At 44.3% G+C, this 57,671-nt stretch carries 43 protein-coding genes and 1 other annotated feature (1 of these 44 running past the window's edge); of the genes, 19 read left to right on the forward strand and 24 right to left on the reverse strand.

The window, feature by feature from the left end; all coding sequences use genetic code 11:
- The 3 genes from deoA to L3V23_RS03970 all read right to left on the reverse strand — a co-directional run.
- Positions 1–1,333 carry the 5' portion of a thymidine phosphorylase gene (gene deoA, locus L3V23_RS03960; RefSeq protein ID WP_237291935.1) on the reverse strand. Its footprint begins 11 nt before the window's first position, so 1,333 of the gene's 1,344 nt are visible here — the first part of the coding sequence; its start codon is at positions 1,331–1,333; its stop codon lies beyond the left edge, outside the window.
- 100 nt (positions 1,334–1,433) lie between these two features.
- Positions 1,434–2,213 (reverse strand): deoxyribose-phosphate aldolase, encoded by a 780-nt coding sequence (gene deoC, locus L3V23_RS03965; RefSeq protein ID WP_237291936.1) that lies wholly within the window; start codon positions 2,211–2,213, stop codon positions 1,434–1,436.
- Positions 2,214–2,761: 548 nt separating this feature from the next.
- A complete protein-coding gene (locus tag L3V23_RS03970; protein ID WP_237291937.1) occupies positions 2,762–4,036 on the reverse strand; it encodes a NupC/NupG family nucleoside CNT transporter in 1,275 nt (424 codons plus the stop codon).
- Positions 4,037–4,884: 848 nt separating this feature from the next.
- Between L3V23_RS03970 and L3V23_RS03975 the strand changes: the two genes are divergently transcribed.
- The 4 genes from L3V23_RS03975 (at position 4,885) to L3V23_RS03990 (ending at position 9,687) form a co-directional block, all read left to right on the forward strand.
- Complete coding sequence (locus L3V23_RS03975) at positions 4,885–5,880, forward strand: BMP family ABC transporter substrate-binding protein (RefSeq protein ID WP_219725539.1); 996 nt, start codon at positions 4,885–4,887, stop codon at positions 5,878–5,880.
- A 161-nt stretch (positions 5,881–6,041) separates the two neighbouring features.
- Complete coding sequence (locus tag L3V23_RS03980) at positions 6,042–7,610, forward strand: ABC transporter ATP-binding protein (RefSeq protein ID WP_102940438.1); 1,569 nt, start codon at positions 6,042–6,044, stop codon at positions 7,608–7,610.
- Positions 7,607–8,719: an ABC transporter permease gene (locus tag L3V23_RS03985; protein WP_102954401.1), complete on the forward strand. Its 1,113-nt coding sequence runs from the start codon at positions 7,607–7,609 to the stop codon at positions 8,717–8,719. The genes L3V23_RS03980 and L3V23_RS03985 overlap by 4 nt, the downstream gene beginning before the upstream one ends.
- 2 nt (positions 8,720–8,721) lie before the next feature.
- Entirely contained in the window at positions 8,722–9,687 is a 966-nt protein-coding gene (locus L3V23_RS03990) for an ABC transporter permease (RefSeq protein ID WP_102954402.1), read from the forward strand.
- A gap of 50 nt (positions 9,688–9,737) precedes the next feature.
- Here the strand turns inward: L3V23_RS03990 and L3V23_RS03995 are convergent, their stop codons facing one another.
- The 4 genes from L3V23_RS03995 to L3V23_RS04010 form a co-directional block, all read right to left on the reverse strand.
- A complete protein-coding gene (locus tag L3V23_RS03995; RefSeq protein ID WP_180980309.1) occupies positions 9,738–10,541 on the reverse strand; it encodes a TatD family hydrolase in 804 nt (267 codons plus the stop codon).
- On the reverse strand, positions 10,516–10,689 hold the full coding sequence (locus L3V23_RS04000; protein ID WP_180980153.1) for a DUF5363 family protein: 174 nt from the start codon (positions 10,687–10,689) through the stop codon (positions 10,516–10,518). Before L3V23_RS04000 ends, L3V23_RS03995 begins: the two co-directional genes overlap by 26 nt.
- A 19-nt stretch (positions 10,690–10,708) precedes the next feature.
- The gene (gene yaaA, locus L3V23_RS04005; RefSeq protein ID WP_102954447.1) at positions 10,709–11,482 is read right to left on the reverse strand and encodes a peroxide stress protein YaaA; all 774 of its coding nucleotides are present in this window, start codon (positions 11,480–11,482) and stop codon (positions 10,709–10,711) included.
- A 126-nt stretch (positions 11,483–11,608) separates the two neighbouring features.
- Positions 11,609–13,048: a sodium:alanine symporter family protein gene (locus L3V23_RS04010; protein ID WP_102954404.1), complete on the reverse strand. Its 1,440-nt coding sequence runs from the start codon at positions 13,046–13,048 to the stop codon at positions 11,609–11,611.
- Between the two features lie 676 nt (positions 13,049–13,724).
- Between L3V23_RS04010 and L3V23_RS04015 the strand changes: the two genes are divergently transcribed.
- Positions 13,725–13,913: a DUF3545 family protein gene (locus tag L3V23_RS04015; RefSeq protein ID WP_102954405.1), complete on the forward strand. Its 189-nt coding sequence runs from the start codon at positions 13,725–13,727 to the stop codon at positions 13,911–13,913.
- 62 nt (positions 13,914–13,975) lie between these two features.
- On the opposite strand, the gene L3V23_RS04020 is transcribed toward L3V23_RS04015, so the two are convergent.
- The 3 genes from L3V23_RS04020 to nfo form a co-directional block, all read right to left on the reverse strand.
- On the reverse strand, positions 13,976–14,527 hold the full coding sequence (locus L3V23_RS04020; protein ID WP_102954406.1) for a hemerythrin domain-containing protein: 552 nt from the start codon (positions 14,525–14,527) through the stop codon (positions 13,976–13,978).
- Positions 14,528–14,633: 106 nt separating this feature from the next.
- Positions 14,634–15,320: a uracil-DNA glycosylase gene (gene ung / locus L3V23_RS04025; RefSeq protein ID WP_102954407.1), complete on the reverse strand. Its 687-nt coding sequence runs from the start codon at positions 15,318–15,320 to the stop codon at positions 14,634–14,636.
- 415 nt (positions 15,321–15,735) lie between these two features.
- Positions 15,736–16,611, reverse strand: a complete 876-nt coding sequence (gene nfo / locus L3V23_RS04030; protein ID WP_102966095.1) for a deoxyribonuclease IV — start codon at positions 16,609–16,611, stop codon at positions 15,736–15,738.
- Positions 16,612–16,949: 338 nt separating this feature from the next.
- Here nfo and grcA point away from each other — a divergent pair, with 338 nt between their 5' ends.
- Entirely contained in the window at positions 16,950–17,327 is a 378-nt protein-coding gene (gene grcA / locus L3V23_RS04035; protein ID WP_042480363.1) for an autonomous glycyl radical cofactor GrcA, read from the forward strand.
- A gap of 106 nt (positions 17,328–17,433) precedes the next feature.
- Here grcA and thrC read toward each other — a convergent pair whose 3' ends face one another.
- The 3 genes from thrC to thrA are packed head-to-tail and all read right to left on the reverse strand — an operon-like array spanning position 17,434 to position 22,151.
- On the reverse strand, positions 17,434–18,720 hold the full coding sequence (gene thrC / locus L3V23_RS04040; protein WP_102966094.1) for a threonine synthase: 1,287 nt from the start codon (positions 18,718–18,720) through the stop codon (positions 17,434–17,436).
- Entirely contained in the window at positions 18,717–19,673 is a 957-nt protein-coding gene (gene thrB / locus L3V23_RS04045) for a homoserine kinase (protein ID WP_042480786.1), read from the reverse strand. The genes thrC and thrB overlap by 4 nt, the downstream gene beginning before the upstream one ends.
- 18 nt (positions 19,674–19,691) lie before the next feature.
- Positions 19,692–22,151, reverse strand: coding sequence for a bifunctional aspartate kinase/homoserine dehydrogenase I (thrA, locus tag L3V23_RS04050; protein WP_102966093.1), 2,460 nt, complete (start codon positions 22,149–22,151; stop codon positions 19,692–19,694).
- A gap of 30 nt (positions 22,152–22,181) precedes the next feature.
- Positions 22,182–22,299: a sequence feature (Thr leader region), on the reverse strand.
- A 288-nt stretch (positions 22,300–22,587) separates the two neighbouring features.
- On the opposite strand from thrA, the gene L3V23_RS04055 reads away from it, so the two are divergent.
- Positions 22,588–23,079, forward strand: a complete 492-nt coding sequence (locus L3V23_RS04055) for a hypothetical protein (protein WP_042480371.1) — start codon at positions 22,588–22,590, stop codon at positions 23,077–23,079.
- On the opposite strand, the gene L3V23_RS04060 is transcribed toward L3V23_RS04055, so the two are convergent.
- Both L3V23_RS04060 and L3V23_RS04065 read right to left on the reverse strand, forming a co-directional pair.
- On the reverse strand, positions 23,076–23,561 hold the full coding sequence (locus tag L3V23_RS04060) for a putative 4-hydroxy-4-methyl-2-oxoglutarate aldolase (protein WP_042480372.1): 486 nt from the start codon (positions 23,559–23,561) through the stop codon (positions 23,076–23,078). The genes L3V23_RS04055 and L3V23_RS04060 overlap by 4 nt on opposite strands.
- A gap of 73 nt (positions 23,562–23,634) precedes the next feature.
- On the reverse strand, positions 23,635–24,021 hold the full coding sequence (locus L3V23_RS04065; RefSeq protein WP_102954411.1) for a DUF3293 domain-containing protein: 387 nt from the start codon (positions 24,019–24,021) through the stop codon (positions 23,635–23,637).
- 321 nt (positions 24,022–24,342) lie between these two features.
- On the opposite strand from L3V23_RS04065, the gene arcA reads away from it, so the two are divergent.
- A complete protein-coding gene (gene arcA / locus L3V23_RS04070) occupies positions 24,343–25,059 on the forward strand; it encodes a two-component system response regulator ArcA (RefSeq protein ID WP_042480376.1) in 717 nt (238 codons plus the stop codon).
- Between the two features lie 141 nt (positions 25,060–25,200).
- Here arcA and L3V23_RS04075 read toward each other — a convergent pair whose 3' ends face one another.
- From L3V23_RS04075 to L3V23_RS04085, 3 genes are all read right to left on the reverse strand, one after another.
- Positions 25,201–25,662, reverse strand: a complete 462-nt coding sequence (locus L3V23_RS04075) for a hypothetical protein (RefSeq protein ID WP_102966092.1) — start codon at positions 25,660–25,662, stop codon at positions 25,201–25,203.
- Between the two features lies 1 nt (position 25,663).
- A complete protein-coding gene (gene arcB, locus L3V23_RS04080; protein WP_102966091.1) occupies positions 25,664–28,009 on the reverse strand; it encodes an aerobic respiration two-component sensor histidine kinase ArcB in 2,346 nt (781 codons plus the stop codon).
- Between the two features lie 146 nt (positions 28,010–28,155).
- Positions 28,156–29,088 (reverse strand): TIGR01212 family radical SAM protein, encoded by a 933-nt coding sequence (locus tag L3V23_RS04085; RefSeq protein ID WP_102954414.1) that lies wholly within the window; start codon positions 29,086–29,088, stop codon positions 28,156–28,158.
- 533 nt (positions 29,089–29,621) lie between these two features.
- Here L3V23_RS04085 and gltB (L3V23_RS04090) point away from each other — a divergent pair.
- The 10 genes from gltB (L3V23_RS04090) (at position 29,622) to L3V23_RS04135 (ending at position 46,977) form a co-directional block, all read left to right on the forward strand.
- Positions 29,622–34,160 carry a glutamate synthase large subunit gene (gene gltB / locus L3V23_RS04090; protein WP_102963582.1) on the forward strand — a complete coding sequence of 1,513 codons (4,539 nt, stop codon included), beginning with the start codon at positions 29,622–29,624 and terminating at the stop codon, positions 34,158–34,160.
- Positions 34,160–35,614, forward strand: a complete 1,455-nt coding sequence (locus L3V23_RS04095; RefSeq protein ID WP_102954416.1) for a glutamate synthase subunit beta — start codon at positions 34,160–34,162, stop codon at positions 35,612–35,614. The genes gltB (L3V23_RS04090) and L3V23_RS04095 overlap by 1 nt, the downstream gene beginning before the upstream one ends.
- Before the next feature lie 545 nt (positions 35,615–36,159).
- Positions 36,160–40,623 (forward strand): glutamate synthase large subunit, encoded by a 4,464-nt coding sequence (gltB, locus tag L3V23_RS04100; RefSeq protein ID WP_042480390.1) that lies wholly within the window; start codon positions 36,160–36,162, stop codon positions 40,621–40,623.
- An 18-nt stretch (positions 40,624–40,641) separates the two neighbouring features.
- Complete coding sequence (locus L3V23_RS04105) at positions 40,642–42,054, forward strand: FAD-dependent oxidoreductase (protein ID WP_102966090.1); 1,413 nt, start codon at positions 40,642–40,644, stop codon at positions 42,052–42,054.
- 266 nt (positions 42,055–42,320) lie between these two features.
- Positions 42,321–42,686, forward strand: coding sequence for a DUF1499 domain-containing protein (locus L3V23_RS04110; protein ID WP_042480395.1), 366 nt, complete (start codon positions 42,321–42,323; stop codon positions 42,684–42,686).
- A gap of 125 nt (positions 42,687–42,811) precedes the next feature.
- Positions 42,812–43,522, forward strand: a complete 711-nt coding sequence (gene mtnN, locus L3V23_RS04115; RefSeq protein WP_042480398.1) for a 5'-methylthioadenosine/S-adenosylhomocysteine nucleosidase — start codon at positions 42,812–42,814, stop codon at positions 43,520–43,522.
- A 13-nt stretch (positions 43,523–43,535) separates the two neighbouring features.
- Positions 43,536–44,489 carry a cobalamin biosynthesis family protein gene (locus L3V23_RS04120; RefSeq protein WP_042480401.1) on the forward strand — a complete coding sequence of 318 codons (954 nt, stop codon included), beginning with the start codon at positions 43,536–43,538 and terminating at the stop codon, positions 44,487–44,489.
- Positions 44,490–45,314 (forward strand): vitamin B12 ABC transporter substrate-binding protein BtuF, encoded by an 825-nt coding sequence (gene btuF, locus L3V23_RS04125; RefSeq protein ID WP_042480404.1) that lies wholly within the window; start codon positions 44,490–44,492, stop codon positions 45,312–45,314.
- 66 nt (positions 45,315–45,380) lie between these two features.
- The gene (locus tag L3V23_RS04130) at positions 45,381–46,001 is read left to right on the forward strand and encodes a TRIC cation channel family protein (RefSeq protein ID WP_102963587.1); all 621 of its coding nucleotides are present in this window, start codon (positions 45,381–45,383) and stop codon (positions 45,999–46,001) included.
- Positions 46,002–46,131: 130 nt separating this feature from the next.
- Positions 46,132–46,977 (forward strand): LysR family transcriptional regulator, encoded by an 846-nt coding sequence (locus L3V23_RS04135; RefSeq protein ID WP_102966089.1) that lies wholly within the window; start codon positions 46,132–46,134, stop codon positions 46,975–46,977.
- Here L3V23_RS04135 and L3V23_RS04140 read toward each other — a convergent pair.
- The 6 genes from L3V23_RS04140 to secA all read right to left on the reverse strand — a co-directional run bounded on the left by L3V23_RS04140 (position 46,928) and on the right by secA (position 56,869).
- Positions 46,928–47,707 carry a TSUP family transporter gene (locus tag L3V23_RS04140; RefSeq protein WP_102963589.1) on the reverse strand — a complete coding sequence of 260 codons (780 nt, stop codon included), beginning with the start codon at positions 47,705–47,707 and terminating at the stop codon, positions 46,928–46,930. The genes L3V23_RS04135 and L3V23_RS04140 overlap by 50 nt on opposite strands.
- 224 nt (positions 47,708–47,931) lie before the next feature.
- Positions 47,932–51,162, reverse strand: coding sequence for a carbamoyl-phosphate synthase large subunit (gene carB / locus L3V23_RS04145; RefSeq protein WP_102954424.1), 3,231 nt, complete (start codon positions 51,160–51,162; stop codon positions 47,932–47,934).
- A gap of 16 nt (positions 51,163–51,178) precedes the next feature.
- On the reverse strand, positions 51,179–52,318 hold the full coding sequence (carA, locus tag L3V23_RS04150; RefSeq protein WP_042480420.1) for a glutamine-hydrolyzing carbamoyl-phosphate synthase small subunit: 1,140 nt from the start codon (positions 52,316–52,318) through the stop codon (positions 51,179–51,181).
- Positions 52,319–52,799: 481 nt separating this feature from the next.
- Positions 52,800–53,609, reverse strand: a complete 810-nt coding sequence (gene dapB / locus L3V23_RS04155; protein ID WP_102966088.1) for a 4-hydroxy-tetrahydrodipicolinate reductase — start codon at positions 53,607–53,609, stop codon at positions 52,800–52,802.
- Between the two features lie 99 nt (positions 53,610–53,708).
- Entirely contained in the window at positions 53,709–54,107 is a 399-nt protein-coding gene (mutT, locus tag L3V23_RS04160) for an 8-oxo-dGTP diphosphatase MutT (protein ID WP_102966087.1), read from the reverse strand.
- 68 nt (positions 54,108–54,175) lie between these two features.
- The gene (gene secA / locus L3V23_RS04165) at positions 54,176–56,869 is read right to left on the reverse strand and encodes a preprotein translocase subunit SecA (RefSeq protein ID WP_042480427.1); all 2,694 of its coding nucleotides are present in this window, start codon (positions 56,867–56,869) and stop codon (positions 54,176–54,178) included.
- A 332-nt stretch (positions 56,870–57,201) separates the two neighbouring features.
- Between secA and L3V23_RS04170 the strand changes: the two genes are divergently transcribed.
- A complete protein-coding gene (locus tag L3V23_RS04170) occupies positions 57,202–57,660 on the forward strand; it encodes a DciA family protein (RefSeq protein ID WP_042480431.1) in 459 nt (152 codons plus the stop codon).
- Positions 57,661–57,671: the final 11 nt, after the last annotated feature.

The following is a 57,671-nucleotide window of genomic DNA, read 5'->3' on the forward strand; positions in this document are numbered from 1 at the left end:
CTGCACGGATCTGACGGTAAACATCAGGAGTTGGGACGTATTCACCACCGACTTTAATCGCATTTTGTAGTGCGTTTGCCGCTTCTTGCCACTGCTCTTCACTACGAGCGTGAATGAACGCTAACGGCTTGTTGCTATCTGCAACTTCACCAAGGCGAATGAAGTTATCAAAGCCTACTGCGTAATCGATAGTATCTGTTGCTACACGACGACCACCGCCCATACCAACCACAGCCATACCAATCGCACGAGTATCCATAGCCGATACCACACCCGATTGAGCTGCGTAAACAGGTTTGATGATTTGAGCTTTATCTAAGTAGTTTTCGTAGTTTTCAACGAAGTCTGCTGGGCCACCAAGTCCTGCAACCATCTTACCAAAGCGCTCTGCTGCTTGGCCGTTGTCCAATACTGCTTGCAGTTTTTGACGAGCTTCAACACTGTCTTTGGCAAGTTTTCCTAGCACCAACATTTCAGCACAAGAAGCCATAGTTACTTCAAGTAGACGAGGGTTACGGTATTCGCCCGTTAGGAAACGAACCGCTTCACGTACTTCAACAGCGTTACCCGCAGAAGAAGCCAATACTTGGTTCATATCCGTTAAAATTGCCGTTGTTTTGGTACCAGCACCATTCGCAACCGCAACGATAGATTTTGCTAGTTCTTCTGACGCTTCATAAGTTGGCATAAATGCGCCAGAGCCTACTTTTACGTCCATCACTAATGATTCAAGACCTGCGGCTAATTTCTTCGAAAGAATAGAAGCAGTAATCAGCGAGATATTATCAACGGTTGCTGTGATATCTCGTGTTGCGTAAACGCGTTTATCTGCTGGTGCTAAATCACCAGTCTGACCGATGATCGCCACACCTGCTTGCTTAGTCACTTGACCAAACACGTCATTCGTTGGAGTGATGTTATAGCCAGGGATAGACTCTAATTTATCAAGAGTACCGCCAGTGTGGCCTAATCCACGACCAGAGATCATAGGAACATAACCACCGCAAGCCGCAACCATAGCGCCTAGCATCAGTGAAGTTACGTCACCCACACCACCTGTCGAATGTTTATCAACAATCGGGCCATCAAAGTTCATATGGCTCCAATCGATAACCATGCCTGAATCACGCATTGCACAAGTCAGTGCGATACGCTCTGGCATGGTCATTTCACGGAAGAATACAGCCATTGCGAAAGCTGCAATTTGTCCTTCAGAAACCGTGTTATTCGCCACACCTTGAATGAAGAAGTTGATCTCTTCTGTGGTCAGGATTTCTCCATCACGTTTTCTTCTGATTATCTCTTGTGGTAAGAAAGTTTGAGGTAAATACATTAGTGCCTCCCTAGCCCCGAACCAATTGGATGGGTAGCTATGGTTTTTTACTATTTAGAAATGAAGATGGCGCAATGCGCCATCTTGTAAAACAGAACGATTAGTAAGCCGCTGGATCAGCTTTCTCGTTTGTTACTTCTAATGTATTTAGTAGATTGGTTAGCAGGCTTGACGCACCGAAACGGTAGTGACGGCTGTCCACCCACTTATCACCTAGGATTTCGTCAGCCATCGCTAGGTAATCACGAGCATCTTCAGCTGTACGCACACCACCTGCAGGTTTAAAACCTACAGTTTCAGCAACGTTCATGTCACGAATCACTTCTAACATCATACGTGCGTATTCAGGCGTTGCGTTTACTGGCACTTTACCTGTTGAAGTTTTGATGAAGTCTGCGCCTGCTTCGATAGAGATTTGTGACGCTCTTTTGATTAGTGCTTCTTCTTTTAGCTCACCCGTTTCGATGATCACTTTAAGAAGAACAGTTGAACCACAAGCTTCTTTACATTGTTTAACTAAGTCGAAACCTACTTTCTCGTTACCAGCAATAAGAGCACGGTAAGGGAAAACGACGTCTACTTCGTCAGCGCCGTATGCTACTGCTGCTTTCGTTTCAGCGACTGCAATTTCCACATCGTCATTACCGTGTGGGAAGTTAGTTACTGTTGCAATGCGAACTTCTGGGGTGCCTTGCTCACGAAGGGTCTTCTTAGCAATAGGAATAAAGCGAGGGTAAATACAGATTGCAGCAGTGTTGCCTACGGGGCTTTTTGCATCATGACAAAGCTGGATTACTTTCGCATCCGTGTCATCATCATTCAGTGTTGTTAAGTCCATCAGTTTAAGTGCACGTAGTGCTGCTACTTTTAAATCGCTCATTTCTAACTCCGATCAATATATTCAATTAGTTCACTACCAAGGCGACTGTCATACGTCTATTTTGATAGCCACAAATGAACGGACTTGGTTCCTTGAAGACTCGGTGAGTGTTTAAAGTTCACCAATTGCTATCCTTGTCACCGCACAGTACCCATTTGGGTCTATGGCACAACAATCTGTGATTGCGGTGTCTTTCAGTTTCAGTATTAGGCAGTTTCAGTTTTAGACATTCACTACCTTTCAAAAACGCCGTAGTGGTTGACCTATCCAATTGGCTTCACTACGTCGTTTTGATATTCGCTTACTTCCTTCGGCAAGTGAATACAGTATAGATATTTATCACAAAACTGTAGTCCCATTCGAAGAGCAAACGGTTTGTATCTCAAAAATGGTCAATTTCTGACATCCTTGAGACACAAGGCTTTTCAATGCAATCCATTACAAAAAATCACTCTTTGTCATGCCCTGAAAAGCAAAAACACCCCGCAGCAATATTCTTGCTACGGGGTGAGATTAAACGGCGTCTATATATCGTTCTCTAAATCAAATTAGAAAGAGATAAAGAAGCCAGCAATTGTTGCAGCCATCAAGTTAGATAGCGTACCAGCAATCACTGCTTTGATACCCATACGAGCGATATCGTGACGACGAGTCGGAGCTAGACCACCTAGACCACCTAGTAGAATCGCGATAGAAGATAGGTTCGCGAAACCACATAGAGCGAATGAGATGATAGCTTGAGTCTTAACAGACATTAGCTGACCAGTTGCCGCAACTACTTGAGCGTTTTCACCCACGTATGGTACGAAGTTTAGGTAAGCAACGAATTCGTTTACAACCGTCTTCTGACCGATGAATGAACCTGCAATTGTTGCTTCTTCCCATGGCACACCGATTACGAATGCTAGAGGAGCAAAGATCCAACCTAGAAGAAGTTCTAGAGTTAGCTCAGGCATACCGAACCAACCACCTAGGCCGCCTAGGATACCGTTTAGAAGAGCGATCAGACCGATGAATGCGATTAGCATTGCACCAACGTTCAGAGCAAGTTGTAGACCTGCTGCTGCACCGCCCGCTGCTGCGTCGATAACGTTAGCTGGTTTGTCGTCGCCACCTTCAAGAGCATCTTCAATGTTCTCTTGTGGTTGATCAACTTCAGGGAAAAGGATCTTAGCGAACAGTAGACCACCTGGTGCCGCCATGAATGATGCTGCAACTAGGTACTCTAGTGGAACACCCATTGATGCGTAACCCGCAAGTACACCACCAGCAACAGAAGCCAAACCACCACACATTACTGCGAACAGCTCAGATTGAGTCATTTTTGGAACAAATGGGCGAACAACAAGTGGAGCCTCAGTTTGACCAACGAAAATGTTAGCTGCTGCAGACATAGATTCTGCGCGAGATGTGCCTAGAGCTTTCTGCAGACCACCACCTAGAATCTTAATTACCCATTGCATGATGCCTAGGTAGTAAAGAACCGAGATTAGTGCAGAGAAGAAAATCAGTGTTGGAAGAACACGGAAAGCGAAGATGAAACCGCCGCCACCGAATACTTCGAACATCTTGTCAGAAACAAGACCACCGAATAGGAAAGAAGTACCGTCATTACCGTAGTTAATAACGTTAGATACCCCGTTTGAGAAACCAGCAAGTAGATCGCGGCCCCATGGGACATAAAGTACAAATGCACCTAGTGCAAATTGGATAGCGAATGCGCCACCCACGGTTCTTAAGTTAATAGCTTTGCGGTTATTTGAAAGTAGTACTGCGATTGCAAGTAAAACGATCATACCGACTAGGCTCATAAACGTACTCATAGTTTATGGCTTCCTTATAGTTTAATTTGGCGTGTTAAACATTGGGTTGTTTTCGGGGTGCGATTATACGCATCTCTCACCGCAAAAAGTAATATATGCATCACGCATTTTTAGGTAATGGTTCAACATTACATTCAAAAACAAGAAGCAAGTCACAATAAAACCCTAAAACAGCGGGATTTTGACCTTATCAGCAACATATAGCCAACAAATTGTAGTCTACATTCGACAAAACGCTGCAACCGTTTGCCCATAAAAGAAGATGACAAATTCTCGAGTTTTAACGACAACTTCCTAACACTTACCACCCAACTTGGCGAAAAACACTGATTTTAATCTCAGGCAAAACATGAGTGCTCCATCACACTTGAATGTTACATTTTTCACTCAACCTCACTACAAATTTGTATTCAAACGCACATTCAACACCGTGCAAATTAGAAGACGATTCATCCATACATATAACCAATAAGTTGGCTTACCATTTGCTTAGTGAGCTGAACGCTATGAAAACGGCGGATAGCAAAGTAACTAAATCGTCATTTTGCACTATTTTGGTGATTCAAATCACATATATGGTGAGTCTAATTTCTTGTAAACGCTCGGAATTAACAAATAGACATACATTTATGGCTAATTAGTTCCTTCCTTTACAAAAAAATGTGATTTGGTGTGAGGTATTCGACTTTTTTTTGCAGCGCAAACGATAAACTTATACACGATCAAACTAGCTCACCAATAATTCATTCAAACTATTGATATTTTGTTTTTTTGGGTTTGTTGGACTTTTGTTAAAGGTCAGCAGTCTCTCGTCTAGTACAGTGGTATTGCAACATAGGTATATAACAGTGAAAAAATCTATTATAAAAATCTCAGCACTTGCTTTAGCGGTTTCGTCATTTCACGTATTCGCAGAAGCAAAACCAGCCGTAATCTATGATACAGCGGGTAAATTCGATAAATCGTTCAACGAAGCGGTATATCAAAATGGTGTAAAAGTGATGGCTGCGGAAGGTACTGAAGTTCGCGAATTTGAACCTCAAAATGAGGCTCAACGTGAACAAGGTCTTCGTCGTTTAGCAAGCCGCGGTTTTAGCCCTATTGTTGCAGTAGGCTTTAATATGGCATCCGCTGTAGAAAAAGTGGCAACTGAGTTCCCAGACATTCACTTCACAATTCTTGACTCAGTTGTTGATAAACCAAACGTTCAATCAATCGTATTTAAAGAGCACGAAGGTTCATTCCTAGTGGGTGCACTTGCTGCGAAAGCGTCAAAATCAGGCGTAGTTGGCTTCGTTGGCGGTATGGATATCCCTCTTATCCGTAAATTCCAATGTGGTTATGAGCAAGGTGCTAAATACACCAACCCAAGCATCACTGTTCTACAAAACATGACAGGTTCAACTCCAGCAGCGTTTGCTGACCCTGCAAAAGGTTCTGAGCTTGCTAAATCTCAATTCTCTAAAGGTGTTGACGTTGTTTACGCGGCAGCTGGCGGTACTGGTCTAGGTGTTTACCAAGCAGCGAAAGATGCAGGCAAACTAGCGATCGGTGTTGACTCAAACCAAAACCACCTACAACCAGGCACAATGCTAACTTCAATGGTTAAGCTAGTAGGTGCAGCTTCAGTTGATACTTGGAAAGAAGAGATGAACGGTACTTGGCAACCTGGTATCAAAGCTCTTGGTCTTAAAGAGAATGCGGTTGACTGGGCATACGATGACAACAACAAGTCTCTGATCACTGACGAAATGAAAGCTTACATGGATACGCTAAAAGCAGACATTATCGCAGGCAAAATCAAGATTCACGACTACATGTCTAATAACAAGTGTGAGTACTAATTTAGTTCTTAATACTTAGTTAAAACAATACGTTCCGTTTGGAAATGTCATACGCCGCTGCTTGCTCAGCGGCGTATGGTTTATTTGGCTGCTCGATCAAGCGCATCCATTTGAATATGGCCTTAGGGTCTGTTGACCTCATTAGTTCAGGAAGTTTTTACGTGACGCAATCTCAAAACTATGCCATCGAGCTTAAAAAAATCGATAAACGCTTTGGTGCCGTTCACGCGAATAAAGCTATCGATTTAAAAGTTCCAGCAGGTACGATTCACGGCATTATCGGTGAAAATGGCGCTGGTAAATCCACCTTGATGAGCATCATCTACGGTTTTTATACACCAAACTCAGGTGAGATGTTTGTCGATGGTAAACCATATAACCCTAACAACTCTCAAGAAGCGATTGCCGCAGGGATAGGCATGGTTCACCAACACTTTATGTTGGTTGATACCTTCACGGTTCTTGAAAACGTCGTTCTCGGCGCTGAATCAGGCTGGAAACTAGAAGACAGCTTAAAAGCAGCAAGAAAGAAACTGCACCAAATAGAAAAAGACTACGGTTTAGATGTTCCACTAGATAAATTGGTTGGTGACCTACCTGTTGGTTTGCAACAGCGAGTAGAAATTCTTAAAGCTCTCTACCGCGATGCAAAACTGCTTATTCTTGATGAACCAACTGGCGTGTTAACACCTCAAGAAGCGGATCACTTATTCGCAATTCTGGACAAACTTCGTAGTCAAGGCACAACGGTTATCATCATCACTCATAAACTGCGTGAAGTACTGGCTATTACCGACAACATTTCAGTCATGCGCCAAGGTCAGATGGTTGCCGATGTAAAAACCTCAGACACCAACCGCGAAGAACTTGCAGAGCTGATGGTAGGACGTAAAGTTCGCCTAAAAGTTGATAAGTCTGAAGCCAAACCAGCCAAAGAGTTACTGAAGGTAAACAAGCTAGGCTACGTCGATCACAGCGGTGTTAAACGCGTAAAAGACATCAGCTTCTCTGTTCGTGCAGGCGAACTGGTCGGTATTGCAGGAGTATCCGGTAATGGTCAATCAGAGATCTTGTCGCTACTGTCTGGCATCTTAAAGCCAACATCAGGCAGCTTTGAACTGAACGGTCACACGATTTCTGTCGATAAACCAGCGGATCCACAGCAAGTGAGAGCTATGGGTGTGGGTCATATTCCAGAAGATCGCCACAAGCAAGGTTTGATCAATAAATTTGAAGCTCAAGAAGCTTACATCTTGGGCTATCACAATCTGCCAAAATACAACAAAGGCTTACTGCAAGATAAAGCCGCTATTTCGAAGATTTGCCAAGAGAGCATGGATAAATGGGACGTTCGCCCGAATGATATCCACCTAAAAACAGCAAACTTCTCTGGCGGTAACCAGCAAAAACTGGTGATTGCCCGTGAAATGGAAGAGAACCCAGATGTCCTTCTGATTGGTCAACCCACTCGTGGGGTGGACATTGGCGCAATTGAGTATATCCACCAGCAAATCATTGCTAGCCGAGATGCAGGCAAAGCCGTGCTATTAGTCTCGGTAGAACTGGATGAAATCCTCAGCCTTGCGGATCGCATATTGGTTGTGTTTGATGGCGCTATTGTCGGTGAACTGCAAGCTCATCAGGCCGATGAGAAAACATTAGGTCTTATGATGGCAAACATCATTCCAGACCACATAAAAGAGAGTATTGCCCAAGGAGAGACGGCATGAGTCAGGCAAAAGTGCCCGCTTGGGTAACCATTGCGCTGTTACCTGCGATTAACGTTTTGGTCGCGTTTTTAGTTTCAGCTTTGTTGTTTATTTATATTGATATCAATCCATTAGATGCCATCAAAGTCATGTGGACAGGGGCGTTCGGTTACGCTGAAGGCTTCGGTTACACCCTTTACTACACCACTGGTTTTATCTTTACAGGTTTAGCCGTTGCAGTGGCCTATCACGCAGGGCTATTCAACATCGGTGTGGAAGGTCAGGCATATATTGGTGGTCTGGGTGTCGGGATAATCTGTTTAACCCTCGGCGAGTACGCTCCTTGGTATGTAGTATTTCCTGTAGCGGTTATCGCTGGCGGCATTTTTGGTGCGGCTTGGGCGTTTATTCCTGCTTACTTACAGGCAAAACGGGGTTCTCATATCGTTATTACAACGATCATGTTTAACTTCATTGCAGCTTCGCTTATGGCATACCTTCTAGTCGACATTCTGAAGCCAGAAACCACGATGGCAACAGAAAGCCGAGTATTTGCACAAGGTAGCTGGCTACCTAAAATGCACGAACTGTTTGCTATGTTTGGTATTAACGTTGCGCCAAGCCCACTCAACATCAGTTTCATTTTTGCTCTATTGTGCTGTGTGTTTGTATGGCTGTTCATTTGGCACTCTCGCTGGGGCTACGAGATTCGTTCTATTGGCGCTAATGCATCAGCTGCATCTTATGCAGGTATTAACTATCTGAAGATTATTGTCATCACTATGCTGCTTTCTGGCATGTTGGCAGGCTTCTTTGGTATTAACGTGCTGCAAGGTGAACTGCATCAGATCAAACTGAACTTCGTAGAAGGGTTTGGCTTCACTGGTATTGCAGTAGCTCTGATGGGGCGAAACCACCCTGTAGGTGTTGTTCTCGCAAGTTTACTGTTTGGCTTCCTCTATCAGGGCGGTGCTGAGCTGAGCTTCGATTACGGTGTTGACCGTAACATCGTTGTGGTACTGCAAGGTCTGGTCATTCTTTTCTCTGGTGCGCTTGAGTACATGTTCAAACCTTCAATTGAACGCATTTATCTGCGCTTATTTGGCAAACAAGAACATGGAGTTGCGTAATCATGTTTGAAACCATCATTTTAATGGCTGATGCCACAATTCGTGTTGCCACCCCGCTTATTCTTGCCGCTCTAGCCGGTATGTTTAGTGAGCGTTCAGGTGTAGTAAACATCGCACTGGAAGGTAAACTTTTGGCAGCCGCTTTCGCAGGTGCTGCGACAGCTTACATCACTGGCTCAGCTTGGCTGGGTGTTTGTGCTGGTGTGCTGGTGTCTATTCTGCTTGCCTTACTTCACGGCTTTGCTTCGATTACACACCGTGGCGACCAAGTAGTCAGTGGTATGGCAATCAATATTCTTGCGACAGGTTTAACCGTAACTCTAGGACGTTACTGGTTTAATCAAGGCGGTCAAACACCAGCGCTTTCTGGCGATGCTCGTTTTGCACCAATAACATTACCTGGCGCTGATGCCTTACAAGATGTTCCTGTTGTTGGGCTCATTTATTCTGAGCTAATGAGCGGTCACTCGATTATTGAGTACGTAGCTTTAGCGGCAGTACCTTTGTCTTGGTACGTATTGTTCAAAACTCGCTTCGGCTTACGTTTAAGAGCAGTAGGTGATTCTCCGGCAGCTGTGGATACAGCCGGTATTTCTGTTGCGGGCATGCGTTATAGTGCCATGGTGATCTGTGGATTATTGGTGGGTTTAGCTGGCGTGTACCTCTCTGTAGGTCAAACTGCGCAGTTCATTCCTAACATGAGCGCAGGTAAAGGCTATATGGCTCTCGCTGCTCTTATCTTTGGTAAGTGGCGCCCTGTGACAGCTATGGCAGCCTGTTTGCTGTTCGGCTTCCTTGATGCGCTGGCAATTCGTCTGCAAGGCGTGAGCGTTGGTGACTTCCCTATTCCGGTTCAAGCCATCGAAGCGTTGCCATATATCTTGACGGTATTTCTACTTGCTGGATTTATTGGTAAAGCAGTTGCGCCAAAAGCGATTGGTGTTCCATACACCAAAGAGCGCGAATAACGATTTAATCTTTTACTTAAAACAAAGGGAGCGAATTTCGCTCCCTTTTGCTATTCATCGTTCCCAAACAGCTCAATACTGTTTGTCCAAAGCTGTGATGCCAGTTGTTCTTTATTCGTGTCTCTCAGCGCCGCCAACTCTTCTAAGACATCAATTAAGTACTTAGGATGATTCGCCTCGCCTTGCCTGCCGGATAACGGCATGTCCGGTGCATCGGTTTCTAAAACCAAAGACTCTATCGGTAATTGACTGATCGCTTGTCGAGTTTTATTAGCTCGTGGGTAAGTAATCACTCCGCCTACACCGATTTTAAAGCCAAGGTCGATAAACTGTCTGGCTTGTTGTTCACTGCCGGAAAAAGCATGTAACACACCACCTTGAGTAAAGCGATGTTGTTTAATTAATTGCAGCAATCGATTATGCGTTTTGCGGCTATGCAGAATTACCGGAAGACGAGCGTGTTGCGCCATGGCTAGTTGGGCGATGAAAACACGCTCTTGGAGCGAGGTATTGACCTCAACCATAGCGTCTAATCCACATTCGCCTACGGCAACACAAGCGCTTTCTCGCAGTGCTAATTCATCTTCTAACAGCTGCAACTGTTCATCGGCAAAGTGTTCAAGAAAATAAGGATGAAAACCGAGGGCGTATCGAAGGGTTGCTGGGTATTGTGCCGCGAGATTTTTCACTCGCAGCCAATTAAAAACACCAACCGATGGAATAAGGATTTTATCTACCTGAGCATGCGTTGCGGCAGACATTTGCTCCGGAAACGAAGCGGCAAACTCATCAAAATCAAAGTGGCAATGGGTGTCAAACAGCCGCAGCTTATGATTTTTCAATGTCTTTGCCATGAGCAGGGTCTTTGTCATGGCTCGGTTCTTTATCATGAATTGGATCTTTACGATAAGGAACGCAACAACGTTTTTGATCTGGCGTTAAACCCATGCTTTGACACCAATCATCATAGCGTGCCAGCCATTTTTTAAACCAAGTTAGCATAACAACCTCATCTATAGGCTTATTGTTCTTCTCGTTTGAATACTAGCTCTGTTGCTGTCGATTCAGCGGCACAATAGTAGTAGCCCGCAGTGTCAAAAGATTCCAACTGCTTCACCGACTCAATACGGTTTTCAATAATGTATCGCGCCATCATACCGCGAGCTTTTTTAGCAAAGAAGCTGATCACTTTATATTGACCATTTTTGCAGTCTTTAAACACAGGAGTGATTACTTGAGCGTCTAAAGCTTTTGGTTTAACGGCTTTAAAGTATTCATTCGAAGCAAGATTGATCAGCACATTATCTTCTTGTGCCTTAATTGCTTCATTTAGCTTGTCGGTAATGATGTTGCCCCAGAATTGATACAAATTGCTGCCACGTTCATTACCCAGCTTAGTACCCATTTCGAGGCGGTAAGGCTGCATAAGATCGAGAGGCTTCAACAAACCGTATAAACCTGACAGCATACGCAGATGATTTTGCGCATAATCTAAATCCGCTTCAGACAATGTTTCTGCTTCGAGACCTGTGTAGACATCGCCTTTGAAAGCAAAAATCGCAGGGCGAGAATTATCAGGTGTGAAAGTTTCGGTCCACTGCTCAAAGCGTGCCACGTTCAAACCAGCAATTTTGTCACTGACTTTCATTAAGTCGGCAATATCTTGTGGCGTTAGTGTACGGCACACTTTAATTAATTCCGCAGAATGCGAAGTCAACTCTGGCTGGGTAAAGCGCGTTGTTGGCAATGGAGATTCATAATCCAATGTTTTTGCTGGAGAGACCACGATAAGCATAAGGTTTCCTTTATAAATTCTGTTGAGCTGACTTTTATTGCTTTTGAACGATAGCTTACAAAAAAAGCCATGCAGTGTCTGCATGGCTTTTCCAATCTATAACATCGGTACTATCTATTAGTGTACTTAGTTTGCTTTAGTCGACTTCGATTGATCCCAGATTCCATCTTCTAGTTGAGTTTTTAGTTCTGGGTAGTCATTGGCATTGAAAGTCGGTACTTTGCCAGCGTCTAGCTGACGGTTGTAGTCTTTCGCAAGCTTAATTACGGTTCCAGACAGAAGCAGAATCGCAATCAAGTTAACAATCGCCATCAAGCCCATAGAAACATCGGCCATAGCCCAAACCGTAGGCAGTGTCGCTAACGCACCAAACATCACCATACTTAAGAAAATCAGACGAAATACGACTAAACCTTTCTTGTTATTGTGCTCAAGGAATATCAGGTTCGTTTCCGCATACGAATAGTTCGCAATGATTGAGGTGAAGGCAAAGAAGAAAATCGCCATTGCAATAAACACGCCGCCCCAATCACCAACTTGTGAGCTTAGTGCACGTTGTGTTAGTTCGATACCTGTAATTTCACCGTGCGGAACATATTCACCAGACACTAAGATGATCGCCATAGTCGCTGAACAGATCACGATAGTATCTACGAATACGCCCAGCATTTGCACATAACCTTGAGACGCAGGGTGTGGAGGATAAGGCGTTGCAGAAGCCGCCGCATTCGGCGCAGAACCCATACCCGCTTCGTTTGAGAACAATCCACGTTTAACACCGTTGATCATTGCCTGTGCAATCGCATAACCAAGGCCACCAGCGGCAGCTTGTTCAAAACCAAAAGCACTTTTAATGATCAGAGAGAACACAGCAGGCACTTTCTCAATGTTCATGAACACGACCACAAGCGCAATTGCTAGGTAGGCGATAGCCATAAATGGGACGATAAGTTCAGCGGTTCGTGCAATTTTACGAATACCACCAAAAATTACGAAGGCAGTTAGTAGCACAATACCAATACCCACCATCATCGGATCAAAACCAAATGCATTATTCATCGCATTTGAAATCGAGTTAGCTTGTACTGCATTGAACACCAAGCCAAACGCAATGATAAGGAAGATTGAGAAAATCACCCCCATCCAGCGCATACCCAAGCCTTTTTCCATGTAATAAGCAGGGCCACCACGGTAGTTGCCATCCTTATCACGTGATTTGTAAAGCTGAGCAAGAGTACTTTCTGCGAATGAAGTCGCCATGCCTAGCATCGCTGTCATCCACATCCAGAAAATCGCACCAGGGCCACCAACGGTTAATGCAACCGCAACACCAGCCATGTTACCTGTACCTACACGCGCAGCAAGACTGGTACAAAGAGCTTGAAAAGAAGAAATACCAGCATTGTCAGCTTTACGGCTGTTTCTCAGCACACTAAACATGTGCCCAAAATGGCGAAATTGGATAAAGCCTAAACGCAAGGTGAAATAAATACCGACACCAACAAGGAGATACACCAGTATCGATCCCCAAAGCAGGTCGTTCATTAAGTTAATTAAGTCTGTCACAAAAACCTCTAAAAAGAGTAAGTATTAGAACCTGAAAATAAAAGTTAGCACTTTAACTACACGCTCGCTGGCTGCGATTTGCTTTTATAATGGTGTGTAGTTCAGGAGAATGAAGACACCTTATCGGTTTAGGTATCTATATGATGGGCGAGAATAATGCAGGCAGGGTTGTTAAAAATCAATATGAGTTAAGTTGCACTTATGAGAATCCGTAAGCGCTATTCGTAGAAACAACACCAAGTAAAAATCACACAAACAAAACATTACCATTACATTAATAAAACATTACCTCCCACACCAAACTTATGTCATGCACAATAAGTTGAAGTCACATTCAGCCTTATAGCTCTATATGCTCCATCACAAAATGATTTCTAATTGCGGAACTTGAAACATTTAGAAACCTAGCGACCAAATATTAATCAACCGACAATCCCACGGCCTAGATTAGTAACTTTTCATTAACATCAGCCAATTATCAATAAATAAGAAACTTGGTATCCAACCGGTTAAATAACAACCACCCCAATGCTAACAAAGTTTATATTCCTGGAAGAAATCCATAAAAATTTCATATCAATGAAACAAATGAGAAATAAATCATAGTTATTGTCCTTAAAAATATGATATTTAGAAAAAACTCCAGGAAAGGAGACAACCAGAAAGAGGCTTGCTTATGGACGACTTGCACTTTGATGAACTGTTAGATGCACAAATCGCAAAGCTCCGCTCAAATGCGAGTAGCAGAGCGAAACCTGCTAAAAGGATGTGGCGTGAGATAGAAGCTATACGAGATCGAAAACGGTTGGAAAGAGAGTTATTGGAAATGGATGTCTGTCTAGAACTCGATGACCTCAAATTATAAATAGAAGAGGCGCCTTTGTTGGCGCCTCTTCTATTTCTACACTTTGACTTTGTACATTTTTCCTAATTGCACTCTGTTTCGCTTTTTCTTACTCGACGAGCAAGCTGAGCGTATCTTTCCGCAATGGTTGAACCAAATACTGGATCTTCTTCACTACAATTCCACTCAGATTCCACCTGTTGCCAATCTGCAACGCTAAAAGTTCGATTAATCAGCGGTAAAACAGTTTGCTCTTCCATTTCTAAATGTTGACGCTGTGAATTAATGAATTGTTCTAGCTGTTCCATAAATACATCTTGAGGAACAACCGCATCATTTAGGATCATCTCCACCGTGTTCAAAAACTCATGTGTCGATTTGGATAACAGTGCATGTTCTTTTTCTAAATCCGAGACTTCTTCATGCTCGCCATAATGCTTCATGTAATGCCGATAAAGAATGTCTTCTTTGGGGTGATGGACACTTTCAGAATGCCTTGAAAGATAATCCACAATCTCCTTAACGAGGCTGTAGTTAATCGGTTTTTCGTCTTTAAGAAGCTGTAACTTTCCGCGCAAAATAGCCAACAGTCGAGTCATGTATCCATGTTCACGTCTGATTCTTTCAATCATCATTGTGCGTCTCCCTTACACAGTCATGTAGGTAAAGTCTATATAAGGAATGACTAATCCGCTTTGATTTTGGTCGAAAAAACAGCAATACGAACAACCATTCATCACATCATTGATTCGAATCAAGAGTTGGTTGCCAATCAATTGGTATTTGGCCTAACTGTTTGAGTATCTGATTTGTTTGCGAAAAATGCTTACAACCCAAGAATCCTCGATGCGCTGATAACGGGGAAGGATGTGGAGCCATAAGTACATGATGCTTACTTCTATCTATCATCTGACCCTTTTTCTGAGCATGAGATCCCCAGAGCAGGAAGATCACACCTTGACGATGTTGGTTTAACGCATCAATTACACGGTCCGTGAACGTTTCCCAACCCGTTTTAGCATGTGAATGTGCTTTCCCCTGCTCTACCGTTAAAACAGTATTGAGCAACAAGACGCCCTGATCCGCCCAGCTTTTTAAATAGCCATGATTCGGGATCTGAAAGCCGTCAATATCTTGAGCCAGTTCTTTATACATATTCACCAGAGAAGGAGGCGTTTTCACTCCCGGTAAGACAGAAAAGCACAAGCCATGCGCCTGATTAGGCCCATGATAAGGGTCTTGTCCGAGGATAACGACTTTAACGTCATCGAACTCAGTAAAACGAAATGCATTAAACACATCTTTAGCAGGCGGGAAAATGACTTTACCAGCGGCTCGCTCAGCTTCGACAAACTTCAGCGTTTGCTGGAAATATTCTTGTTCTTTCTCTAGACCAATGACATCGTGCCAAGTCAAAGAATGGCTCATAACAGCTCCTGAGTATAAAAATAATTGCTTTATCTTATACCCATGAGCACAAAGTTGCAGCCAGACAGCACTCGTAAAATCAAATACGACATCCCTGAAACCTCAGATTTTGATTAAGAATGTCGTAAACAGTTCACAAATGTCATCAACACAACAACCAAGATTTCATCTTACCGAGAAACAGCAGCTCTCATCAGTAAGCCTTACTTACAATGAGATTTACTTGGTTGCGGTGAACGATGGTGGCCTCGACCTGTTACATGCCGATTAGGCACTGGCATACGGGCAGCAGGTCGAGCACTGAATGATGAGGTAACACAAACTGAAGAGAACATAATTGGGTATCCTTCTTTACAACGTTTCATGAAAACGTCATGAGAAAAGCATGCCAATATCGTGATCTCAAACGAACAATTTATACACTTAAATGGTGCTCGCGCATTGTTTGGATCTCTAAATGCCAAATATCAGGATCAATTGTTTCTAAAATCAATGGGATATTATCAAAACGAGGATCTTTAGAGATGTATTCAAAGCAATCCCAACCGATCTCACCTTTGCCTAATGAATGGTGGCGATCCAGCTTACTGCCTAGTCCACCTTTTGAATCATTAATATGCATTGCTCTTAAATAGTGCATACTGACAACACGATCAAACTCCGCAAAAGTAGCTTCACAAGCGGCAAAGCTACTTAAATCGTAGCCAGCGGCAAAGGTATGGCAAGTATCGAGGCAAACACCAACACGAGATTTGTCTTCTACTTGATCAATGATTGCCGCCAAGTGCTCAAAGCGCCAGCCTAAGTTCGTTCCTTGCCCTGCTGTATTCTCGATGACAGCAATGACATCAGGTACAGCTTTATGAGCAAGGTTGATTGACTCAGCAATAGTCGCAAGGCACTGCTCTTCAGACACCAGTTTTAAGTGGCTACCCGGATGGAAGTTCAGCAGTTTCAACCCGAGCTGATTGCAACGCTCCATCTCATCAATAAATGCTGCACGCGATTTTTCCAGCTTATCTTCTTCTGGCGCGCCCAAATTAATTAAGTAGGAGTCATGAGGCAAAATATAGTCAGCAGAGAAACCTAAACGCTGACATTGCTCTTTGAAACGTCTTATTGTTGACGCTTCTAGTGGCTTCGCTACCCATTGACGCTGATTTTTAGTGAAGATAGCAAACGCGTTTGCACCAATCTCTTTTGCTCTTAATGGCGCCTGATCGACGCCACCAGCAGCGGAAACATGAGCACCAATATATTTGTTGCCAAGAGGCTTTACTTCTTTTGTCATTTAATCACTTTCTACTTTCAAATTGGCTTTTATAACTTACTGATTTGTTCTAGTTAGCTTGTTCTAGCACGTTAAAATGTAGTTTTATTACCACAAATAGAACAAAACTTAACCATAAAATATTTTTTAATCATTAAAATTTAATTGAATAATTATATTTATTAAACACTTATTGATTAACATCAATTTATTCACCTTAAACTAATTAAGGTTTTATGTTGTTTTTTGACCTATATCAATACTATAATCATGGATATAAAATATATAATACGAAGCTCAACAATAATTACGAAATTTAACACCAATAAATACCACTGAAAGTGGACTAGGAGATATTGATGATCCAAGGTATCCAAATCACTAAAGCAGCTAATGATGACCTACTTAACTCTATTTGGCTAATCGATAGTGAAACAAACGAAGCTCGTTGTGTTGCAGCAACTGGTAGCTACTCAGAAGATCAAGTTGTTCCAGTATCTGACCTTGGCGAGTACGAAAGCCGTGAAGTGGCTATCGAAACAACTCCAAAAATTGAAGGTGGTCAGCACCTTAACGTTAACGTTCTTAAGCGTGAAACGTTGGAAGATGCCGTTGCTCATCCAGAGAAGTACCCACAGCTAACTATCCGTGTATCAGGTTACGCTGTTCGTTTTAACTCTCTAACTCCAGAGCAACAACGCGACGTTATCGCTCGTACTTTTACTGAATCTCTATAATTCAGTTTCGCAAATTAAAAAAAGCGGTGCTCTTACTGTATAAAGTAATAGCACCGCTTTTTTATGCTTTGTTGGTAGAGAATCAGTAATGATCCTCTACCCTGTATTACTCGCCACGAACCTTGATTAGAAGCTTTCTCAGTGCTGCGAAGTCAACGTCCATCTCATCAGACAGTAGTTCCATAACAGCATGTTTAGCCAAAGGTGCTGGTAATTCGATGTCCGTACCTAAAATCTCATCAACCACTTCTTTGAACTTAGCTGGATGTGCAGTACATAAGAACAGTCCGGTTTCACCTTGTTGAAGTTGCTGTTCAAGAACGCGGTAGGCAATTGCACCGTGTGGCTCACACAGATAACCCAATGCGTTCAGCTCTTTCACTGATTCCGCACTTTCGTTATCGAGAACCGCACCTTTACCTAAAGTTTCCAAGCCCCAATCTTTGATTTTGCATAGCTCTTCGATACGTGGCCAGTTGTTTGGTTGGCTCACATCCATCGCATTTGAAGTGGTCGCCACTGTTGGTTTTGGATCCCATTTGCCAGTTTCTAGGTAACGAGGCACAGTGTCATTTGCGTTCGTTGCAGCGATAAAACGTTTGATAGGTAAACCCAACGATTTAGCCAATAAACCAGCAGTAAGGTTGCCGAAGTTACCACTTGGAACTGAAACGACAAGATTTTCGCGCTCTGCTTTGCTCATTTGAGCTGCCGCTTCGAAGTAGTAGCAGATTTGTGCCATTAAACGGCTAATGTTGATCGAGTTAGCTGAGTTAAGACCTACTTTCTCACGCAGCTCTGCATCATCAAATGCGCTTTTAACCAATGCTTGGCATGCATCGAAATCGCCATTGACCGCGACAGTGTGGATGTTCTTACCTAATGTACAGAACAGCTTTTCTTGTAGTGGGCTGATTTTACCTTTTGGATAAAGGATCACGACATTGATGTCTTCCATGCCGTAGAAAGCATGAGCAACCGCAGCACCTGTATCGCCAGATGTTGCTGTTAGAATAGTGATTTTTCCGCCATTAGATACAGCCGCAAGAGACTGAGCCATAAAGCGGCCACCAAAGTCTTTAAACGCAAGCGTTGGACCATGGAACAGTTCAAGAGCATAAACGCCATCTTTTACTGATTTGATTGGCGCTGGGAATTGGAACGCAGATGCCACCATCTCATTCACTTTCTCGCTTGGCAGTTCATCACCGATCAAAGCTGAAAGAATCTTGGTACTGCGAGAGACGAAATCTTCGGCTAATAGCGCATCAATATCATCAAATTTTGGTAATTCCGATGGGAAAAATAGGCCTTGATTACGACCCAATCCTTGGCGCACGGCTTGGCCAAAGGATACTTGTTCATCATTTTCTTTTATGTTGTAAAGCTTCATAGCTCACTTCCTGTCACTTTTGAACCGTTTTTGTCTAGACGACAAACGTGAACGAATCCTTCTTCGTTTTGTACGTAGTTTTGTTCGAGCCAACGCGCAACTCGCTCGGCAACGTCTTTTTCTTTGCACACACTAAATAGCGTTGGACCGCTACCGGAGATGCCTGTCGCCAATGCACCAGCAGAAAGCGCATATTGACGAGCTTTCGCAAAACCAGGCAGCAGTTTCTCACGATAAGGTTCTGCGATCACGTCTTTGATCATTTTCGCGGCTAACTCAGGCTGATTGGTGTGGCAAGCATGAATAAAGCCAGCCAGATAACGACCATGAGCGATGATATCTTGGCGGCGATACTGAGACGGCAAGATAGCACGCGCTTCAGCAGTTGAAACCTTAATACCCGGATAAGCCATTACCCAGTACCAATCATCAAAACAAGGCACTTCTTGGCTGATAATGCCAAGCTCTTCAAGCATCAGTTGTACGCCACCGAGATAGCATGGGGCAACGTTGTCATAGTGAATGCCGCCCGAGATCTTTCCTTCCATTTCCCCCATTAATGCCAACAGTTCAGTTTCGTTTAATGGTTGATCATGGAATCGGTTGAGCGCATCCAGTGCAGCCACAATTGAACAAGCACTTGAGCCTAAACCTGAACCTATAGGCATGTTCTTCTCTAGCGTCATTTCAAGAGGCTTCAGTTCAACCTGCTTTTTCTCTAGCTCACGAGCAAACACAGTCCAACAATCGTAAACAATATTTTCTTTCGGGTTTTCAGGAAGCTTAGAAACGAAGCTGCCTGCTGTTTTAAGAGTAAAAGGCTCTGAGCCTGCTTTTACCTGAACTCGGTCGCCAAGCAGTGTTCCGTCAATAGGTGAAACCGCAGCACCCAATACATCGAAACCAACACTTACGTTACCGATAGAAGCTGGGGCGTAAACGACTACGCCCATGTCACTTGAACTCATTGATTAAATCCCTAATTTCCAGCCAAGCGTACGCATGACATCCGAGAACACACCTGCAGCAGTTACTTCAGTACCTGCACCGTAACCGCGTAGTACTAGCGGAATTGGCTGATAGTAGCGGCTGTAGAATGCCAGAGCGTTCTCGCCATCTTTAATTTTGAACATTGGACCATTCTCATCGACCATCGCGATGTGTACTCGGCATTCACCTTCCGCGATTTCGCCTACGTAACGAAGAACTTTGCCTTCCTCCGCCGCTGTGGCTGACAGCTGTTGGAAATATTCATCCGCTTGAGGCAAACGAGCCATGAAGTCTTCTACACTACCTGATGCATCAAAGCCCGGTGGTAACGCTTGTTCCACTTTAATATCTTCTAGCTCTAATACCATTCCCGCTTCACGAGCAAGGATAAGTAGCTTACGAGCAACATCCATACCTGATAGATCATCACGAGGATCTGGCTCTGTGAAACCTTTTTCTTTAGCAATCGTTGTTGCTTGGCTCAGTGTCAGACCTTCATCTAACTTACCGAAGATGAATGATAGAGAGCCTGATAAGATACCGTTGAATTTTTCCAGCTCATCACCTGCAGCAATGAGGTTCTGCAGGTTTTCGATAACTGGCAAACCCGCACCTACCGTTGTTTCGTACATCAACTTACGACGAGAGTGACGAGCCACTTCGCGTAACTGATGGTAGTACGCCATGCTTGCTGTGTTAGCTTTCTTATTTGGAGTTACAACGTGGAAGCCTGCCGCTAAGAAATCTGTATATTGATTCGCGATGACTTCACTAGAAGTACAGTCTACCAGCACAGGGTTGATGATGTGGTTACGTTGAACCAAGGCAATTAAGCGAGCTAAAGAAAATTCTTCCGATGCTGCACCCATGCGGTCACGCCAGTTATCAAGAGGTAAACCTTCACTATCAAGCAACAAGCCCTTACTGTTCGCCAGACCACATACGCGAATCACGATACCTTTTTCAGCCAGTTTCGCCTGTTGACGGTTAATTTGATCAACCAGCTCGCCACCAACACCACCAACACCAACAACAAAAACATCAAGGAAGTGTTTAGAGTTAAATAAGTTTTCGTGACACGCTTTGATTGCTGATGACACTTTGTCTTCTGGGATAACAGCTGAAATAGCTCGCTCTGATGAACCTTGAGCAATCGCGACGATGTTGACGTGAGCTTCTGTTAACGAAGCAAAAAACTGAGAAGCAACACCGCGCGACGTACGCATACCATCACCAACAAGAGTGATGATCGAAAGATCTTCCATAAACTCAACTGGCTCTAACAAACCATCTTTAAGTTCGAGTTCGAAAGCTTCTGACAATGCTTGTTGAGCTAGCACTTTGTGCTCTGCTTCAATACAGAAACTGATGCTGTATTCCGACGAAGACTGTGTGATAAGAACGATAGAGACACCCGCAGCAGACATTGCACCGAACACTCGGCTAGCCATACCCACCATGCCTTTCATGCCAGGGCCTGAAACGTTGACCATAGTTAGGTTGTTAAGCGTTGTGATACCTTTGATCGCCAGATTATCTTCACCAGTATCAAGACCAATTAAAGTGCCAGGGCCTTGAGGATTGAAACTGTTTTTGATTAGACAAGGAATGTGGAACTGAGCAATAGGAGCGATAGTTTTTGGATGGAGAACGGAAGCACCAAAATAGGAGAGTTCCATCGCTTCTTGATAGCTCAGAGATTTAAGTAAGCGAGCATCATCAACTAAACGTGGGTCACAGTTATAAACGCCATCCACATCAGTCCAAATTTCACAGCACTCAGCGCGCAAACAAGCGGCTAAGACGGCTGCAGAATAATCCGAACCATTACGGCCTAGACAAACCAATTCACCTTTCTTATTACCTGCTGTAAAGCCCGGCATAATGTGGACATGTTTTTCTGGAAGAGGGTTTGCCTTGAAGTTTTGAGTTGAAACTTCAACATCAACCATCGCTTCTAAATAATCGCCTTTCGCTAGCAGATATTTTACTGGGTCAATCAGGTTGGCGGCTAATCCTTTTGCTTCCATTACCGCTTTCATTAGCTGAATAGAAACACGCTCACCTTTACTGATAATGCGAGCATTCACATTATCAGGACACATGCCTAATAGACTGATGCCATGCACGAACTGACGTAGCTGTGACATTGAAGACTTGACTTGATTATCAAACGCAGCGCCATCGATGTTTGGCAATACTGCTTTTACATCTTCAAATAAAGTGTTGAACGAAGATTCCAACTCTTTAATTTGTAGTTCTGCTTCTCCATTACGCATCGCGCTATCGATCACTGCCACAAGTTTATTTGTGGTTTTACCCGGTGCAGAAAGAACAACGGCAACGTCTTCCTGCTGAGCGTTATTGGCAATGATGTCTGCTGCCCGTAATAAACGGTCAGCATCAGCTAACGATGAACCTCCAAACTTTAGAACTCGCATCCCTTTACTCCAAGTCATTAAAAATAGGCATAAAAAAAGGCCTGTATCGGTGGGGATACAGGCCTTCTTTGAAAATTTTACGCTTAGCAGCCTGCCCCAACACGCGTAATGTCGGTAATAATAATGGTGGTTGTCATCATTACTAGGCTGTTATTAAACATAGAAATCTTACTTCGTTTGTGTGTTTGCTTACCCCTACGTTTAACCTATTTTTTATCGCATAGTCAACGAAAAAGTAGTTTTTTTTTATGTTTCATTCTGATTAGTTAGCTAAGTCTCTAAAAAATCAACAATCATTATTTGAGCAAACAAAACCGACTAAGCAAATAACCAAATACTCTAACGACTCCTCTGCCGACTCTGTTTTTTGTGCCTAGACTTTGTAAAGCGCAGTGGAAAAGTCATTTAAAAAATTTATAACTACAAGGGGGATATCATGAGACTTAGTCTTGGTATTACCTGCATGCTCATTGTTTTTAGTGCTCGCTCCGAACAACTTCCTACTCTGCCTTCAATGCAGAAGGATTCCCCACATCGATTGTTTCTTACAAGTGAACAGATCACCAGCGAACAAAACAGAGATGAATTTGGAGGTTGGGATATCAACATTGATGGTGGATACGCCTATGCGATATTCAACGATATTGATGTTTATGTCGGCGCCCGCATCAACCAATCTGACTCTGGCAACAACAGTTTTAGAGAAAATGGATTGCTCAGTGGAGTTAGCTACCAGCTAACTGAAAAAGTAACATTAAGCAGTTCAGTACAATCCTATTTTTCGGATAAAAACAGTGAGAGAACCTCAAATATTGGGGCAGAATTGTCCAGTCGATTACAGCTTTCTGATGATTTAGATTTGCATGCCACCCTTGGCTATCAAGAGTGGCAACAAGGTGTTGAAGTGGGTTTAGGATTTCGTTTTTAGCTCAAATCAAGCGCTTGCTTAGAGAGCAAGATTCCATTCCAGTCGGCATAGACATAATCCCCCGGCAACACCATTTGATTGTGCATAGCCAGGGCTACATTCACTTTACCTACACCTCGCTTTTCGGTTTTAAATGGACAAGCATCTAATGCTTTTATCCCTAAATCCATTTGCGAAAGCGCGACAACGTCTCGAACTGCGCCATAGATAATCACGCCTTCCCAACCGTTATCAATCGCCATCATAGCAACCTGATCTCCCATCAGTGCTTTGCGGCGAGAGCCGTGACCGTCAACCACCAGTACTTTTCCCTTGCCATTCTGGCTCAAGACTTCACGCACTTTTGAATTATCGTGATAGCAACGGACTGTCACTATCTCTCCCCAAAAACTGCTTCTCATACCGTAATTTTGCAAAGGTAAGTCGAGTAAAGTCACCTGTGACTCGTAGCGATCACATATATCCGGTGTGATATCTTTCATCGTTCCTCCATGATTCTCGTAATTGTAATTTCAAAAAATAATTAGGCTCTAAAGGGGAATAACCTCTTTTGGGTTACAGTTTGAATAAATTGAAATCCCCTAAGCATTCCCGTAGTTCTCCCTTACAGGAATGTAAATAAAGCATGTTGTTACACACGTAATAGATGGCATTCTGCCTATAAACTCTACCGAGAGCTAACGCCTTATCCAAAGGCATATTCACGGCAAAACTTTCTTCAAACCAATAAAACTCTGGATCACCAACGCGAACAGAGCACCAATCATAACTAATCAGCTCATTCTGTAAACGTTGATTATTTACGCAATTCTCATATTCTGACAACTTATCACTTTCAGGGTTCCATGCGGTAATGATGGCGTAGTTTTCAAAGGCCATTTTATGTTGAAGATCAAATTTCACGTTGGAATAAGCTTGCCAAAGGTTTGCATTTATTTTCATGAAGTTACTGGTGTTACATCTCGTCATTAGTTTTAATATCTGTTACATTCTAACAATTGATGTAAATCAACAAAGTGATTGGAATTAACATTTGGCCGTTGTTAGCATGCTGTTAACATTATAGAATCCGGCTCAAAGACTAGTAGAACCAAAGAGGTATTGGATTCCTCATAAACTAGTATTCCACGGATGGCGGGCAACCCGAGAGTAGATTTTTTACATAAATTAAGTTTTATTGTTAACATCAAATTACCCTATGTTATGTTTTTGCCTAGAATGAGTTCTATTAGCACAAATTTTTCACAAGTTTAGGTACCGCCAATGCAAACCCCGCAGATTCTTATCGTTGAAGACGAGCAAGTTACTCGTAACACTCTAAAGAGTATTTTTGAAGCCGAGGGATACGATGTTTTTGAAGCTAGTAACGGTGAAGAAATGCACCACGAACTATCTGACAACAACATCAACCTAGTGATCATGGACATCAACTTACCGGGTAAAAACGGTTTGTTGCTAGCTCGTGAACTTCGTGAGCAAGCTGATGTTGCTCTAATGTTTTTGACTGGTCGCGACAATGAAGTAGATAAAATCCTTGGTCTAGAAATCGGTGCAGATGATTACATCACTAAACCATTCAACCCTCGTGAACTTACTATTCGTGCTCGTAACCTACTAAGCCGTTCTATGAACACTGGCGTAACTCAAGATGAGAAACGCTCTGTTGAGAAATACGAATTCAACGGTTGGGTACTAGACATTAATAGCCGTTCACTGGTTAGTCCAAGTGGTGATGGTTACAAACTGCCTCGTTCAGAATTCCGTGCACTACTGCATTTCTGTGAAAACCCAGGCAAGATCCAAACTCGTGCAGATCTTCTGAAGAAGATGACAGGCCGTGAGTTGAAACCACATGACCGTACTGTAGACGTAACGATTCGTCGTATCCGTAAACACTTTGAGTCAGTGTCTGGCACTCCAGAAATTATCGCAACAATTCACGGTGAAGGTTACCGTTTCTGTGGCGACTTAGAAGAATAAGCCAGAGCTGTTCTTACTACTAAAGAATGCAAAAAAGCCCCTAAATGGGGCTTTTTTATTATGTCTTGGGTTCTCTATTTGGGTTTTATTCGCAATAGAAAATGCTATGAATCGACCTTATCGAACGTTAGATTCTATCGTTCAGTAGACCTTATCAATAGTGACATTACGTTCCACCAGCCAAACATCACCGTTGCTGTCACTAAGCTCTAAAGCCACGTGAACGCTCTTTTCGACATCCACTGGGATCTCCGTTGCAAACACCACTTCCCAAAGATTTTCACTCAATGTTCTCAATTCAGTCTCATCGCCTTGAACGATCCAAGTATTGTCTTTCTGCTTGATAACCACCATTTCAACAACAAGTTCCGCAGACAGTTCACCAGAAGTGTCTAGCATCAGCGTGCCGTTAAGAGGTTGGCTCTCAGACGTGCCATCAACTTTCGGCATCTTGTCTGTCCACAGATTACTTTTAAGCTGGATGTCAGTCTCAGATAACGCAGCAAGATTACCCTGTTTCCAGTTAATGTTTTCGTGATTAGAAGTCTGAGAAGTACATGCAGCCATTGTCAGAGCGAATAAAGCGAGAGCAAGTTTTTTCATTTTATTTCCTTTGTTCCAACCACTGTTTGAGTACTTCAATATCGTTGAGGTATTCGTTCTTAATTTCCTCAACCCAATCGGTTATGTTTTCCCACCAAGCTGGCGCTTCTGGAGATTGTGCTTTTTGCGCCACACTTTGAATGTGTTTTAGACCTATAGATCCTGCTGCGCCTTTTATCTTATGCGCTTCAGAAACAATGCCGTCTTGATCTTTCGCCACCATGTTGGAATCCAAGACTTCAATATAACTTGGCATCATCTCTTCAAACATTTTAATGCTATCAAGTACAGGCTTTTGCCCAACAATATCAACGTAAGAAGTCAGCATGTCGAGATCCAGCAGTCGAACATAAAGATCGTCGTTGCCTTCAATATGTTTTTCCATAAGTTTTACCTCGTCTGTTATTTGCAGAGGATTCATAGTGACCTTGCTTATCACATCCTGAACGGCTGAAACCGATAGAGGCTTACTTATCGCGTCATCCATGCCCTTTTCAAGATATTCAGAACGATCTTTAAGCACGTTAGCTGTCAACGCCACCAGCGGTGGAAGCTCTTGATAGTGGCTGCGGTAATACTGCGCAATATCAAAGCCCGTCATATCAGGAAGCTGAATATCCAAGAAGACCAAGTCATACAGTTCCGGTTTGAAAGTATCGATCGCAGCTTGTCCTGTCATGGCAACAGTCACCTTATGACCAAGACTTTCAAGCAATGAACGAGCAACGGTGACGTTGAGTTCAATGTCTTCGACCATAAAGATATTCAAACTGCGCTGAACCGCCCCCGGAGCCTTCTTCACTTCGGATGCTTCGACCAAAGGAACACTGATCGACACCGTAAAAGTACTGCCAAAGCCCTCTTCACTGCTCACGGTAATATCACCGCCCATCAAATTGACAAGCTGACGTGATACCGCAAGGCCAATACCTGTACCAACAGCGTGTAAGTTGTCCTCGCCAGACTTCACCTGATAGTACATGGCAAAAATTTTATCGAGTTCCGATTCAGGAATCCCGATGCCGGTATCTTCAATATCCATGGTGATATATGCCATATCATCTTCGATATCCGCACTGACGTTCATCACCACGCCACCTTCTTTGGTGAACTTCATTGCGTTACTGATCAAGTTCCACAGTACTTGGCGAAGTCGCGTTGCATCCACGCTGACGAGTTCAGGTAAATCCGTTAATCGTTCTAAATCGAAGCGCAGACCTTTCTGTTCCGCCATCAGAGCCGACAAGCTTTCTAGCTCGACAACGAATTCTTCGAAATTCAAAGGTGCAGGGAATAACTCTAGCTTGCGACGGTCAAACTTATCCATATCAATAATATCGTTAAAGATATTCCCCAAGGTGACAGCACTGACATTAATGGTCTGCATGTGTTTGCGCTGCTCAGGTGTCATTGGCGTATCCAGCAGCATTCGGCTTAAGCCGACAATACCATTAAGCGGCGTACGCAACTCGTGGCTAATGGTCGAGATGAATGTGGTTTTATCGCGGCTGGCTTTTTCCAGAGACTCTTCATGACGTTTGCGTTCAGTGATATCACGACCAAAGCCAACAAGGCCTAAGTGACGGCCATCTTTGCTGTAAAACGGTACTTTACGCAGCTCGAAATAGTTTTTGTGGCCATCTGGATATTCCAGCCACTGCTCATAAGTGATAGCGCGATTGTCTTTGAATACGCGTTGATCGGTCTCAACAATCGACTGAGCAATCTCTTTACGGTAAACATCCCAAGGTGTTAAGCCAACCAGCTCACTTTCTCTTTTACCGGTCAGTTCTTCCATAGCTCGGTTACAACCCGAGAATTCACCTTTTGCGTTTCGGTAATAGATCAAGTCAGGAGAAGCATCGATGAATGAACGTAACAGAGCCGTGCGTTCAGCCAGTTCAACCTGTGTTTTTTCACGTTGAAAAACCTCGGTTTCCAAATCCACCATGGCTTCTTCACGTGCTTCTTCCGCTTTTATACGCTCTTCAATCTCTTGATTCAGCTTAACAATGTTCTGCTGGAGCTTTTGGTTCAGCTCTTGATCTCGTGAACGCATGTCTTTGAGCTTGGAAACCAGTTTGGAAAGACGCTGACGTGACTCTTCCAACTGATCGACGACCACGGAAAGGAAATACACAGCCCAAGGGGTGATGATCAGACCAAAGAACACCGATCTCAGAATATCGATATCATCAACATAGCCATTAAGGGCAAGTGTGATACCTACCTGAACGACCACAGCCAGAGCAACTAAAGCAAGCGCCAGTAAAATAGAGAAACGCAAAATACCCAGTTTGACTAGCAGATCCACGTAGTACTGGGCGAGATTTTTCATCGGTTTCATTCATAACTCCACAGGAATGAATTAGCCGTAGTCTAGCCTGTTTCGATGCCAAGAGTCAGCCAAAGAAGTTACTCGTCGTTGAAGAATTTGAACTAATCAAGGGTTACTGATAAAAGTCCGACTCTTTTCCGCTGTGATGAGGGAAATTAACGGACAGTTTGATAGTGAAAAGGCTGACCAATAAGAGAACCTTGCGCCCCCTCTTTATCTAATGCTTTACCAATTTCCGTCATTGCGAGCCAGCGATTCTCACACCACAACGGAGATAACAAGGTTGGTCGGCGTGCTGCGGAAGAAACACGGTGATAAACCACATTAGGCGGTGTTAAACGAATCATTTCGCTGGCAATAGAAACATACTCTTCCAACGTTGGCGCTTCTAATCTTCCGGCGCGCCATGCCTTAGCCATTGTGCTGCCTTCGACAATATGCAGACCATGCAATTTGATGCCGTCAGTACCCACTTCCACAACTTTTTGCAGGGTTTCAATATTGTCGTCACGGGTCTCTTTTGGCAGGCCAACAATTAAATGAGTACAGACTTTAATCCCCAACGCTCGTGCTCGCTCAGTGATCTGCGCATAACATTCGAAATCATGACCTCGATTGATGTGTTTCAAGGTTTGGTTATTCGCGGTTTGTAAGCCCAGCTCCAACCAAATTTCATACCCTTGTTGTACATAGCCTGCGAGCAGATCAAGGACAGCATCAGGAACACAATCCGGTCGAGTTCCAACACATAAGCCGACAATATCGGCAGCTTTTAGTGCCTGTTCGTACATGCTCTTCAAAGTCTGAACTTCAGCATAAGTGCTGGTATATGCCTGAAAATAAGCGAGATATTTACGAGCTCGATGGATTTCACCAGCACGGTCTTTCAACTGTTCTTCAATACTTTGGATTTGCGTCTCTTCATCCGCAAACGAGGCCACATTGCAGAATGTACAGCCCCCACGGCCAATGGTGCCATCACGGTTAGGACAACTGAAACCACCATGTAAAGTCAGCTTGTGTACACGCTCTCCGTAACGCCTTTGGAGATCCTGACCGATGGTATTAACTAACTCGTGTAACTGCATATGGGTACCAAAATAGATGCAAATAGTTCTCAATGCGATCTTTGTAATTAAATTACAAAATCACAAAAAAATGGTAGCCAATTGTAAATATCCAGAACTTGCTAAGACCCAATCAAAATCAATAAACATTCACAAAATAAGCATTTAATATACATTGTTATTCATTTGTTAAAATCATTATGCATTTTGCAACAAAAAAATGACCTAGAAAGTAGAGTTTTCGTTGGAATTTCGTGCAACAAAAATGTAGGATATTTACAGTTTTGCGCTGATTTTGTTTATTTTATTACACAAAACCCTGTGAAACATCTGTGATTATCCAAGCCCACCTATATAAATCACTACAAAAGTGATCAAGAAAAATGGATATCACTATGGATTGTTTTTCTCACAAAATTTTTCCGTGAGAGACCGAAAGGATGCGAACCAACTAGCACTGGTTGGTTTAGATTCATTAAATATAAAAGGACTGGACGCAATGCTATGGCATGCCCTAGGGAAATTGCGTCTGCTTGAACTGGAAGGAAGTATCTATGGTAGATAGACAGCAAAATTCGCAAGGTCTCTATACTCCTGAGCTGGAGCATGATGCATGCGGTATCGGTTTTGTTGCTCACCTAAAGAACCGCAAGTCGCATCACGTTGTGACACAAGCTCTGGATATGCTCGCACGTATGGAACACCGCGGCGGCCAAGGTTGTGACCCATGTAGTGGTGACGGTGCCGGTATTTTATTGCAAAAACCACACGAATTTTTACTCGAAGAAGCGGTAAAGCTTGGTATTAAATTGCCATCTTTCGAAAAGTATGGCGTTGGTGTCATGCTGTTCCCGAAAGACGAGTACAAACGTGCACAATGTCGTGACATTCTTGAACGCAACGCTCGCCGTCTAGATCTAGACGTGATTGGCTACCGCGTTCTGCCAACAGACAATTCAATGTTGGGTGCTGATCCGTTAAGCACCGAACCACAGTTTGAACACGTATTTATTTCAGCAGCACCTGGCGTTACTCCTGAAGAACTTGAGCGCAAGCTATATGTTCTACGTAACTACACAATACGTGTTTGTCTGGAAAGTGTTTCTAACATCAAAGACGAATTCTACATTAACTCAATGTCTTATAAGACATTGGTTTATAAAGGTCAGTTGACCACAGAGCAAGTACCTCAATACTTCTTGGATTTACAAAATCCATCCATGGTTACTGCTTTGGCACTGGTACACTCACGCTTTTCGACCAACACATTCCCAAGATGGCGTCTGGCTCAGCCTTTCCGCTACATTGCCCACAACGGTGAAATCAACACAGTTCGCGGCAACTTGAACTGGATGAAAGCGCGTGAAGCGATTCTACAGTCAGATCTATTTACTCAAGTTGAAATCGATATGCTGCTGCCTATCTGTCAGGAAGGCATGTCAGACTCAGCAAACTTTGATATGGCGTTAGAACTGCTTGTTCTTTCAGGCCGTAGCTTGCCACATGCTCTAATGATGATGATCCCTGAAGCATGGCAAGAGAACAAAACCATGGATCCAACTCGCCGTGCGTTCTACCGTTACCATGCCAACATCATGGAACCGTGGGATGGCCCAGCGTCTGTTTGTTTCACCGACGGCGTTCAGGTAGGTGCAACTCTTGACCGTAATGGTCTGCGCCCTTCTCGCTACACAGTGACTAAAGATGACTTCCTTGTGATGGCGTCTGAATCAGGTGTGGTAGAAATCGCACCAGAAAACGTGGAATTCCGTGGTCGTTTGCAACCGGGTCGTATCTTTGTTGCTGACCTAGAGCAAGGTCGCATTATTTCTGATGAAGAAGTAAAAGACAGCATCGCGACAGCTCAACCATACGAGAAATGGGTTGAAGACAACCTACTAAGTCTGAAGAAGCTTCCAGAAGCAGACAACGCACACAGCCAACCAAACCCTGAGCGTTTACTGCATCGCCAACAAGCGTTTGGTGTCAGCACTGAAGAAGTGAACGATATCATCGTGCCTATGGCAAATGATGGTAAAGAGCCTCTTTCTGCAATGGGTGCAGACTGGCCGTTAGCGATTCTTTCGCACCAGTCACAGCATTTATCTAACTACTTTAAGCAGTTATTTGCGCAGGTAACCAACCCGCCGATCGACCCGATCCGTGAGCGTATGGTTATGTCACTCAATACCTATATTGGTAAAGATCAAAACCTGCTTGCTGAATCACCTCAGCACTGCCGTAAAGTGGAACTTGAATCGCCAGTTATTTCTAACGCTGAGTTAGAGAAACTACGTGCGATTGATAACGAGCACTTACAAGCAAAAACACTGGATATCGTATTCCAAGCCAGTGAAGATGCAGGCAAACTTGAGCGCGCACTAAAACGTATCTGCCAATATGCAGAAGACGCAGTGATCGATGGTTACTCCATCATCCTGTTGACTGACCGTGCAGTGAACTCAAACCATGCTGCAATTCCAGCCATGCTCGCTGTGGGCGCAGTTCACCACCACCTAATTCGTAAAGGCCTTCGTGCACGTTGCGGCATCGTGGTCGAAACCGGTGATGCACGTGAAACTCACCACTTCGCAACGCTACTTGGCTATGGTGCAAACGCAGTTAACCCATACCTAGTATCGGAAACACTGGTTGATCTACAACGCCGCAAGAAACTGAATCCAGAAACACCGGTTGAAAAGCTGTTCGACAACTACCGTAAAGCAGTAAACGGCGGCTTGTTGAAGATCTTCTCTAAGATGGGGATCTCAACACTTCAGTCTTACCATGGTGCACAGATCTTTGAAGCTCTGGGTATCCATAAGTCTGTGGTTGATAAGTACTTCACAGGTACCGTTTCTCGCATCCAAGGTTTGACTCTGGATGACATCGCTAAAGAAGTGATCGTTCGTCACCGTGTGGGTTACCCAACTCGCGAAGTGCCAATTCGTATGCTTGATGTAGGCGGTGTTTACCAGTGGAAACAGCGTGGTGAAAAACACCTGTTCAACCCAGAAACCATCAGCCTGTTGCAACAATCAACGCGTAATAAAGATTACGCGCAGTTCAAGCAATACGCTGCAGCGGTTGATAAGCAGGGCGATGACGCAGTAACACTACGTAGCCAGCTAGAATTCATTAAGAATCCTGCAGGTTCGATCCCGATTGAACAAGTGGAACCTATTGAAAGCATCGTTAAACGCTTTGCAACGGGTGCAATGTCATTCGGTTCTATCTCTCATGAAGCGCACTCAACACTTGCGATTGCGATGAACCGCTTAGGTGCGAAATCCAACTCTGGTGAAGGCGGTGAGGATCCAACTCGTTTTGAACGTAAAGAAAACGGCGATTGGGAACGCTCAGCAATCAAGCAGGTCGCATCAGGTCGCTTCGGTGTAACGTCTTACTATCTGACGAACGCAGAAGAGCTTCAAATCAAGATGGCTCAAGGTGCGAAGCCGGGTGAAGGTGGTCAGCTACCGGGCGATAAAGTCGATGACTGGATCGGTGCAACTCGTCACTCTACTCCAGGGGTTGGTTTGATTTCTCCACCGCCACACCACGATATCTACTCAATCGAAGACTTAGCTCAGCTTATCTTCGACCTGAAGAACGCGAACCGCGCGGGCCGTGTCAACGTGAAGCTAGTTTCTGAAGCGGGTGTTGGTACTATCGCATCGGGCGTTGCGAAAGCAAAAGCTGATGTGGTACTTATCGCTGGTTTCGATGGTGGTACAGGTGCTTCACCAATGTCTTCAATTCGCCACACAGGTCTTCCTTGGGAACTTGGCTTGGCGGAAACTCACCAAACGCTACTGAAGAACGGCCTACGTAACCGTATCGTTGTTCAGGCTGATGGTCAGATGAAAACACCTCGTGACCTTGCAATCGCAACGTTACTAGGTGCTGAAGAATGGGGCGTAGCGACAGCAGCTTTGGTTGTTGAAGGCTGTATCATGATGCGTAAGTGTCATAAGAACACCTGTCCTGTTGGTATCGCAACACAGAACAAAACTCTGCGTGAACGCTTTGATGGTCGCGTAGAAGACGTCATCACCTTCTTCCAATATATGGCTCAAGGTTTACGTGAAATCATGGCGGAGCTAGGCTTCCGCACTATCGATGCAATGGTTGGTCAAGGTCAGAAACTGAAACCTCGCCAAGACGTTGCACACTGGAAATATAAGAACCTCGATCTGTCGCCTGTTCTTCACATTGAACAAGCACGTGCAGAAGATGGTATCTACAACCAGACACAGCAAAACCACAACTTAGACAACGTGTTAGACCGCACTTTGATCAAGATTGCTGCTCCTGCGCTTGAGCGCGGTGAAGCAATTCATGCAGAGTTGCCAATCATCAACACTGACCGCTCTGTAGGTACTATGCTGTCGAACGAAATTTCGAAAGTCTACAAAGACCAAGGTCTGCCTAAACCTATGAATGTGAAATTCACAGGCTCTGCGGGTCAGTCATTTGGTGCTTTCCTTGCGAAAGGCGTGACATTCGAAGTAGAAGGCGATGCGAACGACTACTGGGGCAAAGGTCTGTCTGGCGGTACGCTGATCCTTTACCCAGATTCGAAATCGACCATAGTTCCAGAAGACAATATTGTTGTTGGTAACGTGTGTTTCTACGGCGCAACCTCTGGTGAATCTTACATTCGCGGTATGGCAGGCGAACGTTTCTGTGTTCGTAACTCAGGCGCGAAAGTGGTTGTAGAAGGCATTGGTGATCACGGTTGTGAGTACATGACTGGCGGTATTGCGGTTGTTCTTGGCTCTACAGGTCGTAACTTCGCTGCCGGTATGAGTGGCGGTATCGCTTACGTTTGGGACAAGTCTGGTGACTTCGAATCCAAACTGAACTCTGAACTGGTCGACCTTGATCCTATCGAGCAAGAAGACAGAGAGCTACTACTGGATATGTTGACTAAGCATGTTCAATTCACAGGAAGTGAAGTCGCTAAGTCGTTCCTTGACAACTTTGAAGCAAGCTTAACCTCAATGGTTAAGGTGATGCCGCGTGATTACAAAGCGGTACTTCAGAAGCGTAAGGCACTGGCACAACAGACAGAAGCGGAGGCAGTTTAATGGGTAAGCCTACTGGATTTTTAGAGCATGGTCGTGAGCTTCCGAAAAAGATTGCACCGGCTGAGCGTATCAAGAACAACAAAGAGTTCGTTCTAAACGAAGAGTTTGGCAGCAAAATTAATACCCAAGCTTCTCGTTGTATGGATTGTGGTGTGCCGTTTTGTCATAACGGCTGCCCTATCGGTAACATCATTCCTGAGTTCAACGATGCGGTTTATCGCGATAGTTGGGAAGAAGCGTGGAACATTTTAAGTTCTACTAATAACTTCCCTGAATTTACAGGTCGTGTTTGCCCTGCTCCATGTGAAAGTGCATGTGTACTGGGCATCAACCAAGATCCAATCACCATCTGTAATATTGAGAAAACCATCGTTGAAACTGCGTATCGTGAAGGTTATGCAAAGCCGAAAACACCACGCTCACGCACGGGTAAAAAGATCGCGATTATCGGTTCAGGCCCTGCGGGCTTAGCTGCGGCAGAGCAGTTGAACAGCGCTGGTCACACAGTGACGGTTTACGAACGTGATGAAAAAGTCGGTGGCTTGTTGCGTTTCGGTATTCCTGATTTCAAACTCAGCATGGAAGTGATTGATCGCAAGATCAATTTGATGGCCGAAGCAGGCGTTCAGTTTGAAGTGAACGCGCATGTGGGTGTGGATATTAACGCTCAACAGCTACGCCAAGAATACGATGCGGTACTGCTAACGGGTGGTTCAACGGTTCCTCGTAATCTGCCGATTCCGGGTCGTGAATTGAATGGCGTGTACTTCGCGATGCAATTCCTAGCTCAGAACAACCGCCGTGCAAACGGCATGGATCTTAAAACTGAAGAGATTCATGCAAAAGGTAAGCACGTTGTGGTTATCGGTGGTGGTGATACTGGCTCTGACTGTGTCGGTACTTCTAACCGTCACGGTGCAGCGAGTATCACTCAGGTTGAGATCATGCCTATGCCGGCAGACAAACGTCCTGCCAACATGCCTTGGCCTCAATACCCAATGATTCTTCGCACTTCGACTTCTCATGAAGAAGGCTGTGAACGTCATTGGAATATCCTGACCAAAGAATTTATCGGCAATGATAAGGGCGAAGTAACAGGTTTACGTGTTGCAGACATCGTGTGGAATGATTCTCGTAACTTTACTGAAGTTGCAGGAAGTGAACGTGTCATTCCTTGTGATATGGCGTTCTTGGCAATGGGCTTCTTACACCCAGAACCACATGGCGTGTTGGCTCAACTTGATATTGCCTTAGATGAGCGTGGTAATGTAGCAACCAAAGATTTCGCTACTAACCAAGAAGGTGTATTCGCTGCTGGCGATATGCGTACAGGCCAGTCTCTGGTTGTACGTTGTATCAACGAAGGCCGCGAGTGTGCTCGTTCAATCGACGAATACCTAATGGGTAATACCAATCTAGAAGCAAAAGCGGATTCATTAATGCTTTCAGCATAATGATTCATAGTAAAAGGTTTTTACAGTTTGATGCTCTAGAAACCTTTTCTATTCAGATTTAAAATTTCTTATAGACCTTCCATTTGGCTAGCATACACTGCTAGCCTTTTTTATTCTTTTCTCATATCTTGAGATTTATATGTTAAATTTTTGTGATAACAAATAATTTATCATATTGAATTTTATAGACTATTTCAGAGTAATCAGTGGTAAATCGCACTCAAAGATGATTTTAGCCCAACAACTTGACCTTTTTCACAATTAGCTATAGGTTGTGAACTCACTGAAAACAAACTGCTCAAAATTGTTAAATTTTTAGTCAATTCTTAGTAATAAATATCCAAATAATAACAACAACAATATCCAAACAACTTGCAGTGGCAAAAAGCGACAAGTGAATGACCTCCTATGCCCATGAAAATCATCAGTTCTCATGAAAAGGAGCCAAATACCTAGTCAGCAAAGCTGTCACTAAAAGCCGGAAGGGTATATAAGAATAGTTAGTCATTTACTGTCTTGTAGACAGAAGCAAAGGGAGAATTGCAATGGCTCTATACGATCCTAGTCTTGAGAAAGACAACTGTGGATTCGGCTTGATTGCGCACATGGAAGGTCAAGCTAGTCATAAATTGGTTCGCACAGCGATTTCTGCACTCGATCGCATGACACACCGCGGCGGCATCGCAGCCGACGGAAAAACCGGTGATGGTTGTGGTCTTCTACTGCAAAAGCCTGACTCTTATCTGCGTTTAATTGCTGAAGAACAAGGTTGGAACCTTGGTAAGCAATACGCGATTGGTATGGTGTTTCTCAGCCAAGATCCGGTCAAAGCCCAAACGGCTCGTGACGTCATCAATAAAGAGCTATCGAAAGAAACACTAACGGTATCAGGTTGGCGCGTTGTTCCGACCAATCCAAAAGTACTGGGACCAATCGCTAACGATTCTGTTCCAGATATCCAACAGATCTTTATCACAGCACCTGCGGGTTGGCGTGAGCGCGATATTGAGCGTCGTCTGTACATTGCTCGCCGCCGTATCGAAAAACAAATTACTGACGATTCAGATTTCTACATCTGTTCTCTTTCTACACAAGTTATTGTTTACAAAGGCTTGTGTATGCCAGCAGATCTACCACGTTTCTATCTGGATCTTGCTGATTTACGTATGGAATCGGCTATCTGTCTGTTCCACCAGCGTTTTTCTACCAATACTCAGCCTCGTTGGCCTCTGGCTCAACCTTTCCGTTATCTTGCACACAATGGTGAGATCAATACGATTGACGGTAACCGCCAATGGGCTCGTGCGCGCGCATACAAATTTGCCTCGCCACTACTACCCGATCTCAGCACAGCAGCACCATTCGTTAACGAAACAGGCTCTGACTCATCAAGCCTAGATAACATGCTGGATCTTTTCCTTGCAGGCGGTATGGACCTGTTCCGTGCTATGCGTATGCTAGTTCCGCCAGCATGGCAAAATCACCCAGATATGGATGAAGATCTGCGCGCATTCTACGACTTCAACTCGAAACATATGGAACCGTGGGATGGTCCGGCAGGTATCGTACTGTCCGATGGTCGCTACGCCGCATGTAACTTAGACCGTAACGGTCTGCGCCCAGCTCGCTATGTGATCACCAAAGACAAACTGATCACTCTTGCGTCTGAAGTGGGTATCTGGAACTACGCACCTGATGAAGTCGCAGAGAAAGGTCGTGTTGGACCGGGTGAGCTACTGGTTATTGACACGCGCAAAGGCAAATTATGGCAATCAAGCGAGATCGATAACGATCTTAAGAGCCGTCACCCTTACAGTGAGTGGATGAAAAACAACGTCTACAAACTGAAATCTTTTGCTGAACTACCCGATGATCAAGTTGGCGAGCGAAACTTCGATGAGACGCTGCTAAAAACTTATCAGAAGCAGTTTGCCATGACCAACGAAGAAGTGGATCAAATCCTTCGTGTCTTAGGTGATATGGGCCAAGAAGCCGTAGGTTCAATGGGTGATGATACCCCTATGGCGGTACTCTCTTCTAAAGAGCGCTTAATCACTGACTACTTCCGTCAAAAATTTGCACAGGTGACTAACCCACCTATCGACCCATTACGTGAAAAACACGTGATGTCGCTGGCGACCAGTATCGGTCAAGAGATGAACGTGTTTAACGAGACCGATGGTCACGCTTACCGTGTGACTTTCGACTCTCCGGTTCTGCTCTACTCTGACATGCAGCAGCTACTGACACTGAGTGATCAGCACTACCGCAATACCATTCTGGACATTAACTTCGATCCGCAGCAATCAACATTGCAACAAGCGGTGATCGACTTGTGTGACAAAGCGGTAGAAGTGGTTCGAGATGGTACCGTTCTGCTTGTTATTTCTGACCGAGCACTCACTAAAGATAAGCTGCCTATTCCTGCGGCTATGGCTGTGGGCGCTATCCACGCTCGTCTGGTTGAAGAGAACCTACGTTGTGATGCCAATATCATCGTTGAAACCGCAACGGCACGCGACCCACACCAATTTGCTGTATTAATCGGCTTTGGTGCAACAGCCGTTTATCCGTATCTTGCTTATGAAGTTCTGGGCAAGATGGTCGATGAAGGCGCGATTGATAAAAGCTACCGCGATGTAATGCAGAACTACCAATACGGCATCAACAAAGGTCTGTATAAGATCATGTCGAAAATGGGGATTTCTACTGTTGCATCGTACCGCTGTTCACAGTTGTTTGAAGCGGTAGGTCTACACAGTGATGTTGTCGATCTTTGCTTTAAAGGCGTGAAAACACGCATTCAGGGTGCAAGTTTTGAAGACTTCCAACAAGATCTGTTCAACCTATCACGCAAAGCTTGGGCTACTCGCAAATCAATAGAGCACGGTGGCTTACTCAAGTACGTTCACGGTGGTGAATACCATGCTTACAACCCAGATGTGGTCGGTACTCTGCAAAAAGCCGTGAAGTCCGGCGAAAGCACTGACTATCAAAGTTTTGCTAAACAGGTTAACGAAAGACCAGCTGCTATGCTGCGTGACCTGTTGAAGCTGAAAAAATCAGATAAACCACTACCACTTGAGAAGATTGAACCAGCAACTGAGCTGTTCAAACGCTTTGACTCAGCGGCGATGTCTATCGGTGCTCTGAGCCCAGAAGCGCATGAAGCACTAGCAACGGCGATGAACCGCTTAGGTGGATTCTCGAACTCTGGTGAAGGTGGTGAAGATCCTCGCCGTTTTGGTACAGAACGTAACTCTCGTATTAAGCAGGTCGCTTCTGGTCGCTTCGGTGTGACACCACACTACTTAACTAATGCAGACGTATTACAGATCAAAGTCGCTCAAGGTGCGAAACCGGGTGAAGGTGGTCAGCTACCGGGTCATAAAGTAACCGCTGAAATTGCCAAACTTCGTCACTCGGTACAAGGTGTAACCCTGATTTCACCACCGCCGCACCACGATATTTACTCTATTGAAGACTTGGCACAGCTTATCTTCGACTTGAAGCAAGTAAACCCGAAAGCCTTGGTATCGGTAAAACTGGTTTCTGAACCGGGCGTTGGCACTATCGCGACAGGTGTAGCGAAAGCTTACGCTGACTTAATTACTATCTCAGGATATGACGGTGGTACTGCAGCGAGTCCGCTAACATCAGTCAAATACGCGGGTAGCCCATGGGAACTTGGTCTTGCTGAAACGCAGCAAGCGCTGGTTGCCAACGGTCTTCGTCATAAGATCCGCCTACAAGTCGATGGCGGTTTAAAAACTGGTCTGGATGTGATCAAAGGTGCGATCTTAGGTGCTGAAAGCTTTGGTTTTGGTACCGGTCCTATGGTTGCTATGGGTTGTAAGTTCCTGCGTATCTGTCACCTCAACAACTGTGCAACAGGGGTAGCAACGCAAGACGAAACGCTACGTAGAGACTACTTCAAAGGTCTGCCTGAAATGGTGATCAACTACTTCACAGGCATTGCTGAAGAAGTACGTGGATACTTGGCCGAACTCGGTGTTGAGAAACTAACAGATCTGATTGGTCGTACTGACTTGCTAGAAGCGGTTCAGGGTTTAACAGCGAAACAGAGTAAGTTGGATCTATCCGGCATTCTGGAAGCTCCGGTATCTCCTCAAGGGCTACCACTAAGCTGCACAGAACCAAATACACCGTTTGATAAAGGCGTTCTCAACCAGAAAATCGTTGAAGATGCGATTGAAGCAGTAGAGAAGCAACAATCCATCGAGCTTTACTACGATGTGATCAACACAGACCGCTCTGTGGGTGCTCGTCTGTCGGGTGAAATCGCTAAACGTTACGGTAACGCAGGTCTTGCTGGCTCACCGATTAAGGTGGTACTAGACGGTACTGCGGGTCAATCTTTCGGTGTGTGGAACGCTGGCGGTGTAGAACTGTATCTCACTGGTGATGCGAACGACTACGTGGGTAAAGGCATGGCTGGCGGTAAGATTGTTATCAAACCGCATTTAGGTACTGCATTTAGCTGTAACGAAGCCACTATTATCGGTAACACCTGTTTATACGGCGCGACAGGCGGAAAACTGTTTGCTGCGGGTAAAGCCGGTGAACGTTTCGCAGTACGTAACTCAGGCACCATCAGCGTGATTGAAGGCGCTGGTGACAATGCTTGTGAATATATGACAGGCGGTATCGTCGCGATTCTTGGCGCAACAGGCGTAAACTTTGGCGCAGGTATGACTGGCGGTTTTGCCTACGTTCTTGATGAGAACGGCGATTTCCAAGGTCGTGTCAACGAAGAATCTGTTGAAGCGTTATCACTGAAAGATCTCTATATCCATCAGGAGCATCTGCGTGGACTTATCGCAGAGCACTTAGAAGAGACAGGTTCTGCTCACGCAGAAAATATTTTAGCGAACTTTGATGAATGGATTCCGAAGTTCTACTTAATCAAACCACAGGCAGCGGATCTACAAACCTTATTGGGTCACCAAAGCCGTAGCGCTGCAGAACTACGTGTTCAAGCACAATAATTGGAAGGAGCCAGATTTATGAGCCAGAACGTATACCAATTTATTGATGTTAACCGTGTCGACCCGGCAAAAAAGCCGCTCAACATCCGTAAAATTGAATTCGTAGAAATTTACGAACCTTTCACTAAGCAGCAGGCAACAGCGCAAGCTGACCGCTGCTTGGATTGTGGTAACCCGTACTGTGAGTGGAAATGTCCGGTTCACAACTACATTCCACAGTGGCTGAAACTTGCCAATGAAGGTCGCATTATGGAAGCCGCTGACCTTGCGCACCAAACCAACAGCTTGCCTGAAGTGTGTGGCCGCGTGTGTCCACAAGATCGCTTATGTGAAGGGTCATGCACTCTGAACGACGATTTCGGCGCAGTAACCATAGGTAATATTGAAAAATACATCACCGATACCGCGTTTGAAATGGGCTGGAAACCGGATATGTCGCACGTTGAGTGGACAGACAAAAAAGTAGCCATCATCGGTGCGGGGCCGGCAGGTCTTGCAGCAGCAGATATTTTAGTACGTAACGGTGTGAAACCTGTAGTGTTTGACCGTTACCCTGAAATTGGTGGCTTGCTGACTTTCGGTATCCCTTCTTTCAAACTGGAAAAAGGGGTAATGGAAAACCGCCGCCGCGTGTTCACTGAAATGGGCGTTGAGTTCCGCATGAACGTGGAAGTAGGTAAAGATGTTCAGTTGCAAGATCTGATCAACGAATACGATGCTGTGTTCCTTGGTGTAGGTACTTACAAATACATGCGTGCAGGCTTAGAAAACGAAGATGCACAAGGTGTATTTGACGCACTGCCTTTCCTAATTTCAAACACTTACAAAGTGATGGACTTGCCAAGCGATCAACCATTCATCGATATGGCTGATAAAAAAGTGGTCGTTCTTGGCGGTGGTGATACAGCGATGGATTGTGTACGAACTTCAATTCGTCAAAATGCTTCACGCGTTATCTGTGCTTACCGTCGTGATGAAGAAAACATGCCAGGCTCTCGCCGCGAAGTGAAAAACGCGAAAGAAGAAGGCGTGGAATTCATGTTCAACCTTCAACCTCTGGGAATTGAAGTTGATGCGTCTGGTAAAGTAAACGGCGTAAAAGTGGTTCAGACTGCTTTAGGTGAGCCTGACGAAGCGGGTCGTCGCCGACCTGAGCCGGTAGCAGGAAGTGAACATGTGCTTGAAGCTGATGCTGTCATCATGGCATTTGGTTTCCAACCACACCAAATGAGCTGGTTAGAACCACACGGCGTAGAACTGGATCAATGGGGTCGAATCAAAGCACCTTCAGAGCAGTCATTTAAGTTCCAGACAACGAACGAAAAAATCTTTGCGGGCGGAGATGCAGTTCGAGGCTCAGACCTTGTGGTAACCGCAATCGATGAAGGCCGTAAAGCCGCTGATGGCATTCTCGATTACTTGAATATTTAAGTAATTTGGTTTTGAAAAAGGATCCTTCTCAACATGGATCCTTTTTTATTTATATAATCGCAAATTATTTTCTGTGACCATTCATAATCCTCTAAAACTAAACAGCGTGAATGAGTCTAATATGTAGAATGACTTTCCCCCGAAGAGCTAGGAGAGTACGATCCAGCTATTGGGGATACGACGAATAGGGTTTGCAGATGTATAAGGTTCTAATTGTTATTCTTTCAACAGTACTATTGAGTGCTTGTAGCAAAGGAGTTCCTCCGATGGTCGATCGCACACATTCTCCTTGTGGCAATAAACCCAATTGCGTTTCAACCGCTGAAACAAGAGAAAAATATAAGCTGGCTCCATTTTTATTACGCTCTGGTGTAACACTGGAACAGGTTGAACGCGTAGCTTTAACGCTTTCTGGCGCTCAAACCGCTGAGAAAACTGATAACTATCTTCGAATCGAATGCACTTCAAGTATTATGCGTTTTGTTGATGACCTTGAGCTGAAGATTGAAGATGGTCATCTGTTGGTGCGTTCTGAATCTCGCGTTGGTTACAGTGATTTCGGGGTAAACCGTCGTAGAGCTGCCGAACTAAGAGAAAACCTTACCCTAGCAGGGCTGATATTTGAGCCATAGATCTTAGCTGAGTGAGTTGAAATCAGAGTTCAATAAGATAAGCAGTCGAATCTCGATAAATTGCCTAATCTCATGATAAACTTCAGGCAATTTTTACACTTAATAACTTTTAAAAGAGATACCCCATGAAAATTGGCATCATCGGCGCGATGCAACAAGAAGTCGCAATTCTAAAAGACGCTCTTGAGCAATGTCAGGAAGTCAGCAAAGGCGGCTGTACTTATTACTCAGGTAGCATTCACGGCGTTGATGTCGTTTTACTTCAATCTGGTATCGGCAAAGTAGCAGCAGCGATTGGTACAACAATTCTTCTAGACGAATACCAACCAGACGTGGTTATCAACACGGGTTCTGCGGGTGGTTTTGACTCAAGCCTAACTATGGGTGATGTGGTTATTTCAACAGAAGTACGCCATCACGACGCAGACGTAACCGCATTTGGTTATGAAATGGGACAGATGGCAGGTCAGCCTGCAGCATTTGCGGCAGACGAAAAACTGATGGCTGTGGCAGAGAAAGCGCTTGAATCTATCTCTAACGAAACCAACACTGAAAAACATGCTGTACGCGGTTTGATTTGTACTGGCGACGCTTTCGTTTGTACTGCTGAACGACAAGACTTCATTCGTAAACACTTCCCTTCTGTTATTGCAGTTGAAATGGAAGCGTCTGCAATTGCTCAGACGTGTCACCAATTCCAAGTACCATTTGTTGTGGTTCGTGCAATCTCTGACGTAGCTGACAAAGAATCGCCAATGTCATTTGATGAGTTCCTTCCGCTAGCAGCGCAAAGCTCATCAGAAATGGTGCTAAAAATGGTTGAGTTGCTAAAGTAACCAACTCATATCCATGAACGAAATCATTTCGACCGTTTATGCTGAAGGTGCGCTCCTCATTATGTGGGGCGCACTTTTGCTGCATTACATTCTGCCGATTCCGAGAGCTTCTCACCCTGCAATTTTGTGGCACAAGTTTGCTGAAGTTCTCGCTGACAAAGTCAATACCAACAACAATTACTCTCAAAGTATCATTTCCGGCACACTAGCTTGGCTGCTAATGATCATCCCTGCACTGCTGTTCTGTATCGCATTAAAACCTCTTGTCTGGCAGCCGCAACTCTATGAATTAGCACTACTGATCTTGGCTTTAGATTGGCGCAATAACGGCCAACTCGCGAACAAATTAGGTAAGGCCTTGGCAAAAGAGGACAAAGTAGGTGCTCGTAAACTGCTTGAACCTTTTGTGAATAGAGAAACCAGCACCCTATCTACTGTAGGACTGGGCAAGGCAGGTGCTGAGACCATTATTGTAGGTTATGGCCGTAACGTTGCTGCCGTGCTTTTTTGGTATGCTTTATTGGGTGCAACAGGGGCATTTATCTATCGATTAATGGCTGAACTTGCTCGCGCTTGGTCGCCTTCTCGTTCTCAGTTCAATCCTTTTGGATTGCCAATTGTTCGCACTATCGCAATATTAGATTATGTACCATTAAGACTGTTTAGTTTGTTCATTACGTTAGGCAATAACTCGGGTAAAGCTCTGCAAACCATCAAAACTCAGAGCCGTTCTTGGCCACTACCTGGCCCCGCTTGGCTACTCTGCGCAATCGGAGGGAAGCTCGAATTGGCTTTGGGTGGCCCTGCAATCTACGGGGAACAAAAAGTAGTGCGAGCTAAGATAGGTGGTCGTATTGTTCCTTCTGCACTGCACTTGTCTCAAATACATAGCTTGATCGCTTGGCGACTCTTTCTATGGATTTTTATCGAAAGCCTTCTGCTTCTCGTCATTCATAAAGGAATATAAATGCGTTTTTGGTCACTCGCCTTCACTGCTTTACTACTTGCATCACCCACTCAAGCAGACCAATCGGTTCAGCGCATTATCAGCCTAGCTCCACATGCAACAGAGTTAGCCTTTGCCGCTGGTTTGGGCAATAAACTTGTCGGCGCAACGGATTACAGTGATTATCCAGAGGAAGCCAAAAGCATAGAGAGAGTTGCGAACTATCAGGGTATTAAGTTAGAGCGGATCATAGCGCTTAAACCTGATCTGATTATCGCTTGGCCGAAAGGTAACCCCGCTAAAGAGATAGCCAAACTTAAGCAGCTCGGTTTCACGTTTTACAATTCCCAAGTCAATACACTTGACGATATTGCCTCCAATATTGAAGCTCTCAGTCAATACGCAGATGACCCACAACAAGGGAAACAGGCAGCTAAAGCATTCCGTGAACGTTTGAATACACTGACGTCTGAGCTCTCAGGAGCCACACCTGTTCGCTATTTTTATCAACTCAGTGAAAAACCAATCATCACTTTGGCACAAGACAGTTGGCCAAGTGAGGTATTTCGTTTTTGCGGTGGCGAAAACATCTTTGAGAACAGTTCGACACCATATCCTCAAGTTGGGATCGAGCAAGTTCTGGTCGCTCAACCAGATGTTATTTTCACCTCTGCACACGCCATTGCTAACGGAAACATGTGGCTAAGTTGGAAAGATGAAATTCCAGCAGTCAAACAGGGGCATGTTTGGTCTCTCAATTCAGACTGGATCAATCGCTCAACGCCTCGCACACTCAACGCGATTGAAGAAGTTTGTCACTACTTTGAGCAAGTAAGAAACAATTAACAGCTCGATAAAAAAGTCTTACAATCCACCACCTTTCGATAAACCTATTTTTGGTAGCGCATAACATTGGATACCTCATTACTTTATTTAATCGATATGTTTGGTACGGCTATTTTCGCTATTTCAGGCGTATTGCTAGCTGGTCGTTTAAAAATGGATCCTTTCGGTGTCACTGTATTGGCGAGTGTTACAGCTATCGGTGGCGGGACTATCCGAGATATGGCTCTTGGTGCGACACCGGTGTTCTGGATAAAAGATACAACTTATATCTGGGTCATTATCGTTACTTGTATTTTAACCATGCTATTAGTGCGCAGGCCAAAACGTATTCCTTGGTGGGTTCTGCCGGTTTGCGATGCTGTTGGCTTGGCTTTTTTCGTTGGTATCGGTGTTGAAAAGGCACTGATGTACCAAGATTCAGCCGTGATCGCCATCATTATGGGGGTAATTACTGGCTGTGGCGGTGGCATTATCCGCGATGTACTGGCAAGAGAAATCCCAATGGTTCTGCGTAGTGAAGTCTACGCAACCGCATGTATTGTGGGCGGTGTATTCCATACAACCGCATTAGCGATGGGTTATGACAACTCTGTCGCGCTTCTTTCAGGCGTCGCGTCAACGCTGATCATTCGTCTTGGTGCTATCCGCTGGCATTTATCACTACCGACCTTCGCCCTCACTAAATAGAAATAGAGCCACTCGACGTGGCTCTTGTCAGCTCTCATAGGTTTACATCCAAGATAAACGAACCACTGTCCTCATCGATAATATGAGGATAAACTAACTCAATCGATTCCTAATTCTCATTGGACAATATATGCTGTTGGAAGGCATTGAAACGCTATTGGTTCTTAGCAAGCAGAAAACGATGAGCCGAACTGGCAGCCAACTGTACATAAGCCAGTCTGCCGTCAGTAAAAGAATTGCCAATTTAGAAAACAAGTTAGGAAAAAAGCTCATAGCTCCCGCTGGGCGACATATAAAGCTGACCGCTGAAGGTCAGCAACTCATCGATAATATTGAGCCAACTTTCAATGAACTAAGAGGCATGATCTATGAGAATCAAGCCCTTGAAGACAACACGCTTATCCGTATTGATTGTTCAGAAACACTTGTGGCAGGCTACTTAACGAAAGTAATGGCGGCATATCGTAAGAAAGATCCACACTTCACCATTACCACCAACCACACTCCACGTATCGTAGAACATGTTCAATCAGGCAAAGCCACCATAGGTTTTTGTGCTGGGTATCTACCCGGTAATCATGGCCTTATGACTTTTCATTTGTATGATGAGCCATTCTGCATTGTCAGTAAGAACCACCTAACCCATTTGCCCAATGAGATCATTACTAATGATCTCACCAATACCGCTAACACTTATCAGGCTGCATTTCTAGATAAGTTGGGTATTACACCTGTGATGGAAATGGATTCTTATATGGCGTCTGCCCAGCTCGCACTGGAAGGCGTGGCTCCAGCTTTAGTACCACTTTCTATGATCAATACCCTGCAGATAGATGCGCATTATTGCTTTAACTTTACCGAACTCACACCGCTAATCCGCCCTATTCACATCTGCCTAAGAGCAACCAACTACCGTACAGAGCGGGTTAAAACATTGATAGAAACCATTGTGAGTGCTGTTCCCACAAAAGCTTAAACGCCATCAGCATAGACATAACAATCACAAGTGGGCGTATCCATTTTTGTCCTTTAGATATGACAACTTTGGCACCAACACGAGCACCAATAAACTGCCCGACAGCCATGACCAAACCTAACTTCCAGATAGGTAACCCAGCAATAACGAAGAATAGCAGCGCTGCAATATTTGATGTGAAGTTAAGAACTTTCGTTCTAGCCGTTGCTTCAACCAAAGTAAAATGACCTAAAACAACAAAACACACAGTGAAAATGGAGCCTGTACCCGGACCAAAAAATCCATCGTAAAAGCCCACACAGCTTCCGACACTATAGGCAAATGCCGCTTCTGAAAGCGGTTTTTTACCGGAGTCAGCCCTAGTCTGCGGCGCAAATAGAAAGTAGAGAGAAATCGCAACCAATAGAATGGGAATTAAACTCGTCAAGAATGACGTATCAAACTGTTGTACCAGCACAGCCCCAGTTGCGGCACCAATAAAAGTACACACAATGGCAAGTCGCATCTCTTTAAGATTAACTATACCACTGCGTACGAAATACATACTGGCAGAGAAGCTACCAAAAGAGCTTTGGAGCTTATTTGTCGCCAAAGCATTGGTTGGGGGAACACCTGCAGCCAAAAGTGCTGGAAGTGTTAATAAGCCACCGCCACCAGCCATCGCATCAATAAAACCTGCTGCGCCAGCAACAAAAAACAAAATGACTAATATATCTAACGAGACTTCCATGACATTCCACAACCAATACGACCGAGTGGCTAAAGTATCACTGAGTAAGTGATTGAAATAGTGAAACAACAGAACACAACCTATTCCAATAATTCATCAATGATATAGATAGTATTCCATCTTCATACGTTAGCTTTACCAAAATACAGGCCTAAAAAAGCCCGCTCAAATGAGCGGGCAATGAGGTTGTCAGATAAACCTTAGGTTTATCAATTTATTATTCATTACGCTAAGCTAGCTTTCACTTTAGCGTGAAGTTCTTGTACTGATGTTACTGATGCTTTCGCGTCAGCAGTGTGAGACATACAGGTTGCGAACGCTGCATTTAGCGTTGTTGTGTAGTTCACTTTCTCAGCCAAAGCACCACGACGTAGTACTTTAGAATCTTCAATAGCTTGACGACCTGATGCTGTGTTCACGATGTAGGTGTATTCATTGTTCTTGATACGGTCCAGAATGTGTGGACGGCCTTCATGAACTTTGTTTACCAAGCGTGGGTTGATACCAGCTTCACCTAGAATCACAGCAGTACCGTGAGTTGCATCTAGTTGGTAGCCCAGTTTCACTAGCTTAGAAGCTAGGTCAACAACGCGCTCTTTATCACCTTCACGTACTGAAAGTAGTGCACGACCACCTTCTGGGTAGACTGAACCACAGCCTAGCTCAGCTTTCGCGTAAGCTTCAGCAAATGTTGCACCGACACCCATAACCTCACCAGTAGAACGCATTTCTGGGCCTAATAGTGGGTCAACGCCAGGGAACTTGTTGAACGGCAGTACCACTTCTTTTACGGAGTAGTATGGTGGAATGATCTCTTTAGTGAAGCCTTGTTGCTCAAGAGTTTGACCAGCCATAACACGTGCAGCGATTTTCGCTAATGGTGCACCCGTTGCTTTAGATACGAATGGTACTGTACGTGCAGCACGTGGGTTTACTTCGATGAGGTAAACTTCGTTATCTTTCACAGCAAACTGAGTGTTCATCAAACCGCGTACACCAAGTTCGAAAGCAAGTTTCTCTACTTGTTCACGCATCTTGTCCTGAATCTCTTGGCTTAGCGTATATGCTGGAAGCGAACATGCTGAGTCACCTGAGTGAACACCTGCTTGTTCGATGTGTTCCATGATACCGCCGATAACCACACGCTCACCGTCACAGATAGCGTCGATATCCACTTCTGTAGCGTCATCTAGGAAACGGTCTAGCAGAACTGGAGACTCGTTTGACACGCTTACTGCTTCGTTGAAGTAACGACGTAGGTCTTGCTCGTCATAAACGATTTCCATCGCACGACCACCTAGAACGTACGAAGGACGCACAACTAGAGGGAAACCAATCTCTTTTGATTTCTCAATCGCCTGTTCCATTGTCGTTACTGTAGCGTTTTCTGGTTGTAGTAAACCTAGACGCTCAACAGCAGCTTGGAAGCGTTCACGGTCTTCTGCACGGTCGATAGCATCTGGGCTAGTACCAATGATAGGCACGCCAGCCGCTTCTAAAGCACGAGCGAGTTTCAGTGGAGTTTGACCACCGTACTGAACGATAACGCCTTTTGGCTTTTCAACACGTACGATTGCTAGCACATCTTCCAAAGTTACTGGTTCGAAGTACAGACGGTCTGAAGTGTCGTAGTCTGTAGAAACCGTCTCAGGGTTACAGTTAACCATGATAGTTTCGTAGCCATCTTCACGAAGTGCTAGAGATGCGTGTACACAACAGTAATCAAATTCGATACCTTGACCGATACGGTTTGGACCGCCGCCAAGAACCATGATTTTGTCTTTGTCTGTTGGGTTCGCTTCACACTCTTCATCGTAAGATGAGTACATGTAAGCGGTATCTGAAGAAAATTCAGCAGCACAAGTATCAACACGCTTGTAAACAGGGTGGATATCGTACTGGTCGCGTAGACGACGAATTTCGCTTTCAGAAACACCAAGGAGAGCTGAAAGACGGGCATCAGAGAAGCCTTTACGCTTCATATTCTTCAGAACATCTTGAGTCAGACCAGCAAAACCGCCAGCTTTCACTTGCTCTTCCAGCTTAACCAGTTCTTCGATTTGAACGAGGAACCAACGGTCAATATTGGTTAGATTGAATACGCCATCGACTGACATACCAGCACGGAATGCGTCTGCGATGTACCAAATACGCTCTGCACCAGCTTCTTTTAGCTCGTGGCGGATTTTAGTCAACGCATCTGGTGCATCTAAATCAACCATTTCATCCAAGCCGTTCACACCAACTTCTAGGCCACGAAGTGCTTTCTGTAGCGATTCTTGTTGGTTACGACCGATTGCCATTACCTCACCAACAGACTTCATCTGGGTAGTTAGGCGGCTATTTGCACCTGCAAATTTCTCGAAGTTAAAGCGAGGAATCTTAGTCACAACGTAGTCGATAGTTGGTTCGAATGATGCTGGCGTTGCGCCACCAGTGATGTCATTCATTAGCTCATCAAGAGTGAAGCCAACTGCCAATTTCGCTGCGATTTTCGCGATTGGGAAACCTGTTGCTTTAGAAGCAAGAGCAGAAGAACGAGATACACGTGGGTTCATCTCGATGATAACCATACGGCCATCTTTCGGGTTGATACCAAACTGAACGTTTGAACCACCAGTCTCGACACCGATTTCACGTAGTACTGCTAGCGATGCATTACGCATTAGCTGGTACTCTTTATCCGTTAGCGTTTGAGCTGGTGCTACCGTGATTGAGTCACCTGTGTGAATACCCATTGGGTCAAAGTTTTCAATCGCACAAACGATGATACAGTTGTCGTTCTTATCACGAACAACTTCCATCTCGTACTCTTTCCAACCAATGAGAGATTCATCGATAAGCAGCTCGTTAGTTGGAGAAAGATCCAAGCCACGGCGACAGATTTCTTCGAACTCTTCTTTGTTATAAGCGATACCACCACCAGTACCACCCATAGTGAATGAAGGACGGATGATACATGGGAAACCAACCATATCTAGGACACGGTAAGCATCTTCCATTGTTTTAGCAGTATCAGCGCGTGGACATTCTAAACCGATAGACTTCATTGCTTTATCAAAGCGAGAACGGTCTTCAGCTTTGTCGATTGCATCTGCAGTCGCACCAATCATCTCTACGCCGAACTCTTTAAGAACGCCATTTGCTTCTAGAGCAAGTGCACAGTTAAGAGCTGTTTGCCCCCCCATTGTTGGAAGAATCGCATCTGGGCGCTCTTTCTCGATGATCTTACGTACAACTTCCCAGTGGATTGGCTCGATGTATGTTGCATCAGCCATTTCTGGGTCAGTCATGATAGTTGCAGGGTTTGAGTTTACAAGAATAACTCGGTAGCCCTCTTCGCGCAGTGCTTTACACGCTTGAGCGCCAGAGTAGTCAAACTCACAAGCCTGACCGATAACAATTGGACCTGCACCTAAAATAAGAATGCTCTGAATGTCAGTACGTTTTGGCATTATCTACTACTCCAAATTAAGCGCGGTGTTGTTTAATCAATTCAATGAAGTGGTCAAATAGCGGTGCAGCATCATGCGGACCAGGGCTCGCTTCTGGGTGACCCTGGAAGCTGAATGCCGGCTTGTCCGTACGGTGAATACCTTGTAGAGAACCATCAAATAGAGACTTGTGCGTTGCACGTAGGTTCTCAGGTAGCGTTGCTTCGTCCGCAGCAAAACCGTGGTTTTGAGAAGTAATCATGACCACATCACGGTCAATATCTTTAACCGGGTGGTTTGCACCATGATGGCCAAACTTCATTTTTACTGTTTTAGCACCTGAAGCCAACGCTAGGATTTGGTGCCCTAAACAGATACCAAATACCGGCAGAGCTTTATCAAGGAAAACTTTCGTTGCTTCAATCGCGTAAGTACATGGCTCTGGGTCACCAGGGCCATTCGATAGGAATACGCCATCTGGGTTCATCGCTAGTACTTCTTCAGCTGAAGTTTCTGCAGGTACTACAGTTAGACGACAACCGCGGTCAACTAACATACGTAGGATATTGCGTTTCGCACCAAAATCGTAAGCCACTACATGGTATGGCAACTCACTGTCATCTTTAGGTTCAGGTAGACCACCTTCCAGTGTCCACGAACCTTGTTTCCATTCATACGCTTCTTTAGTCGTTACAACTTTCGCTAAGTCCATGCCTTTAAGGCCTGGGAACTCTTTAGCTTTAACCAACGCAAGAGCTTCATCTAGGTTATCGCCTGCCATAATGCAACCGTTCTGAGCGCCTTTCTCACGTAAAATGCGCGTAAGTTTACGCGTATCGATATCAGCAATACCGACGATATTTTGTGATTTAAGGTAATCAGAAAGAGATTTTTCACTACGGAAGTTAGAAGCGATAAGAGGAAGATCGCGAATCACAAGGCCTTGTGCATGAATTGAAGAAGATTCTTCATCTTCGGTATTAGTGCCGGTATTGCCAATGTGAGGATAAGTTAGTGTAACGATTTGTTGAGAATAGGAAGGATCAGTGAGGATTTCTTGGTACCCCGTCATCGAGGTATTAAAAACGACTTCACCAACGGATGAACCATCTGCCCCAATGGACACTCCGCGGAACACTGTCCCATCTTCTAGGACTAACAGTGCTGATTTACTCAAGACAACCTCCAGAATAAAAATGCATAAAATTTAAATTAAATTGCAAATTTGCCTTCCTGTTCGCGTGAAAATCATGCTCTAGGCTAATTTTGACAAATTGGCGGTATTTTAGAGATCGCTGTGACCTATGTCAACGTTAGCAGATAAATTAAACTCAAATTTATTACCTTAGAGCTAAAAAAGAGCTCTAACCCATCAAAAAAGCATGTTTTACTCATTCAAAAACAACATTTATAGGGCTTTGATTTTAAATTAGACAAAAATAGTTTGTTAATAATCGAAATCAGCGCAAAAAAAATAAGCAAACGTTAATATCATTTTTTTATTGTCAAAAATAAAGGAAAGTTGGAGAAATCAACCTCAACATGACAAAATTACTTAAAAAGTTAAAGGATAAGCTAAATTATAGGAAAGAAAATTTGATTAGAAAATGTTAGAGAATTTCTTATGCGCCAAGCGAACCTGACGCATAATTATGTAATTACAGTTCGTTCAAACCAAGTACATCAGTCATGGTGTAAAAACCCGCTGATTTTTGATTCAACCATACTGCGGCACGAATAGCGCCGTTGGCAAATGTCATTCGGTCTGTCGCTTTGTGCGTGATCTCTACTCGTTCACCAATATCAGCAAACATCGCAGTGTGTTCACCAACAATGTCGCCAGCACGAATAGTAGCAAAGCCAATTTCATCTCTGGTGCGTTCACCTGTGATACCTTCACGCGCATACACGGCGACGTCATTGAGCTTGTTACCCATGGCTCCGGCAATCGCTTCGCCCATACCAATAGCCGTACCCGATGGAGCATCGACTTTGTGTCTATGGTGTGCTTCGATAATTTCGATATCGCAGTAATCACCCATCACTTTGGCGGCTTTCTCTAGCAGCTTGAATACAAGGTTCACACCTACACTGTAGTTTGGAGCCATCACAATAGGGATAACTTTCGCGGCTTCATTGATCAGCTCACGCTCTTCATCGGTAAAACCCGTAGTACCAATGATCAGCTTTTTGCCATGCTTCTTACACAGTTCAATATTTGCTAGTGTGCTCGCTGGTGCTGTGAAATCCACGATGACATCAAAGTTATCTACCGCTAATTCCAGATTATCCACCAAAGCGACATCAAATCGACCAACACCACATAACTCACCAACATCCACTCCGACTAGAGAAGACTCAGGACGCTCAGATCCTGCACCCACTGTTGATTCTGAATTATGATGTGCTGCTTTGACCAGATTGCGGCCCATACGTCCAGCTGCGCCTGCAATTGCAATTCTTACCATTGCAAATTTCTCCATTTACTCGTGACTACGCAGTCCTGCATAGTGTTATTCCGATTTACGCTTTTTAAACTACCAACTATCGAGGTTGATAGCTAGCACTTAAGAAAACTCTTTAATAACACGTTCGAGGATTGGAACATTGGCTTCTGGAAACTGGTAATTTACGAGTTCTGCAATGTCTACCCAACGTCCTTCTTGCCCTTCTTTGCCATATGGTTCTTTGTTGAAGTTACTGATGACGATGAAGTCAAACTTCAGTGATTTTTCTGGGTAATCGTATTCCAGATGCTCGAACAGATACTGCTCCGTCACTTCAATGCCAATTTCTTCTTCAAGCTCACGAGTCATCGCTTGTTCAACGCTTTCACCTTCTTCAACTTTGCCACCCGGAAATTCCCAGAAACCACCTTTGTGCAAATTGTCTGGGCGTTTAGTGATAAAGATTTGCGATTTATCCTGATTGAAGATAATACCCGCCACGATATGAATTCGTTTCATCTGTGTTCCTTTGTCTTTCTTTACTTAAAAAAAGAGCCGCCTAAGCGACTCTTTTCTATTTATTTTTATTAGGCAATTTTGCCATGGCACTGCTTATACTTCTTGCCTGAACCGCAAGGACAAGGTTCATTACGACCCACTTTACGTTCAGCTTGAGATTCAGACTCTTCACCATTCGCATTGGCGTGCTGAGCTTGACTCATACGAGCCGCTTGCTCTGCTTGAGCACGGCGTTGCTCCTCCATACGCTCAACTTCTTCTTGCTGTTGAACACGTACTTTAGAAAGAATCGCGATCACGTCTGACTTCAGTGATTCTAGAAGCTCTTCGAACAGCTCAAACGATTCACGCTTGTACTCTTGTTTCGGGTTCTTCTGTGCATAGCCACGTAAGTGAATGCCTTGACGCAAGTGGTCCATAGCAGCAAGGTGCTCTTTCCACAGTGTATCAAGAGTCTGTAGCATTACAGATTTCTCAAAGTTACGCATCACTGAAGCGCCAACCACTTCTTCTTTGTTCTTATAAACCGTTACCGAGTTTTCAAGAATACGTTCGCGAAGTGCTTCTTCATACAGTTTGTCGTCTTCATCCAACCAAGACTGAATAGGCAGATCAAGATCGAAATCGTGCTTCAAGCGATCTTGTAGACCGGCGATATCCCACATGTCATCAAGTGATTGTGGTGGAATGTATTGATCGATCACCGATGTCATAACGTCAGCACGGTTTTGTTCGATCATTTCGCTAATATCGTCAGTGCTCATCAACTCATCACGAAGTTCGTAAACAACGCGACGCTGATCATTGGCAACATCATCATATTCAAGAAGCTGTTTACGAATGTCGAAGTTACGACCTTCAACTTTACGCTGAGCTTTTTCAATTGAGCGAGAAAGCATCTTAGATTCGATCGCTTCACCTTCTTCCATACCGCTTTGAATCAAGCTTGCCATACGGTCTGAAGTGAAAATACGTAGCAGTGTGTCTTCCATTGACAGATAGAAACGAGAAGAACCCGCATCACCCTGACGACCTGAACGACCACGTAGCTGGTTATCGATACGGCGTGATTCGTGACGCTCAGTACCAATGATATGTAAGCCACCGGCTTCTAAAACTTGATCGTGAACTTTACGCCATTCCGCTTTAATTGCGTCAATTTGCTCTTGAGTTGGATTGTTTAGCGATTCAACTTGCATCTGCCAGCTACCGCCAAGCACGATATCCGTACCACGACCAGCCATGTTAGTCGCGATAGTAACTGAACCTGGTTTACCCGCTTCAGCAACGATTTCCGCTTCTTTCTCATGGAACTTCGCGTTCAGTACGCTGTGTTTGATCTTTGCTTTCTTCAGTGCATTAGACAGCAATTCAGATTTTTCTATCGAAACCGTACCAACCAGTACAGGCTGACCTTTTTCAACACAAATTTTAATGTCTTCGATGATAGCAGCAAACTTTTCAGCTTCTGTACGGTACACCATATCCGGCATATCGTTACGAATCATAGGCTTGTTAGTTGGAATAACCACTGTTTCCAAACCATAGATTTGTTGGAATTCGAATGCTTCTGTATCTGCTGTACCTGTCATACCTGACAGTTTTTCGTATAAACGGAAGTAGTTCTGGAAGGTAATCGATGCCAGAGTTTGGTTTTCGTTCTGGATCTTAACGCCTTCTTTCGCTTCAACTGCTTGATGCAAACCATCAGACCAACGACGACCAGGCATAGTACGGCCGGTGTGTTCATCAACGATAACGACTTCACCTTCTTCCGTCACAATGTAGTCGACGTTTTTCTCAAACAGAACGTGAGCACGTAGCGCAGCGTTCACATGGTGAAGCAGACTGATATTCGCAGGAGAGTAAAGTGTATCGCCCTCTTGCATTAAACCATTCTTAACCAGCAACTCCTCAACAAATTCCTGACCAGTTTCAGTGAGGTAAACCTGCTTAGATTTCTCGTCTACAGTGTAGTGACCATCACCGCGGTACTCCTCAGAGTCTTCTTTATCTTGAAGCTGCAGAGACGGAATAAGAGTGTTAATGCGAGTATAGAGCTCAGAACTGTCTTCAGCCGGACCTGAGATAATTAATGGTGTACGTGCTTCATCAATAAGAATTGAGTCAACCTCATCGACAACAGCAAAGAAACGTTCACGTTGCACGCGGTCTTCAGGGCGGAATGCCATGTTGTCACGAAGGTAGTCGAAGCCAAACTCGTTGTTTGTTCCGTATAAGATGTCTGCTTGGTAAGCTTCTTTCTTTGCAGGTGGCGACATGTTAGGTACGTTGATACCAACTGTCAGACCTAGAAATTCAAATAATGGACGGTTTGTTTCTGCGTCACGCTTAGCTAGGTAGTCGTTCACTGTAACAATGTGAACACCTTTGCTTGGCAATGCATTCAGGTACGCTGGAAGCGTTGCAGTCAGTGTTTTACCTTCACCTGTACGCATCTCTGCTATTTGACCAGAATTCAGTACCATACCGCCGATAAGCTGAACATCGAAATGACGCATGCCAAATACACGCTTCGAAGCTTCACGAACAGTAGCAAACGCTTCCGGTAGTAATTGGTCTAGATTTTCACCTTGCTCAAGACGTTGACGAAACTCTACCGTTTTAGCCTTTAGCTCTTCATCGGACAGAGCTTCAAATGCAGGCTCATAATTATTAATTTCTTTTACAATTTTTCTTAGGCGGCGAAGTGTTCTGTCATTACGACTGCCGACCACTTTTGTCAGTAGCTTAGTTATCATTTCTTGTGAATCTCTCTTTGCTTAGATCGTCCGCGATCTCTAAATGCCTTCAGTCTCTACCTGTTTTCAACTAAGGATACTGAGATAAATCATGTATCTTCTGATATTGTGATGATGACGTTTATTTTCAAGACACTAGTGGCGCATAGTTTAAGTAATTTTTCGTTCAACAACCAATAACATTAGGACTTGTTTGCTTTGAGCTTTGTATTTTGTGCACTAAGCCCAATGTTTTAGGCTATCGGGCACTAAAGAATACATCTTCAATCGCTCATTTCAGTCAGCAAAGAATCGTTATAGAATGCTGCAGAACTTTATAAAAGGAGTGCGGAATGCGAGATCATCGCCCCACATCTACAGACGAATTGATTGAGTCATCTCGGCTGAGTAAGTTACAACAGCACGCGAAAGAGATCATCCAGATCAACCAAATATTAAAAACGCTTTTGCCTAAAGGTATTGAACCACATATAAGAGCGGCAAACGTTCGTGGTGGACATTTAGTTTTGGAAGCCGCTAGTGCATCGATCAAAATGAAAGTGGACTATGAGCGGTTGAATATCCTCAACCAGCTGAGAAATCAGGGCTTTGGAAAACTGATCAGCATTGAAATAAAGATCAACCCAGCGATTTATCGCACCCAAAAAGGTTCAAGCAAGGATCAAAAAGAGGCAATTCCTCGCCCCCCACTTTCAGAAAATGCCGCTTCATCGTTGTTAATGGTTGCTCAAAATGCCAACCCTAAGGTTAAACAACGATTAGAGAACATCGCAAAACTCGCGAAAAAGTAACTTTTAAAATA

Source organism: Vibrio sp. A1-b2 (assembly GCF_021726015.1).
Lineage (GTDB): Bacteria > Pseudomonadota > Gammaproteobacteria > Enterobacterales > Vibrionaceae > Vibrio > Vibrio diazotrophicus.

Bases quoted from the DNA above. Each gene is read 5' to 3' on its own strand.
- L3V23_RS04085 (WP_102954414.1), bottom strand. From the start codon at position 29,088: ATGCAGTTACACGAGTTAGTTAATACCATCGGTCAGGATCTCCAAAGG.
- arcB (WP_102966091.1), bottom strand. From the start codon at position 28,009: ATGAAACCGATGAAAAATCTCGCCCAGTACTACGTGGATCTGCTAGTC.
- L3V23_RS03990 (WP_102954402.1), top strand. From the start codon at position 8,722: ATGTTTGAAACCATCATTTTAATGGCTGATGCCACAATTCGTGTTGCC.
- secA (WP_042480427.1), bottom strand. From the start codon at position 56,869: ATGATAACTAAGCTACTGACAAAAGTGGTCGGCAGTCGTAATGACAGA.
- L3V23_RS04110 (WP_042480395.1), top strand. From the start codon at position 42,321: ATGGTCGATCGCACACATTCTCCTTGTGGCAATAAACCCAATTGCGTT.
- L3V23_RS04065 (WP_102954411.1), bottom strand. From the start codon at position 24,021: ATGAAAATAAATGCAAACCTTTGGCAAGCTTATTCCAACGTGAAATTT.
- dapB (WP_102966088.1), bottom strand. From the start codon at position 53,609: ATGGTAAGAATTGCAATTGCAGGCGCAGCTGGACGTATGGGCCGCAAT.
- btuF (WP_042480404.1), top strand. From the start codon at position 44,490: ATGCGTTTTTGGTCACTCGCCTTCACTGCTTTACTACTTGCATCACCC.
- gltB (WP_042480390.1), top strand. From the start codon at position 36,160: ATGGCTCTATACGATCCTAGTCTTGAGAAAGACAACTGTGGATTCGGC.
- L3V23_RS04060 (WP_042480372.1), bottom strand. From the start codon at position 23,561: ATGAAAGATATCACACCGGATATATGTGATCGCTACGAGTCACAGGTG.
- mutT (WP_102966087.1), bottom strand. From the start codon at position 54,107: ATGAAACGAATTCATATCGTGGCGGGTATTATCTTCAATCAGGATAAA.
- grcA (WP_042480363.1), top strand. From the start codon at position 16,950: ATGATCCAAGGTATCCAAATCACTAAAGCAGCTAATGATGACCTACTT.
- yaaA (WP_102954447.1), bottom strand. From the start codon at position 11,482: ATGCTTATCGTGGTCTCTCCAGCAAAAACATTGGATTATGAATCTCCA.
- gltB (WP_102963582.1), top strand. From the start codon at position 29,622: ATGGTAGATAGACAGCAAAATTCGCAAGGTCTCTATACTCCTGAGCTG.
- arcA (WP_042480376.1), top strand. From the start codon at position 24,343: ATGCAAACCCCGCAGATTCTTATCGTTGAAGACGAGCAAGTTACTCGT.
- thrC (WP_102966094.1), bottom strand. From the start codon at position 18,720: ATGAAGCTTTACAACATAAAAGAAAATGATGAACAAGTATCCTTTGGC.
- L3V23_RS04000 (WP_180980153.1), bottom strand. From the start codon at position 10,689: ATGCTAACTTGGTTTAAAAAATGGCTGGCACGCTATGATGATTGGTGT.
- L3V23_RS04015 (WP_102954405.1), top strand. From the start codon at position 13,725: ATGGACGACTTGCACTTTGATGAACTGTTAGATGCACAAATCGCAAAG.
- L3V23_RS04135 (WP_102966089.1), top strand. From the start codon at position 46,132: ATGCTGTTGGAAGGCATTGAAACGCTATTGGTTCTTAGCAAGCAGAAA.
- L3V23_RS04055 (WP_042480371.1), top strand. From the start codon at position 22,588: ATGAGACTTAGTCTTGGTATTACCTGCATGCTCATTGTTTTTAGTGCT.
- ung (WP_102954407.1), bottom strand. From the start codon at position 15,320: ATGAGCCATTCTTTGACTTGGCACGATGTCATTGGTCTAGAGAAAGAA.
- deoC (WP_237291936.1), bottom strand. From the start codon at position 2,213: ATGAGCGATTTAAAAGTAGCAGCACTACGTGCACTTAAACTGATGGAC.
- thrB (WP_042480786.1), bottom strand. From the start codon at position 19,673: ATGGGCGTAGTCGTTTACGCCCCAGCTTCTATCGGTAACGTAAGTGTT.
- L3V23_RS03970 (WP_237291937.1), bottom strand. From the start codon at position 4,036: ATGAGTACGTTTATGAGCCTAGTCGGTATGATCGTTTTACTTGCAATC.
- mtnN (WP_042480398.1), top strand. From the start codon at position 42,812: ATGAAAATTGGCATCATCGGCGCGATGCAACAAGAAGTCGCAATTCTA.
- L3V23_RS03995 (WP_180980309.1), bottom strand. From the start codon at position 10,541: ATGGCAAAGACATTGAAAAATCATAAGCTGCGGCTGTTTGACACCCAT.
- L3V23_RS04140 (WP_102963589.1), bottom strand. From the start codon at position 47,707: ATGGAAGTCTCGTTAGATATATTAGTCATTTTGTTTTTTGTTGCTGGC.
- L3V23_RS04170 (WP_042480431.1), top strand. From the start codon at position 57,202: ATGCGAGATCATCGCCCCACATCTACAGACGAATTGATTGAGTCATCT.
- L3V23_RS04120 (WP_042480401.1), top strand. From the start codon at position 43,536: ATGAACGAAATCATTTCGACCGTTTATGCTGAAGGTGCGCTCCTCATT.
- L3V23_RS04020 (WP_102954406.1), bottom strand. From the start codon at position 14,527: ATGATGATTGAAAGAATCAGACGTGAACATGGATACATGACTCGACTG.
- carB (WP_102954424.1), bottom strand. From the start codon at position 51,162: ATGCCAAAACGTACTGACATTCAGAGCATTCTTATTTTAGGTGCAGGT.
- L3V23_RS04095 (WP_102954416.1), top strand. From the start codon at position 34,160: ATGGGTAAGCCTACTGGATTTTTAGAGCATGGTCGTGAGCTTCCGAAA.
- thrA (WP_102966093.1), bottom strand. From the start codon at position 22,151: ATGCGAGTTCTAAAGTTTGGAGGTTCATCGTTAGCTGATGCTGACCGT.
- L3V23_RS04075 (WP_102966092.1), bottom strand. From the start codon at position 25,662: ATGAAAAAACTTGCTCTCGCTTTATTCGCTCTGACAATGGCTGCATGT.
- nfo (WP_102966095.1), bottom strand. From the start codon at position 16,611: ATGACAAAAGAAGTAAAGCCTCTTGGCAACAAATATATTGGTGCTCAT.
- L3V23_RS03985 (WP_102954401.1), top strand. From the start codon at position 7,607: ATGAGTCAGGCAAAAGTGCCCGCTTGGGTAACCATTGCGCTGTTACCT.
- L3V23_RS04105 (WP_102966090.1), top strand. From the start codon at position 40,642: ATGAGCCAGAACGTATACCAATTTATTGATGTTAACCGTGTCGACCCG.